The sequence below is a fragment of the Methylobacterium sp. J-067 genome, assembly GCF_022829465.1.
Classification (GTDB): domain Bacteria; phylum Pseudomonadota; class Alphaproteobacteria; order Rhizobiales; family Beijerinckiaceae; genus Methylobacterium; species Methylobacterium litchii.
In genome coordinates this window covers 1-56,475 of record NZ_JAKSXZ010000054.1, presented here as the reverse complement: position 1 = coordinate 56,475, position 56,475 = coordinate 1, and the positions used below count along the sequence as shown (strand labels likewise).

The following is a 56,475-nucleotide window of genomic DNA, read 5'->3' as shown; positions in this document are numbered from 1 at the left end:
CGCATTCGAAATCTCATATCGCATGGGAATGGCAACTCAACAGCTCGGGGCTTACGCCGTTCCAAGGCCATGTGCGGCACGGCACGGTGAGGTGCCCGTCCGAGGGGAGACGGCCGCGGCATCGCCGTCGAGGGTCTCCAGCCCGCAACCATGATTCCTGGACGGGAAAACCGCCGCTCCTGGGATGCGACTTCGCCGTCCCGGGAACGAGGTCACCATCTGGCCGGTCAAGCCGCAAACGGAGGGTCCCGCCTATCGAGGACATGGCTGTTCCGGAGGACAGCCAAGGCCTCACCGGCGGCGCGTTGCCCGCTGTCGTGGGCACCGTGGGCGGTCGTGAAGTCGAAGGGATGCGTCGCCTCGCCAGCGAAGAACAGCCGGTTCTCGCAAGGCTGCGCCAAGCGCGAACGCGCCTGCGAGCGACCCGGAAGCGCGCAGCTATACGCGCCGCCTATGGACGCCATCCGGCTCCAAGAGGTCGCCGCGAGCGGACGGACCGCCCCCGCCACCTCACTGCCGAATAAGGCGACCAACTGTCCCGTCACGAAGGCGAAGCCGGCGGCCGGGCCCTCTTCGTCCAGGATGCGCGCCCCCTCGCCACCGAGGAAGGCCTCGATCACCGGCCACCCGTTCGGCCGGATGGAATAGGCCGCCGACCTCGGGTCCCTCAGGTCGCCGTAGGCGTGCGAGTCCGGCCCGAACACGCTGTCGCTTCCGATCTCCAGAAAGATCTTCTCGTTGCGCCCGAGGGGAAGGGCGGCCGCCGCTTCCCGCCAGGGGTCGATGCCGGGGGGAAGGCGGATCGCGTCGCCAGCCAGGACCGCGGTCGAGACCGTGAGGACAGCGGCCTTGGCGCGGATGGCACCCGCGCGGGTGGTTACCTCGACGCCGTCCATGGTTAGATCGATCCGTTCGGCGGGCGTGGCCAACCGGACGGTGGCAGAGGCTGGCAGGCTGGCGGCGACCAGGGTGCCGTAGCCGAACGGCAGGTTCCAGTTCCTGCCTGTCGAGGCGTCATCGTACGTCAGGTAGTCGGTCGCCGAGATGCATTCCGGCGCGACCCCGCTCCTGAACCCTGCGATGGCACGGACATAGCCGTTCCAGGGGCCTTCTGGCTCCAGGGCATCGCTCGCCCGGTCGGTGCCGGGGGGCGACGGCGCGAAGCCGTTCCTCCCAGTCGCCATAGGCCTTCCACGCCGCCTCCTGGTCGTCCTTGTCGTCAGCTAGGGAGGGATGCGCCTTCGCCCATGGCGGGTCACCCCTGTCGACCGGGAAGCCGGAAGCCTCGGCGATGCCGACCCAGGCGTTGCGGTCGCCCGAATGGAGCCACTCGCAGCCGAGGTCGAGCGGATAGCCACCAAGGTCCTGTGTGTAGGCCCGGCCCCCAAGGCGCGAGGACGTCTCAAGGAGCAACGTCGCCCTCCCGTGCGCCGCGAGCCGCCGCGCAGCTCCGACGCCGGCGGCGCCTCCACCTACGATGATGACTTCGAACTCGCTGTTCATGCCCTGTAGGTGAGGCCGGCCTCGGGGCGCGACAAGCATCGAGGGTTCGCGAGACCGAGCTCGGTCGAACGGCCACCAACGCCACGGAACAAAGGTTGAACGCGATCGTTGGAGGTTGCTCGGGGCAACCTGGGCACAACGGAAGCTGGTGAGACGAACCCGGACACCTTCCTCCCCACGCCCGAGACCGCGGCCAAGGGCACCCCGTCGGCGGGAAGAAGGCGAGAACCTTTTGTGCGAAGCGGTCCCTCAGACCTGAGCTTGGCGGCAATTCATCCCGCATGGCACATGACGGCCCTCTGATCCCAAGCGGCAATCCGGCCATGCCCCCGGTCGACTACCATCGCAACGCCCTGCGTATCCTCTTCATCCTTGTGAAGGGCAGCCGACCGTACACGGGGGAGCCCGTCAAAGGGTTCGACCGCGTGTTTCGGGGCGAGACCAAGGTGCAGGCACTCGATTTTTGGGTGCGCTACCCCGACTACCTAGCCGACGAGCTTCTCTCGCTCTACGAGCTCACCGGCGACCGGCAGCACCTCGACACGGCGCATCGGATCTTCGCCGACGAGGAGCCGGACCTGCGGCGGGTGCCGATGCTGCGGCGCTACTTCGGTGCCTACGAGCCGCTCGACACGGTGTTGGGCATCCTCAAGAGCCGAGGGCTGGTCCTGCCGCGGTCGCGCCAGATGGAGCGCGGCACCGACGAGCATGACTTCCTGGTCGGCGCCAAGGCCAGTGAACTGATACCCCAGGTGGTCGCCGACCTGCCCGAATTGGGCTGGTACGACCGTCGGGTGGACTTGGTGCTGCGCGTTGCCGCCGGCCGAGGCGGCTACGCCCTGAAGGAACGCCAGCATCGGCAGAAGGAGTACCACGATGCCGCGACCGGCGACCTGATCCCGACCACCGCCGAACGCGTCCGCAAAAGGCTCGAAACCCTGCAGAAGGCCGCCTGATGGCCGACGATCCGAAGCCGTTCGACGCGGCGTCCCTACTCGCCGAGATCGCGGATAAGTCAGGCCGGACCGTGGACGAGGTCCGCGGCGTCCTGACCCGTCACGGCGTCGCCTACAAGCCGTCCATCGCAGTCCCCAAGCACCTCTGCATCCGGTCACTCGCCTTCACCGGGGAGAAGAAGGGCGAGAAGGCGTCGGGCACGATCTCGTTCGCCTGGGAAGACCTCGGGCCTGGCCTGATGGCAATGCTCAGCGACAGGAACTTCCGGGGCAAGTCGACGCTCCTGGGCATGATGAGATGGTGCCTCACGGGCCGCCGCGCCGAGAACATCCCGGGCGAGATGGCCGAGTGGTTCGACGCCGTGAAGATGGCGTTCACCCTCGACGACCAAGCATACGAGGTCGACATCTCGGACGCGGTGACGCCCGCAGGCACGCTGTGGAGGGTCGAGGGCGAGAAGCGGTTCGAGCAGGCGCCGTTCGGGTCCCATGAAGGGTTCGAGGCCGTGATGTCGGACTTCTTCATGGGGCAGCTCGGACTGCAGACGCTGGTCGTCCACGTCGACCAGAAGGGCCAGGGCATCGACCAGACACACCACTGGCCATGGCTGTCCGGCGCCATGGTGATCGAGCCCAGCCCGAAGCACCTGTTCGGTTCGGCCCAGCACCTGCGCATCCGCATGATGCAGATGTACCTCGGAGTGCCCTGGGCGGACGCCACAAACGACGTGCTGTCCGCTAAGAACCGGATCGCGACCGAGACGCGGCAGGTCACGGCGGAGATCGAGCGGACGCGCGGGCGCCGCAAGGCACGGCTCGCCGAATTGGATGCCGACCTCGCCTCGCTGCATGCCAGGTTGGCCAAGCTGCCGCGCGAGGACGATCAGCGACAGGCACTCAGGCGGGCGAACAGGGAGGTCGCGGCCGCCGAGGCGCGGCTGCGCGCCGGGGAGCGGACGCTCGCGGCCGTGGACGAGGATCTGGATGCGGCGAAGGAGGCGTATGCGGAGGCCCGGCGCGACCTGCAGGACTTCAAGGACGGCCGGGCCGCGCGCCGGGTCTTCCGATCCCTCGATCCTCTCGGCTACCCGCGATGCGACGAGGTCTTCGACGAGGAACGCAGGCAGGAGACCCGCGAGCGACACGTCTGCGTCGTGTGCGGGACCGACGAGGTGCCCGAGGGCAACCCGGCAGCCCAGGAGGTAGGGTTGAAGGACGCCGTCGCGGCCTCGGAGGCGGAAGTGAAGTCCCAGAAGCTTCGCCGCGAGGCGGCCCAGGGAGCCGTCTCTCAGGCCAAGGGCGACAGGGAACGTTTCGAGGCTGAGTGCCGCCGTCTCGAAGCCGCGCTCGCCCAGCCTTCGGGAGCGCATGCCCTTGAGATGGAGATCATGCTCAAGGAGGCCCGGAAGGAGGAACTGGAGGACGAGGAGGAGCCAGCCCCGGAGCCGCTGGACGGCACGGCCATCCTGGAGATCGCCGAGAAGGTGACGAAGCAGGCCTTCAAGCCGCTGCAGGAGGATCTCCTCGCGGAGGTGTCCGAACTGACCAGGGACTATGCAGTCCGGTTCGGCGTCGAGAGCCTCGAAGGGGTCGAGTTGCGCGGCAACTGCGCCATGGCCCTGAAGAAGGGCGGTGGCACCGCGTTCTTCGGGACGCAGACGGACGGCGAACGGGCGCGGCTCAAGATTGCCACGACCATCGCCATCATCACGGTCGCCGAGCGCCGCGGGCTGGGGCGCCACCCCGGACTCCTCCTGATCGATTCGCCTGGCGCGAACGAGATGGTGGGCCAGGATTACGCCAGCCTCGTCGCCGGCCTCGCGGAACTCGTCGAGGAGATCGGCCACATCCAGGTGTTCGTGGCTGCCGTCAACAACGATACCATCCGCGGGCATGTGTCAGACGACAAGGTGCGCTACGCTTCCGGGGACGATTACCTCTGGTGAGGCAGTGGACACCCTCGACGCCAAGATGGAAGCGGTGCTGACGGCCGGGCGAAAGCCGTCGGTCGCGGATTTCGGCGGCCTCAACCCGATCCTGGGCGAGGCGACGGCCGTCGCGCGCTCGCACTACGCCCCGGAGTTCGTTTCCCTCGTCCTTGACGGGAGCGGCGATGCGGACGATGCCGCCATGGCCTTCGCCGGCAAGGTAATCGAGCACCTCGACGACGATTTCGCCATCAATGCCATCGTCGATTGGGCCGCCGGCCGGAGCCCGTTGCCCGAGCCGACCGAGCTGCGTTTCTTCCGGCGCTGGCTGGCCCTGGCCGGCGACCGCGGCGCCGCCTCCAGCGTACGGACGGCGGCCTTGCGCGGCGCCTTGCTCATGAAGCGTCAGGACAGCCGTCGCGCCCTCCAGCTGGCAGGCTTCGTGGCCGCGAGCGACCTCGATGACGAACCCGACTTCCTAGCGCATGCCGCGCGGGTCGGGGGCTTCCTCCACGCCGAGAGCCCGAACCCCGGAATCGTCGGCTTCCTTGAAGACCTGCTCGACGTGGCCGACGCCGCGGACGAGGCCTCGTTCGAGCTCGGCATGGATCAGGTAGGCTCGGCGCTGCGGGCCGTGGAAGGCGCCCAGGTGCTGGCCCGGTTGCGCCAGGCACGTTCCAGGTTCGAGGCCGCCTCGGCACGACGAGAGGCACGCGCCGACGCGCGGGTGCTCTCGCTGGCCATCGGGCTCCTCGACGACTTCTACGAGAAGCGGTCCGACGGTTGGGCCGAGCGTTTGCAGGACCTCAGCAGGGAAGCTTTCGCCTACTCGGCCTATTCCGGGCAGGAAGACGACTTCCTGAACGGCGCCAAGACCGCTGAGGTCGCCGCATGGGGGGCGCTCGCGGTCCGACTGGGCAGCCTCGCCCCCAATCTCGGCAAGCCTGCGTGGTGGGACGCCGCGCGCATCATCGAGGGCGAGCTCCTCGCGGTCTACTCGGCCAGTCGGACCATCTTCCGACGGGGGGAGGACGGCGGGCTGGAATGGGTGGTCCGGCCCCGCATCGAGGAATACGTCAGCCTGCAAAGGCAGCAACTCTACGTGCTGCGCGAGTGGCTGGGCGCCAACCCCCTGTCCGAGCATGGGGCCGCCACGACCGAGCTCATCGGCCGCGCCGAGGTCGCCCTGGGCATGGAGGGCTCCCCGGACCCTCAGCCGGCGGCGGCCGAAGGCTCAACGGTCGCCGCCATTCTTGAGCAGGGGGAGCTCCCCATCGAGCTCCAGGGAAGGATCGTCCGCGAGACCCTCGCCGACGTCAACGCCTTCGAGTTCCGTCAGGTGTCGCCGCCCCTGATGGAGGCGGTGACGGCCGTCCATCTCACCTTTGAGGGGCTGCGTTACTACGAGCAGCCGAAGGTCCGGGCGATCGTGCGGTCGCTGGTCTACAAGACCCTGCTGTTTCTCGAAGACCGCCTCGACCTCACGGCGGGCGTGGACCCGGCAGTGGCCTACCTCTTCGTCGAGGAGGGGCAACCCAACCCGCACGAGAAGGCCCTGCAGCAGGACTACATGGCGTCCCTGCGCCGCTCCAGGTTCGGGACGGTGGACGAGGTGCGCGGGGTCGGCGGCGGACGGGCCGACGTCGCCCATCAAGTCGACGGCATCAGGTTCGTCACCGAGGTGAAGCGCGAGGAGACGGACGCGTCGTTCGCGAACCTGCTGGCGTCCTACGGCGACCAGACCGCCCTCTACCAGAACACGAACATCCCGGTCGGCATCCTCCTTGTCCTCGACCTCACCACTGGCGAGGGCCTTCCCGGTCATTTCCGGACCCTCTACCATCCCGAGGTGGGCGAACTTTTCGGGGACGGGATGCTGCGTGGCGTGCTGGTCGTCTGTGTCCCAGCGCGCAAGATCCCGCCGAGCGCGGCGACCGAGAGGGCCAAGCGGGCAATCTCGGCGGCCAGGGCGGAGAAGCGACGCCAGGCACGAGCGGCAAAGAAGGCGGCAGCCGGCGCGGCAGGAGCCAAGGGCCAAGGTCGGAAGAGGCAGGCGGCCGAGCCCATCCTCAAGCGGCCCGACGGCGGGTCCGATGAGGGCGGCTGTGGCTATCGTCCGCATTCACCTGTGAACGGCTGCGTTGCAGGCGGAGAGACCCCGCTTGCATCGCAGCCCTACGCCCAGGGCGATCGAGCGCACCGATCAGGAGATCCCACACCATGGAATACGTCGGCCTTCACTCGTCCGCCTAATCCCGAAGTGCCGCCGCGTGCCGAGCCTCCGCACCTGGAGGCCTCGATGTCATCCTTACCCTCTTCGTTTCGGCCACCAACTGGAGCCACTAGGCGACCTTCTGTATCGCCTCGGCTGCAACAGACCCTTCGCGACTATCGAGGGTCACGACGAGGCGTTGATCGCCCGCTGGAACGGGGCCGTCGGCCCCGAAGATGTCGTCTGGCACCTTAGCGACTTCTGCCACCGCTGCACGGAGGACCGTGCCCGCTCCATTTTCGCGCGCTTAAACGCCGCCTGCGCTGCCTCACCCGCGGCAACCACGACCGCATCGGCGCGCGCCTGGAGCCCCAGGAAGTCGGGTATCAGCTCGTAGGGATCGGCGGCGCTTCTCAGGTTCGTGATTATCCAGCCGCAGACGCTCGCGCATAAATAATAACTGGCGAAAGCTTTTTACGTTAACGAACAGACGTTTATCTACCGTAGTCGCATCCGATTCTGCCGATTCACCATGGCTGCTCGCAAGCAACGGCGGCGAACTTGCGGCTGGCCGAATCGGGCGTAATCTATCTGGTGGAAGGGTCACTAGAGCCGACAACGGCTCAGTGAACAGTGTTCAATTTCGGCAGCCGCCGTCGTCTTGAACACTGTCCAGAACAGACCCAACGCGCGGACCAAAAGACCGCAACCTGACGAGCTCTCCCGAACGCGACGACCCAGACGGCACCGGATACGCAGAAAGGCCTGCAGGTTGACGACCCCTAAGACGCCCGACGAGCTCCAGCGGCTCGTCCTCGACGCCTTCCCCGGCGCGACGCTCGCCGACGCCAAGTCGGCCCGGCACAGGATCTACGCGAACGAGCATTGGTTCGGCGACGTCGCCCCGGCGATGTGGGACCGGGGCTGGGCCGTCTACCCGCAGACGCGCCGCGCCGCCGACGGCCTGACCACCAAGCGGGTCCCGGCCAGCATCGGCGGGACCATGATTAAGACGTCGCTCCTGGCGACGCGCATGCCTTCGGCGGTCGAGCGCTACGAGTGGTGCAGGCTCGCCCCCTCGCACAACGTGGCCCTGTTCCTCGGCCCGGCCGAGGGCGGCCCCTTCGCCATCGACCTCGACATCCGCATGCCGGAGATCTCGAACGCGGTCGAGGACATCGTCCGGGAGATGCTGCCGGCGACCCCGTTCTGGCGCGGCTCGGACGGCGCCAAGCGGGTCGCGATCTTCCGCTCCGACCCGGCCGACCCGATCCGGCGCAAGAGGGAGCACAAGCTCCTCGACAAGGCGGGCCGGCCCGTCGTCGACGGCTACGGCAAGCACTGCGCCATCGAGGTCCTCAGCGCCGGCAACTCAGTCACGCTGCACGGCCTGCACCACGCCACCGGCGCCCTGTTCCGGTGGGAGGCCCCCCCTATCCTGCAGGGCCCCGAGCACGCCCCGCTCGTCACCGCGGCCGCCCTGCGCGCCTGCCTGGAGGCCATCTCCGAGCGCGTCGTCGAGCTCACCGGCCTCTGGCGCGGCTACGACGTCGCCGGCGCCCGGCTCGCCACCGGCGAGGTCACGGCTGCCGTGACCGATTCGTCGGGCGTCGTCGTCCCCGGCAACCGCGAGGGCGTCGCCGACGCCACCTACGGGCGCAAGGGCAAGGTGACCGACGGCCGCGAGCCGTACGTCCGCTCGCGCGCGTTCCGCTACGCCATCGCCAACCGCCCTCTCCTGGCCACCGAGGCCGGGCGCCACGCCGTCGCCGGCCGCCTGTTCGAGGAATGCAAGGAGGTTTTCTACGGCCTCGGGTCGGGCCGCTACAGTGCCTGGGGCGACGAGGGCGGCCGCGGCGCCAACGCCGGCAACTCCGTCCTCCACGACTGCCGCGCCAAGCTGGAAAGCGCCCGCCTGACGCTCGCGGAGACGCCTGACCGCTTCGTCAGGACCGTTGGCCGGGACGAGAGCGGCCGCAAGCAACTCGCCGTCCGGACAGGCGTCGGCATCGACCGGGGCGCCGACGACGAGCTCGGGTGGATCGAGCCCGACACCGTCTCACTCTCCGCCATCACTGCGCACGACCAGGCCCGCAAGGCCGCCGAGCGCGCCCTGCTGGGCAAGGAGGGGCGCGAGGAGGGGCAGCGCCGCGTCGCCCGCGAGGTCCGCGCCACCATCGACCGGTTCCTCGACCAGGCCGATGCCCACGCCCGCAACGCCAAGGCGCCCCTCACCAAGGTCATCCTGATGCGGGCGCCCGTCGGCGCCGGCAAGACCAGCATCTTCATTGAGCGCATCGCGGCCCGTCCCCGGCGGGGCAAGCCGGTCGTGATGTTCCTCCCGTCCTATGCCAACATCGAGGAGGCCGCGGCGCGGGCCGAGAACCGTCGGACCGCGGCCGCCGCGGCCGCGACGCCGGCGTTCCGTCAGGCGGCCGCCGAGGTGCGGGCGCAGGCCGAGGCCGCCGGTCTCAAGGTCGGGATCCTGCGGGGCGTCGAGCGCGCCGGCTGCACGCGCGTCGAGCAGCGCCAAGTCCTGCGCGCCCAGGGCGCCCCGGCGCACGGGCTGTGCAGCGCCAAGGTGGCAGCCATCAGGGGTATGGAGAAGGAGACGCTGTACTGCAGCGACCATCCCGAGGCCGGGGGCGCGTGCCCCGTCATCGCCGACCGCAAGGCCCTGGCGACCTGCGACCTCGTCCTGGCCCCGACGGTTTTCCTGACGATCGGCCTGCCGCCCGAGCTCAAGGAGGAGTGCGCCGGCCTTGCGGTGGACGAGCGCTGCGCGTTCGAGTTCCTGCGCTACGACAGCATGCCCCTGTCGAGCCTGCTGCTGCCCCGGCCCGAGCCCCACGTCCTGGAATCGGACGGCGAGGGCGTCACTTCGCAGGACCTGCTGCTGGAGCGCGAGCGCGTCGCCCGCCTCGTCCACGACGCCCTGGCCCGGGGCGAGGATCCCGCCGCCGCCATCCACGCCGCCGCGGCGCAGAAGCCCACGCTCCTCGACGACGTGAGGTCGGCCAAGACCGTCGCCAGCCGGGCCCAGCGCGCCGCGGCCCAGGTCGTCCCTAACTGCAGCGCCGCCTACCTGACGGAGCTCTTCGCCAAGGCCAAGGCAACTGACATCCGCCCCGAGAACAGGCTGTGGGACGTCGTCCTCGACCGGCTCGCCGGGCTGAAGGCCGACGCCCTGACGCGGTCCCTGGCCCGCTCCGCCGGCGTCGACGTGGATCCCTGTATGCTGCAGGCCCGGGGCGAGCGCGACGCCCGCGTCCAGGTCCTCACGATGGGCGAGACCGGCCAGCACGTCCGTGTCTCGTGGCGCGAGGCCCCCTGCCTCACCGAGCTCCCGACGCTGCTCCTCGACGCCTCCGGCGACGCCGACATCACTGAGAAAGTGTGGTGCGGCCGCGACGTGGAGACCGTCGACATCGCCGCGTACCTGCATGTCCGCACAGTCGTGTGCCTCGACAGCAACCACAGCACCACCTCGTTCGTGCCGGAGCTCAACACCGACGACGAGGGGCGCAAGCGGTCCTCCCGCCAGCTCGTGAACGTGCGCCGGGCGGTGAACAACGTCGCCCACGTCAAGGCCGGCGGCCGCGTCGGCGTCGCCCTGCCGCAGCGTGGTCGCAAGGCGCTGCAGCGGGCCCACGCCGAGGCGCCGAACGTGGACGTCATGCACTACGGCGCCATCCGCGGCCTCGACTTCGCCAAGCGGCACAAGGCGCTCATGACGGTCGGCAGGCACGAGTTCCCGGTCTGGGTCATCGACGCCTTGGCCGCGGCGCTGACGTACGACGACATCGTGCCCGAGGCTCCGTTCGACCTCACCGGCAATGGCCTCAACGACGAGGGGAAGCCGATTGCGCAGCCCATGGTCGACCGCACGTACCCGCTCCGGGACGGCCGCGACCTGGTCATTCAGGTGCCCGAGTACCCGGGGCGCTGGGCGGCCTCCGTGCAGCGCCAGTTCCGCGAGGAGGAGCTCGTGCAGGCGATGGGCCGACTGCGACCTGTCTATCGCGACGACGTCGGGCTCTGGATCGCCGTCTCGCGCGTGCTGCCCGCCGGCATCGTCGTGGACGCGGTGACCACGCTGCGGTCCCTGTCCACCATGCGCGGCGCCGGCGGGCACTTCGAGGCGGTCCGCCGAGCCGGCGGCGTCGCGGATCCCGAGGTGATCGCGAGGGTCGCCCCCGACGTGGGGCTGGGGCCGACGACGCTGGCCTCGCACGGGCTGGCCGGCGCCGACACCACCGCCGAGATCGCCGCCGGCATGGACGTGTGGTCGGTCACCGCCGACGGCCGCGCCCGGGTCGTGCAGGTCCCCGGCTACCACGATGACGCGGCGAGCGAGATCGTCGACGCCTACGACTGCGCCGGCATGCGCGTGGACAGCCTGAAGCTCGTCAGGGAGGCCACGGGGAAGGTCCCGTCGGAGCGCAAGAAGGCCGACAAGGTCGACGACGAGCTCGGCACCAGGGACGAGCGGCGCGAGGCCGAGGCTGCCGCCCGGGCCGCGGCGCAGGCCCACGTGCCCCAGCCGGAGCGCCCGTTCGGCGACGCCCCGCACCTGCTCACGGTCGGCCGCGAGCCCAAGGCCACCGACGTGGAGGTCGCCATGATCCTCGCCGTTCAGTGCGAGGTGAACCCGGCCGAGGCCGCGCGCCTCGGCCGGGAGGCGAACGTCGACGAGGCGGCCGAGGGAGCTACAGATCAGGCGGCGGACGGTGCAGCGCCGCGCGCAGTCTCGACGGGTCCCGGATCGCCGGCGGCGCGGCAGGCTCTCGCCGCGCGGCAGGCCGGGGCGGCCGCTTCGTCTTCCGGGGCGTCTTCGCCCGCTGGATCCGGCGCTTCGCCAGATGGGCGTGCCGTGCCTCCGCCGCTGCGGCTCGCGCCTGTGCTGCGGCGTCACGGGTCCTGATCCCGAGCGATTCGTTTCGGGCGACCGACAGGCGGATGCCGGTCCTCTCGTTTCGGTAGTTCGTCACCCATGACCAGGCCACCCTAAACCCGGCCGCGGCGAGCTCCGCGCAAGCGGGGGTCAGGGCCGTGCGCTCCATCTGGCTGGGCTTCGCGATGCCGCGGAACCCGAGGATCTCTTGCGCCTCACCGAGGGGCAGCGTCAGGCGCAGCGTGCCGTTCTGCCGGCGCGCCTCGCAGCCCCGGGGGATGGCGGCCGGGCTGGCTTCCCAGGCGAGGCAGCGCAGGTACAGGACGGGGCTGTACCGGCATCGAAACGCATTTAGCGCCGCGGCGTCGATCTCGACGGTGCCGCCGTATCCCGGCGTGGCGGCCGCCAGAAGCGTCGCCTCGATACCGAGGGATGCGAGCTCGTCGCCGTCCCTCACGAACGTCCCCTTGGGCCCGAGGAAAACCTTGTTGGTCGGCGTGCTCAGGCCATAGCCATCGAGGCCCCTGAGCGTGACGAGGCTGTCGCAGCATCGGGACAGGGCGGCCCGAACGGTCGTGAGCACGGCACCCGCCATGGCCCGGCGCAGGGCAGGCAGGTCGATCTCGTGCCGGGCGTACTCGACCCCGTGCAGGAACGCCTCGGTCAGGCGATACTCCCTCTCCATTTCATCGGTCTGTCGCTCCGATGACGCCGCCTGCGACAGGGCGAGGATCAAAAAACGAATCGATCCGGCGTCGGCGCCGTGCATCCCGGGCAGGCTGGCCGCCGGCGACGCGTCGACGACGAGGTCCCTCGCGAAGTCGAGGGACAGGGGGAGCATTCGGGTGGCCTGCTGGCGGGGCATCGGGTGTCCTGCAGGCCCGTCCGGGGGCCTCGGAAGCCATTATCGCCCCGGCCAAGCCAGTTTCAAGGAAAGCGATGAGGTTTGCTCAACGACTTAGGGGGGTGTCAGGGCACGAAAGGAAGGGGGGATGATAGGGGGGATTCTGGCCAGGAAGGGTTTATCCCTTCCCTTCAAGGATTCCTGTAACGCGTGCGCGAGGGTCGACCGCACCCCGCAAGTCTATCTCTCCCGTGGGCCGTGCATCGCGCGCTTCGCGCCCTCCCACGTCCCAGCAGCAGCCCTGCAGACTCTCGAACATGGTCCAGGTCGACCTGCTCGCCCCGTTGGGGCGTTTTTCCATGGTTCAGGCCCGTCGCTCCGCATTTCAGGGGGACTTGTCTGGGAGCCGCGCCCGCCCGGCTGAGGGATGGCCCCCCGAGGCCCTAGGAAGCCCGCCACGCCGGTTTCTCAGGCTCGGCCGTGGATTGGCGCGTCAGACCCACGCGAAGCGCCCTGGCGGGCTTCCTAGGGCCTCGGATCGAGACAGTGTCGCCGGCCCGTGACGGCGTTGTGCCTTGCCAGGCCGACGCGCACGCTTGCGGGCGAAGGAGACATGCCATGCCCGCCACACGTCTGACGCTCCGCCAAGTCCGCGCCAACGCGGCGATCCGTACCGCCCGCGCCCGGGCCCGCCGCGCGGCGCTGCAGCGCCCCGAGGGCCGCGACGTCGCCCTCGCGCTCGGCGACGCGTTCGTCGAGATCCTCGCCCAGCGCGGCATCGTGAAGGCCGATGGTCGCGTCGCCGGCATCGCCGCGCTGCAGGCCCATCCCGACCTCGCCGCCGTGATGTCCGCCGCGACGCAGTCATTGGCCGACCGCTTCGCCCCGGCGGAGGTCGCGGCCGTGCTCCAGGCCCGTCTCGCGGCCTGAGGCACGACTCTTGACGAATTCTCGCCGCCACCTACGATCGATCGCTGGCAACCTGCGCATCCCCGACCGGGGTCGCGTCGGGTGCTCGTCACCCCGGCCGCATGCCCATGCGCCGGGGTTTTTTTCTCACGAGGCGCCCTGATGGCCCGCTCGCGCAGCAAGTCGCCGTTCTACGTCGGGGTCGACATCGACCTCGCCGGGCTCGCGCTGGCCGTCGCGGACCAGTTCGCCGAGTTCGGGGAGAAGGCGCTCCCGCGCGCGATGCAGTTCTCGGTCAACGGCGTCGCCATCGATGCCGTCCGGCGCTTCCGCGAGCGCATGCCGGCCATCCTCGAACGGCTCAATCCGTGGACGCTCGACCGGATTGCCTAGACCGCCAACAAGATGGCGCTGGGCAAGATCACCAGCCTCGGGCAGGTGAAGGCGACCATCTTCCAGGTTAGTAGTAGGAGGGCGGTGGCGGGCCGGCCAAGCCGACGATGTTGGGATCGGTGAACTTTTGATTTCCCGACTTGTAACGTATCCAGATTGCCTGGTCGGAACGTGCGGCATTGAACACGGGCTGGTCGACCATGTTGACGAGATCGCAGTGATCTGACGTTTGCAGCGCGTCCAATTTTTTTATGAGGTCCTCCATGGTTGCCCGACCGTCCATGTGACCGATGAGCTTGTTTCGCACATGCCTGACCCGGCGGTAGGTGGCATTGAATGTCGCATCCGCCTTGAGTGCTTGCAGGGAGGAAGGGTCACCAATGCCCTCAGAGACCATCACCTCAAGAAGACCGTTGATCGAGTGCGGGTTGCGGGTGTCCATGATCACGCTGTCGACCATGTTCTGAGCATGCATAAGCATGTCGAGCTTCGCGTGCATGGCCACGCCGGGCAGGACCGAGTTGACTAGGCAGTTGTTGAAGAGGTACTCCGATAAATCATAGAGAGCCTTTGAGCTATGATATCGATAGAAGGCCCCAGGTAGCTCACCCTTCGTGATCTCGTGGACGGCATTTCCAGCAACGCACAGGTAATTGTTTATCAGGCGGTACCCAGAAAGAAAGTCTTCGACGTACCTGTCGAATACCAGCGGCACGAGGACGCCGAGATTGTGGCTCGACACCCCTCCCGACAGCTCTGGCAGGAGCAGGCGCGGATCAGGTGAGGTGGTCTCGGCGGCCATCCTGGCCACCAGTGGGGCAATCTTCGCGTCTGTGATTTCGCCGGCGGCCGAATGCCCGACGAAGAAATCAGCCTCTTGCTTGTGTGCCAGTAGAGCGTCCCGAATCCTTCGCATCCGTGGCTCCTGGCGAACCTGGACGATGTCCTCGAAGGCCATTGCGTTGACGACGATCCTGAACGCCAGGTAGCGTCGGATAACATCGTTCGGCGCGAGCTTGATCATCTCCGCGTAGAGCGCAGAGCCCTGCCAGAGAAACGTCTTCTTCGCTTCGAAATCCGTAATCACCGCCGTCATCGTCATGCCGTTCCCCGTGTTGGCGTGCCTCCCTTCGGGGATCACCGCTCGCCCCTGATTTAAGCATCGAGCCGGCCGATTGCTGCCCGTGCCAATCGAACGAGCACCGGTTTCATTCCGATAGGCCGCCCGGGATCCTCGACCCTGAACAGGAGGGTCCGCTTGGTCCACGACAGGCGCAGGCTCCGCGACGGCGTGACCGCGCTCCTCCTCGGCAGCGAGGCGGGGGCGCTCGTCGATGGCCGCGTGTTTGCCGGCTGCAGCGCCGCCCTGCGCGCAGTCGGACATGCCCTGCATCTTCGTCGAGGTCCGCCGCTTCTAGGGCGCCGAGTTCGGGATTAACCAAGTCGCGACCCAGCGGACCTACGAACTCAGCATCGGCATCGTCGGCCAGGGGCCGGCCGTCGACCTTATCGCCCCCCCGGATCCCGACGCCGAGATCTTGCGCGCCGACGCCCTCGACGAGGTCGCGCTGCCGGTCGAGCTCGCCCCGGCCGCTCGGAACGTCGAGGGCTGCAGCGCCCCCTGGGTCTGCCGGTCCGCACCCTTGGCAAGGTCATCGCGCGCCCGGGCTGGGGCATCGAGAAGTGATCTCGGCCAAGCCCCTGGTCGGGCAGGTCCTCAGGTCACATCGCGAATGCCTCGATCACTGAGGGCATCTACATCCCGAAAGCCGACACGGGGTCGTTCGCTGTGTTCGGCGCGGCGCCGGCGGCGCCATGCACGGTGACCATCAACAGGCGCGCCGGCGGCCAGGGCGGGACCAGCACCAGCATTGGCACCAACACCTGGGTAGCCAACGCGACGCATGGCACGTTCAACATCCCGGCGTACGTGACCGTGCCCGCCGGCGACGTCGTGGAGTTCGTGTTCCCCTCGACGCAGGACGCGAATGCCGCCGTGCTGTGCCTCAACCTAGCGGTCTACAAAGCGGGCTCGGATCTGCGTTACCTGCCCCGGGCGGCCTCCGGGGCAGGCGTGTCGGCGTTCGTTTGGCAGGCGTTACTGTTTATAGAAGTAACGGGGGCACTGATTGACAGCCTCAGGACCTCATGCGTGTCGGCGTCACGGGGTTATCCACTGCCCGGCCAGGGATCCGGTAACCGTAGATCGCATGCCAGCTGGACGAGGAGTCCCGGCTCTGAATCTATGTGAGGGCAGACGACGACGGAGCCCGCCATGAACCTCGAACGCGACATCCACCTCGCCGAGAGCGGGCTCACCCAGGTCCTGTTACAGGCCCACCTCGCAGGCCAGGCCAAGGCGGCCGCGCTCCGGCAGCAGAGCTCCGACAACGCCGTCGCCAGCGTCGACCGCCTCGGCCAGGAACTCCTCGCCAGCCGCCGTCGCGAGGCCGCCCTGCAGCGCCGGGTCGCGGAGCTTGAGGCCGCCCTGCGTAGCGAGCGCGCCCGTCCCCGGGCCGCGGACTGGGGCACCGGGTACACCCAGCGCGCCTGAAATCGTACGGGGCGCGCATTTTCTCCCTTGCGGGTTTCCCTGTGCGTCCAGAATCGGCCTCTCTGCGTCCACTGCGGGCCGCACGTAGGCCCCGCGCGGGCGCAGAGAGGCCAAACGAAAAGGGCCCAGGTGTGATCCGGGGCCCTTCTTCATTCTGCGTCCTTTTCCTCCCGTGGCGGCCGTCGCCGCCGGCGTTCAGCGAAAGGGGCGCGGGGCCGGGCCAGCCTCCGAGATAGCGTGCTCGTGGAGATCGTGGAGGAACTCGTCGACGGTTTCTGCCGCGCGCTCTGCGCAGGAGGCGCGGGCGAGGCTGGCGATGACGGCGTCCCTGCGGGCTTCGGCGGCGGCGCGGGCCTCGCGGTCGGTCAGCACGGGCGGCATGTTCGTCATGAGCTCGTTGACGCTCTTGGCGCGCAGGTGGCGGTCCAGGGTCGAGAGGGGCGCGACCGCGACGCGGTGGAGGTTGCCGACGTCCAGGCTGTGGAGCCACAGGAGGATGCGGTCCGGGAGCACGCTCTCGTCGACGGGGCCGACGCCGGGCGACCCGATGGCGTGCCGGCACCAGTTCCGGAGATAGTCCGCCTCGGGGAACCGCTCGGCCATGCTCAGCGGGGCGGGCTCCGAGGCGAAGGCATCGGGCTCGCCGGCGGCAGCGTCGAGGTAGGCGTCCGCCTGGGCTTCCGCCGCGCTGACCGGGGGCGTGGGGGCGACGAGCTCGCGGACGAATCGGATGGCACCGGTGGCGGTGTCGACGACCGCGCGGGTCACGAACACCGCTGGCAGGGCGGCGTACCGGACGGAGGTGCCAACGGCACGGATGGCCTTGGTAGCGGCCGAGAGGGCGACGCGGAGGACGGAACGAAGCGACATTGGGATCCCCTTCCATGTGTCGAGGTTGCGACCGGGATAGCGTCTCCCTCGGCCCAGCAAGGCACAAAGGGGATTTCGGTGCCGGCGTGACGTGACGCCGACACGGGTTGCCCTCACGGGGTCGGGGCGCCGTGCTCCGCGTCCCAGGCGGCGACTTCCTCGGGGCGGGCCTGTCGCCAGAAATGCCTGTTGCGGTGGGACCGGACGACGATGCGGCCGCCTGTGGCCGTGCGCGTAAACCCGAGGGGGGCCGGCCCCCGCCACTCCCATTCCTTGTACGTGCGCGCGTCCAGCGCGGCCCGGCGCGCCTCGATGCCGGCGGGATCCACCAGGTCCATGGCCTCCGTCTCCGTCAGGCCGTGGAGGCGGCCGCCGCGCATGACGACGAACCTGGGCAGCTTCTCGAAACCGATCTGCAGGACGCCGTAGACGCCGCCCTCGACGGCCTCGGGGTAGCCGGCGTCATCGTCCCCGTAGTTCGCGATCATCGCCCCGCCCGGCGCCCGGCAGACGCCCGTCACGCGGTGCGTGAACTCCAACTCGTCGATCCCGTAGTCCCTCATCCCGTCCTCCTCCGCGCCGTTCGCACTTTGGGAAAGTAGCACTCCCGGCCGTTCCCGCAAGCATTCGAATGACGGTATGGTGAATTAATGGCTGAATCGATTTGCACCCAGACCCCGCCTAGTGGGTACAAATTGCTGCCTCGGCCCGTTCGTCCTGGTGTCAACTTTGGCTATCCTGACGTCAACTTTCGACTTTGCTTGCATCCTGGAACGCGAGTGCTGGGATGTCGTTCGCAATTCGGGAACGCCGGATTCGGAGGGATCATGGAAAGGGTCATCGGTTTCGGTATCCGGGAGAGCCAGGCGCGGCAGGTGTTCGAGAGCGTCCGGGGGCTCAAGAACTGCGCCGCCAAGCTGAGCGTCGGCAGGGAGATGGCATCGCGCTGGGCCCGGGAGCTCGGCGTCGAGATCCTCCCGCACGTGAACGGGCCCATCCGCCCCGAGCTGCGGAAGGTTTCAGACGCGGAGGTGCTGGCCGCGATCCTCGGGCCGCGGTCCTTGACGCAGGAAGCCCACCTGATCGGGCTCACGGCGGCCGGCCTCCTCAAAAGGCCCCGCGCCAGCGGCCTGCCCACGGCCCCTCCGTCCCGGGCCGCGTTCCGCGCCTCCCGCATGAGGAGGGCCGCGGCGTGAGCTGGCACCGCGACGACGTCGAGGCGCTCCAGCGCGAGGAGGCGGCCGAGGTCGTCTCCCCCGCGGCGGTCATCACCCGGCTCAAGCTCGCGGTCGCCGACGCCGGCAGCCTGAGCGCATTCGCCCGAACCGTGGGCTGCGCGAAGTCCAACGTCAGCGAGGCCTTGAGCGGCCGCCGCCAGCCCACTCCCGCCATCCTCACCGCGCTCGGGGTGCGCTGGGCCATCGTCACGGAGAACCGTCAGTGAGCACCCTCAGCCTGCACCCCGTCGACCAGCTCGCGCGCATGGAGGCGGCCGCCGTCGAGCTCCGCGCCATGATCGCCGCCGACCGCAAGGCCCGCGTCGGCAGCACCCATCACGCCATCGTCTCGCGCATGGACGACCGCGACATCGTCGTGATCGAGCCCTTGCCGGACCTGACCGAAGTCCTCGGTTGGCTGAGCGCCCCGCTTGTCGTCCTCGACACGGAGACGACGGGCCTGCACCCCCTGAACGGTGACCGCCTCATCAGCCTCGCGGTCCTGCCAGTCGGGCGCGACTACGGGCCCAAGGTCGAGCGGGCGATGCACGCCGCCTACCGGCTGATCGTCAAGCCTGACATGGCGATGAAGGACATCCCGGACTTGGTGGTCCTGCAGGCCTACATGCAGGCATACGGCGAGCGCGAGATCCTCGGATCCGTGGCGTGGCGGTTCCCGTACGGATCCTGCAGGAGTGGACCGGGCAGCCGCTGAAGGTGTGCTACCGCTGCATGGAGCGGGCCTGCGACCGCGGCCTGATCGAGTACGGCGTCTCGCTCCGTTGCGGTTGGATCGACGCGAAGGGCTACGAGCTCCTCGGCATGCCGGGTAAGACGTACCTCGACCTGAACGACGCCCGGCGCCTCGAACTGTACAAGCGCCTCCTCACCGAGGCGGGCCGGCCCGTGACGCTCGTAGCCCCTCCGCGGCAGCCGGCACCGCCGGCGCCGGAGCCATGCGCGTTCGTGAGCTTCTCGGTCGACATGATGGCCAGGGAGATCGTCGGTGGGACGCCAGCCCCGCAGCCGTGGACATTCACCGTCGAGGGGCTGCCCAACGGCTGGATCTACCGGAACGGCGAGCTCGTCCAGGAAAAGACGACCATCCCCGCCGAGGTCGAGGTCGAGGGCACCATCACGAACCTTATCTGGGGCGGGCGGTGATACCTGAGGACCGGATCCTGCGCGACGGCATCGTCACGTCCCGGAGCTTCCACTCCTGCGCCGGCTGTCCCCGGGGTTTCCTCCTGGCGCCCGGCGACCGCGTCCACATCCTCGTCGCGATCAGGGACGGCCGGTTCGAGACCGAGCACACCTGCGCCGACGAGGGCAGGGACTGCTGGCGGGCTTTCGGACTGCCGCTGCCGCCCGAACTCGGGCCGGACGAGCTCGCGTTCTGATGGACCTGGGCGCGGTCTGAACCCCGCGCCCAGGGTTACCGCCATCTGAGTCCAGCCGGTCGCATTTGCGGTCGGAGGAGTCGATGTCGATTCAGGCGGGCCTGCTATACGTCTCCTTGGCCCCCAAGGCGACGGACCTACAACTCGAACGCACACAGTAGTTCCGATCAACTCCAACCCTGAAAAACAATGCCGAATCCTCGGCGTCGCTTTTCATGGGGGCTGTGGTGCCAGACGAAGGGTGTGAACTACCGAACGAGAACAACGGGGCGTTGCCGGACTTCTTCGACCCCGACGGCGGGATCCGTCGGCGGACGCAGCAGGCCATGAACGACAGGCACGCCCAGGAGAAGCTCGAACGCGGGCGGGCGCTGAGGCGGGCACGGGATGCCCGCTACAGGGCCAAGCTGCGGGCGAGGCGGGACTGGGACCGGGCGAACCCCGGCATCCCGATGCCGCCGCCGCCCGCGCCTCCGGACCCCCAGCTCACGCTGGGGCTCTGAGCTCCTCAGGCTTCGTGTCGCTGAGTGCCATCGCGTCTATGACGGCGCTCAGCGACACGGGTCTGTAGCCCCAGACGTCCACCCCGACGTCGCAGGACTGCGTGGTCCCCGGCAGGCGCCAGTGGGTGTGCCCGTAGAGGTGCAGCGAGCCCCGAAACGCCCGCGGCCAGGACCGCATGGGGTAGTGGCACAGGACGAAGTGCCGGCCCTCGATCGCCGTCTCGTAGATCCCCTCGTGCTGCTCGGCCCACCCGAGCCTGCGGCTGCGCTTGTCGTGGTTGCCCACGATCAGGACCTTGCGCCCGTGCAGCCGGCGGAACACTCGCTCCGCGGCCTCGGCCGGGCCGAGCGCGAAGTCGCCGAGGTGGTAGACCGTGTCGCCGGGCGCGACGGTCGCGTTCCAGGCCTCGACCAGGCAGTCGTCGTGCTCTTGGATGCTGGCGAAAGGCCGCTTGCAAGCGTGCAAAATTCCGGCGTGGAGATGGTGGCTGTCCGCGGTGAAGAACGTGGCCATCGAGGCCTCCATGAAGGGAGGCCGGCGCGCGCAGCGTCACGTCCTCCTAGACGACGGGAAGGGCGGCGGGCGCGCGTTTGGGCATGGGGATCTCCGGGACGAATCGAGAGGCTAGCACGGGCGGGTTAAGGAATCCCTGGGCTCAGGCCGCTTTCGGTTGGCGGGGCGCGCGCTGGGTCCGGGGCGGTAGCACGGGCGCTGGCAAGCCGGACAGGGCCGCGCGCTCGGCCTCGTAGGCTTCCATCAGCGCGGCGACCCACCTGCCCATCCCCTCGGCCTTGAGGGCGACGTGCTGGGCGGTATCGTAGTGCAGCCGGGTCACCGTGGCCCGACGCTCGCGCAGGTCCTCGGCGCCGGCGATCTCGTGATCGAGGATGGCCGAGGCCGCGCCGCCGAGGCGACGGTCGGTGAGGTACGACGTCAGCGACCGCCGCACGTCGTGCAGCGTCCAGTGCCGGATCCCGTGCGCCCCTAGCAGGTCGACCAGCGGCCCCTTCCCCGTCGTCCCGGTGATGCGACGCCCGGACAGACGGTAGAGGAGTTGGTTCAAGGCGCCCGGGGATACGTGCCCTCCCCCGCGCTTGCTCGGGAACAGCCAGGCCGCGTCCTTCGCCCCCGACACCCGCCGCAGGGCCGCCCATGCCTCCGGCGGCAGCGGGAGCAGGTGCGCCCGCCGACTCTTCATGGCCGGGCCGTCCCACGCGACCGCGCGCCAGCCGGGCCCGGGCGCGCCCGCCTCGGCATCGAGGTCCGAGACCTGCGCCGGCGTCGTGCTGGCGACCTGCCCGGTCCGCTGCCCCGTGAGGACCACGAACCACAGCATGGCCAGGGCCCCGGCCCCGGTGGCGTGCTCGGTCTGGCCGAGGCTGCGATGCCGCTCCGCCAGGGCCAGCGTCCGTCCAAGCTCGGCCAGCGTCGGCGTGTGCGCACGCTTGCCCGGCGCGTACGTCACGTTCCACTGGTCCCGCCACATCGGCCAACGGTCGCGCGCCCTCGACAGGCCGCTGCGCCCCGAATGGTTGGCCCAGGCCCACTCCATCATCTCCTTGCCCTGGCGGACGCACCGCGCCGCGGCCGAGAGGGAGTTCGCCTCGACGATGTCGTCCCGGATCTCCTGCAGGATCTCGGGTCCGAGGTCGCGAACCAGCACGTGGCGCAGGCGGTCGTACTGGGGGTGGCGCAGGTAGGACGCGTACTGCCGGACGTAGCCGGGGGTGAGGGTCCGCGCCTTGTGCTCCAGGAAGATGTCGACGAGGTCGTGCCACTGCCAGGGGCCGCGGCGCCGGCGCTCCTCGTCCGACGGCACGGCGACCTCGTCCGGCCACGCCGCGTCCGCCGCCGCCTCCTCGTCCCCGGTCGCCGCCATGGCGTGCTCGAACACCTTGAGATCCAGCTTCGGGTCCCGGCCGTCCTTCAGGTCGAGGCGGGCCCGTGTCGCCGCCTCCCGCGCGGCCGCCACCGTGAGCGCGTTCACCGAGCCCAGCCGGACCGTCGACGCCCTGCCCCGCAGGTACCAGGTGGCGGCGAGGGGCGTGACGCGGAGCGTGAGGCCGACGCAGGCGGTGTCGCCCCACTCCACGCCGCGGCCCTCGACCTTGCTGCCGGCGACCAGGGCCCGGGCCCGCCTCACGTGGTCCGCCGTCAGCCTCGCCCGCTCCCGCGTGTAGCCGCCGCCCGCCATGCCCGCTCCCGTGACCGATACAACGGCGATACAACGGGCGGCGCGGCGCGCTGGCAAGCGGCCGCCGCGGCCAGGCGGTGGACAAGTCCTTGCGCAGGCTGGGTTTCAGGGGCGTGGTTAACCGGCTCATGACCCGCCCGGGAGCGTGTCAATCAGCCTTCCAAGCTGAATACCCGGGTTCGATTCCCGGTACCCGCTCCACCCCCCTTCTGCCCATCGCCTCGCCCGTCCTGGATGGCGCTTGCCTTCGCGTGTAGGCTGGGTCGGCGCGCGAGGAAGCCGAGGATCCGCCCATGAAGGTGTCAGCCGACCTGTGCATCGTGCCGATGGGCGTCGGCCCGTCGGTGTCGCCCTATGTCCGCGAGATCAAGGCGATCATCGAGGCGAGCGGGCTCGATGCCACGATGCATCCGAACGGCACCAACATCGACGGCGAACTCGCCGACATCTGCGCGCTGGCCGAGAAATGCGAGGCGCGGCTCGCCGAACTCGGCGTGCAGCGGACCTTCTTCACGCTGATCTTTTCGACCCGGCGGGACAAGGTCCAGACCATGGCCGACAAACTCGCTGCCGTTTCTTAATCCCTGCGGCCCTCTGACTTTGATCGTTACGGCGTCTGCCGCGTTCACGCAGCAACGATGGTGCGGCGGGAGACGGTCATGGACCAAGCAGGCAGCCAGGACGACCGGGCCCGGAAGGTCACAATCGAACCCTACGAGGGGCCGGCCGGTGGGTGGGGCTCGGCACGCTCTCTCCTCGAGATCCTGACGCGGGAAGGCGTGCCGATCACCGGCACGGCGCTGCTGACCAAGCAAAACAAGCCCGGCGGCTTCATGTGCACGTCCTGCGCCTGGGCGAAGCCCGCCAAGCCGCTGGCCTTCGAGTATTGCGAGAACGGCGCCAAGGCGACGGCCTGGGAACAGACCCGCCGCCGCGCGACACCCGACCTCTTCGCCGCGCACACGGTGAGCGACCTTCTGACGTGGAGCGATTACGCCCTCGAGGAAGCCGGGCGCCTCACGCACCCGATGCGCTACGATCCGGCCACGGACCGCTACCGCCCCTGCACCTGGGAGGACGCCTATGCCGAGATCGGCCGCGAGCTGAAGGCGCTGAAACCGAAATCGGTGGTGTTCTACGCCTCCGGCCGGGCCTCGCTCGAATCGAGCTACATGTGGGCGCTGCTCGCCCGGCTCTACGGCAACAACAACCTCCCCGATTCCTCGAACATGTGCCACGAGCCGACCTCGGTGGCGCTGCCGCAATCCATCGGCTCGCCGGTTGGCACGGTGCGGCTGGAGGATTTCGAGGAAACCGACCTGCTCTTCTTCTTCGGCCAGAATGTCGGCTCGAACGCGCCGCGGATGCTTCATCCGCTGCAAGAGGCCCGCAAGCGCGGCGCCTCGATCATCACCTTCAATCCGCTTAAGGAGCGGGGCCTGGAGCGCTTCACCGATCCGCAATCACCGACGGAGATGCTGACTCGGTCCTCCACGCGGATCTCGACCCAGTACCATCAAGTGAAGGCGGGCGGGGACCTCGCCGCCATCACCGGTCTGTGCAAGGCGCTGTTCGCGGCCGACCGCCACGCGCGGGCCGCCGGGAAGCCGGGGGTTCTCGATCATGCCTTCATCGCCGAGCACACGCACGGCCTGGAGGCGTTCGAGCAGTTCTGCGACGAGCAGGAATGGCCCGCGCTGGAGAAGCGCTCCGGCCTCAGCCGCACTGCCCTGGAAAGCGCCGCCGCCGTCTACGCCCGCGCGAAGGCGACGATCGGCGTTTACGGGATGGGGCTGACGCAGCATCGGCGGGGCACCGAGACGGTGCGCATGCTCGCGAACCTGCTCCTGCTGCGCGGGAACATCGGCAAGCCCGGCGCCGGCATCTGCCCGGTGCGCGGCCATTCGAACGTGCAGGGCCAACGGACTGTCGGCATCACCGAGAAGCCGGAACTGGCGCCCAACGACAAGCTGCGCGAGCTCTACAATTTCGAGCCGCCGCAGGAGAAGGGCCTCAACACGGTGGAGGCCTGCGAGGGCGTCCTCGACGGCAGCGTCCGCGCCTTCATCGGGCTCGGCGGCAACTTCCTGCGGGCGGTGCCGGATACGGGCGTCATGGAGCCGGCGTGGCGCAAGCAGCGCCTGACCGTACAGATCGCGACCAAGCTCAACCGCTCACACCTCGTGAACGGCGAAGTCGCCTACCTCCTGCCCTGCCTCGGCCGGATCGAGATCGACCGGCAGGCCACAGGGCCGCAGGCGGTGTCGATGGAGGATTCCACCGCGCGCTTCCACGGCTCGAAGGGCGCCGCCGACCCGGTGAGCCCGCAACTGCGCTCCGAGCCCGCCATCATCGCCGGCATCGCCAAGGCGACCCTGCCGCCGAACCCGCGCATCGATTGGAACGCCTGGGTCGGCGACTATTCCCTGGTGCGCAAGGCCATCGAGGCGACCTACCCCACCGTCTTCCACGATTTGAACGGGCGGATGTTCGATCCGGGCGGCCTCGCCAAGCCCCTCCCCGCCCGTCAACGGCGCTGGGAGACCGAGAACGGCAAGGCGAATTTCGTGGTGCCCGGCGGTTTGGAGGCCGACCCGGATCTGCCCGAGCGCGGCGGCGACGTGCTCGACCTCATCACCCTGCGGTCGAACGACCAGTTCAACACCACGATCTACGGCTACCACGACCGTTTCCGGGGCATCGACGGCACCCGCGACGTGCTGTTCATGAACCGGGCAGACATCGCCCGCCTCGGCCTGCGCGACGGGGCGAAAGCCGCCGTCGTGACCGTGAGCGACGATGGGGTGAACCGGCGGCTCGGCGGCCTGCGGGTCGTGGCCTACGACATCCCGGAGGGGAATTGCGGAGGCTACTACCCCGAGATGAACGTGCTGCTGCCCCTCTGGCATTACGATGCTCAGAGCAAGACGCCCGCCGCCAAGTCGATTGCCGTGAAGGTGATCGCCGAAGCGTGAGCACCGCAGGCCGGGAGGCTGGCGCGCGGCGCCGGCCTCCGGCATGGATCGGCCATGAACGAAACGACACAGGTCGCGGGCGCCCCCGTGCCGGATCAACGGCTGCGCGACTTCCTCGACCGGCTGGGGCGCACGGAACCCCTCGCTGCGCCGGGACTCGATCTCGCCCGCCTCGATTGCGGCCGCGATGCCCTGTCCTCGCAGGGTGACGACGCCCCCTGGCGCGACGCCGAGAGCGGCGGCCTCGCCCTCACGGGCGCGGACCTCTCACGGGCGCGGCTGGACGATGCCGACCTCGGCGGCGCGAACCTGCGCCGGGCGAAGCTCGCGGGGGCCGTGGGACGCTCGGCGCGCTTCGCCGGGGCGATCCTCGAAGAGGCGGACCTCACCGAGAGCGACCTCTCCGGCGCGGATTTCACCCATGTCGTCGCCGGCCAGATCAGCCTGTCGCAGGCGATGCTGGAGGATGCGCGGTTCGGCGGCGCGGCGATGCGCTTCGCCGACTTCTCCGAAGCGTTGCTCGACGGGGCCGACTTCACCCGCGCCGACCTGTGGGGCACCGACTTCACCGGGGCGGACGCCGATGACACCGTGTTCCGCGACGCGCGGCTCGACGAGGCCAAGCTCAAGGACGCGAACCTGACCCACGCGGATTTCGAGGGCGCCAGCCTGACGAAGGCAGTGCTGACGGGATCGCGGCTGCGCGGGGCCTCCTTCACCGGGGCGAAGCTCGACGGGGCCGACTTTTCCGGCACCGACCTGTCGGACACGAACCTCGTCCGCCTCAACCTCGCGACCTGCCGCCTGCGGCACGCCCGGTTCTCCGGAGCATGGCTCAACGGCACCCGGATGCATGTCGAGCAACTGGGCGGCGCCGTGGGCGAGGAGGTGGCGGGCGACTTCGCCGCCGCGCAGGCGAGCTACCTCGCCCTCGAACAGAACTGGAAGAGCATCGGCGATCAGGACGGGGCGAGCTGGGCCTACAAGCGCGGCCGGCGGATGGGCCGCCACCATGCCGGCGCGCAGGCGAAGGCGTCCTGGGCCGCGCGGAACTGGCGGGGCGTGACCCGCCACGGCTACCGCTGGATCGCCGACCGCTTCGTGGAATGGCTGTGCGACTATGGAGAGAGCCTGTCGCGCATCACCCGCGCCTTCGTCCTGCTGATCGGCGTCTTCGCCGTGCTCTATGGGATGACCGGCGGGCTCATCATCCTCGAAGGGCCGGAGGCCGGGCCGACCTACAACCCCCTCGACCTGATGAGCTACAGCGCCCTTAACATGATGACGGCGAACCCGCCGGAGATCGGCCTGAAACCCACGGGGCGCGTCACCAACCTCCTCGTCGGCATCGAGGGCGCGGTCGGCATCATCCTAATGGGTCTGTTTGGCTTCGTCCTCGGCAACCGCCTGCGGCGGTAAGGCTCACTCGGGCGAGCCGAGGCGGTCGATCACCAGATTGAGGTCCCGGCGCAGGTTGCGGATCTCGGGCTCGCTCATTTCGAGCTGGCACATCACCGTTTCGCGCACGGTGGCGGCCTCAACCCGCAGCTCCCGGCCCTGGTCCGTCAGGCCGATCTCGACCTCGCGCTCGTCGCTCTGCCGCCGGGTGCGCAGCAGGAAGCCCGCGCTTTCCAGGCGCTTGAGCACGGGGGTGAGCGTCCCGGAATCGAGGCGCAGCCGCCGGCCGATCTCGGAGACGGTCACGCCGTCCTGCTCCCACAGGACGAGGAGCACGAGATATTGCGGGTAGGTGACGCCCAGCCGTTCGAGCAGCGGCCGGTACGACTTCGTCATGCGATGCGCAGCCGCGTAGAGCGCGTAGCAAAGCTGGTTGTCGAGGCGCAGCGATTCCGTAACGGACGGATGGTCGATCGTCTCTGCCGTGTCCGCCATCGTGAACGCTCGTCCAATACTCTACGTCGGCCGTTCCGCCCGGCTTCGTGCCGGCTGCATCGACAGCCTTAGCACATTGTCGGGAAATCGCATGCGTGGGCTGGACGCATGAGAGACTTCACACCGCATCGTTCCGGGGACGATGCAGATATCAGGCCTACAACGCCGCGAGGCTATCGAGGAAGCCCCGTTCGTCCTCCAGGGTGCGTAGATCGAGCAGGACTGTATCATCCTTGATGCGTCCGATGATTGGCACGGGCGCGCCGCGTAGTCTCTCGGCGAGGCGGCGGCAGCGGCCGCCCGTGCTGCGCGAGCGGCCCTCCGCCTCGGGTGTCAGGACCAGGGCGGCGCTGGGCAGGGTCTCGACCGGCAGGGCGCCGGAGCCGATCTGGCTCATCGTCTCCGTGACCGCCACGCCAGCGTGGCCCCGCAGCCGCTCCGCGACCTCGGGGGCGAGGCGTTCGGCCTGCGCAGCGATGTCCGCCCGCTCCCGCGTGAGCAGCCGCAGCGTCGGCAGTTCCTCGCGCAGCCGTTCCGGGTGGAGGTAGAGGCGCAGCACCGCCTCCAGGGCCGCGTAGGTCATCTTGTCGACCCGCAGGGCGCGCTTAAGTGGGCTCTTGCGGATGCGGGCCAGGAGATCCTTCCGCCCGGCCACGATCCCGCATTGCACCGCGCCGAGGAGCTTGTCGCCGCTGAAGGTCACGACATCGGCCCGCGACAGGGCCGCGCTCACGGTCGGCTCCGGGGGCAGGCCGTAGGCGGCGAGGTCGATCAGGCTCCCGCTGCCCAGATCCTCCGCCAGCGGCACGCCGCGCTCGCGGCACAGGGCGTGGAGCGCATCCGGATCGGGCTGTGCGGTGAAACCGCTGATGGCGTAGTTGCTTGGGTGCACCTTCATCGCGAGACCGGTGGCGGGGCCCATCGCCTCCGCGAAGTCGCGCAGGTGCGTGCGGTTGGTGGTGCCGACTTCCCGCAGCTTGCAGCCGGCGCGGACCATCACATCCGGCACGCGGAAGGAGCCGCCGATCTCTACGAGTTCGCCGCGCGAGACCACGACCTCCTTGCGCATGGCGAGCGCGTTCAGCACCAGCAGCACGGCGGCGGCGTTGTTGTTGACGACGATGGCCGCCTCGGCCCCTGTGATCCGGCAGATCAGCCGCTCGATATGGTCGTCGCGCTCCCCCCGCTGTCCGGTGGCAAGGTCGAATTCGAGGTTCGTCGCCTGGGTCATCACCGCCGTGACGGCCTCCGCCGCCGAGCGCGGCAGCAGGGCGCGGCCGAGATTGGTGTGCAGCACCGTGCCGGTCAGGTTGAAGACCGGCCGCAGCGACGGCTCCCGCTCCGCCGCCAGCGCCTCGCCGCAGCGCGCGAGGATCGCCGCCTCGTCCCCCGCGGACGTCTCGCCGGAGCGGATCCGCGCGAGATCGCCCCGGATCGCATCCGTCAGGGCGCTGCGCCCGAAGGATTCGGCGAGCGACTGGCCGTCCGGGTGGGCGAGCAGCCGCTCGACGGAGGGGATCCGGCGCTTCTCCGGCGCGGCGACTGGGAGAACGTGCGTCATCGGGCAAGGACATAATGGGTCCGCCGGGGGACGCCAGGGTGCCGCGCCCATCGGCCACCTTTCTCCCGTTCCGATTTCCGACCAGATCGCCCTGCACACGCCAGGTTGAAACAACCGGAGGAGATCGTTCCGTGAAGAAGACCGCCCTCGCCCGAGCGTCCGCTCTCGCCCTCGTCCTCTTCGGCGCGGGCTACGGCGCCGCCCAGGCCGAGACGATCACCAAGAACCGCTTCGGCTGCCACGCGCAGGAGGTGACGGAGCGTCTGTTCCAGCTCGTCCAGGCGGGCGACGAGAGCGGCTTCGGTCAGCTCCTGCGGGCGAGCCTCGGCTCGGGCGAGTGCCGGAACTGGAAGACCGGGGAGGAGGTGACGATGCAGAACCGCACGATTGGCTATGCCTGCCTCCTCCCCAAGGAGAGCGGGAGCAAGTGCTACTGGACGCCGCTCAGCGCCATCGAAGGCGACAAGTGATCCCTCGCTGCCCCGCCTGACGCCTCGTTGAGGTGGCAGGCAGCGAAGTGGCCGCGCCCCACGGGGTCGAGCGCGGGCACCTCCGTGCGACAGCGGTCGAAGGCGTAGGGGCACCGGGTGTGGAAGCGGCACCCGGGCGGCGGCGCGATGGGGCTCGGGACATCGCCCTTCAGGACGATGCGGGTCCGCGCCGCCCCCGGCTCCGGCACGGGCACCGCCGAGAGGAGCGCCTGCGTGTAGGGATGCTTCGGCGCCGTGAACAGCTCCCGGCGCGGCCCGATCTCGACGATCTTGCCGAGATACATCACCGCCACCCGGTGGGTCATATGCTCCACGATGGCAAGGTCGTGCGAGATGAACAGCAGGGCGAGGTTGAGCTCGCGCTGCAGGTCGCCGAGCAGGTTGACGATCTGCGCCTTCACCGAGACGTCGAGCGCCGAGACCGCCTCGTCGCAGATGATGAGGTCCGGCTCGGCCGCCAGCGCGCGGGCGATGCCGATGCGCTGGCGCTGGCCGCCGGAAAACTCGTGCGGATAGCGCCCCAGCGCCTCGCGCGGCAGGCCGACCCGCTCCATCAGGGCCGCGAGGCGGCTTTCCATGTCCGCCCTGTTCCGGGCGAGGCCGAAATTGCGGATCGGTTCGGCAAGGATCGCCCGCACCCGCATGCGCGGGTTGAGGGACGAGAACGGGTCCTGGAACACCATCTGGATGCGGCGGCGCAGGGGCCGCAGCGCCCCGTCCGACATCTCGTCAATCCGCGTACCGCCGAGGACGACCTGCCCCGCCGTCGGCCGGTAGAGCCGCATCAGTGCCTTGGCGACGGTGGACTTGCCGCAGCCGGATTCCCCCACGAGCGACAGGGTTTCGCCCCGCGCCACGGTGAAGGACAGGCCGTCCACCGCCTTGAGCACCTTCTTGTCGCGGCCGAACAGGCCGCCCCCGAGGGCGAAATGCTTCTTGAGGTCGTTGACCTCCAAAAGGGTCTCAGGGGTGCCGCTCATGCCGCGAGCGCGTCCTTCGGCGCGAAATGACAGGCGGCGAGATGCGCCGGCCCCTTGCGTTCGAGGGCCGGGGCCGCCTTCCGGCAGATCTCCGCGACCTGCGGGCAGCGCCCGGCGAAGACGCAGCCTTCGATGCGGGTCTTCAGGCTCGGCACCATACCGGGGATCTCGGCGAGGCGCCCGGTCTCGCCGTGCTCGGCGGAGCCGAGGCCGGGCACCGCCCCCATCAGGCCGCGCGTGTAGGGATGCCGCGGATTGCGGAACAGGTCCGTCACCGCCGCCTCCTCGACCTTGCGGCCCGCGTACATGACGACCACCCGGTCCGCGACCTCGGCCACCACGCCGAGATCGTGGGTGATGAGCATGATCGCCGCGCCGACTCGGTGCTTCAGGTCGCGCATCAGGTCGAGGATCTGCGCCTGGATCGTCACGTCGAGGGCCGTGGTCGGCTCGTCGGCGATCAGGAGCTTCGGCGAGCAGGCGAGCGCGATGGCGATCATCACCCGCTGGCGCATGCCGCCGGAGAGCTGGTGCGGGTATTCCCGCACCCGGCGCTTCGGCTCGGGAATGCCGACCAGAGTCAGCATTTCCACCGCTCGCTCCTCCGCCTGCGCCCGGCTGAGGCCCTGGTGCAGGCGCAAGGTCTCGCCGATCTGCCGCCCGACCGTGAGGACGGGGTTCAGGCTCGTCATCGGCTCCTGGAAGATCACGCTGATGTCGTTGCCGCGGATTTTGCGCATCTCCTTGTCGGAGAGGTCGAGCAGGTTCGTGCCCTGGAAGCGGATCGCCCCCGCGATGGCCGCCGGAGGCTCCGGCAGGAGCCGCAGGATGGACATGGACGTCACGGACTTGCCGCAGCCGGATTCGCCCACGATGGCCAACGTCTCGCCCGCGCCGATGGCGAAGGACACACCGTCCACCGCCCGGTTCACCCCCTCAGGGGTACGGAAATGGACTTGAAGGTTCTCGATGGAGAGGAGCGGTGCCTCGTTCATGCGCTGCACCTCACACTTCCTTGGCCATGCGGGGGTCGAGGGCATCGCGAAGCCCGTCGCCGACGAGGTTCACCGCTAGGACGGTGAGGGACAGGGCGATGGCCGGGAACAGGATGATGTAAAACTTCACCTGCCAGAGGGCCCGGCCCTCGGCCATGATGTTCCCCCAGGTCGGCACCGAGGGCGGCACGCCCGCGCCGATGAAGGAGAGGATCGCCTCCGTGATCATCGCCGAGGCGCAGATATAGGTCGCCTGCACGGTCATCGGCGCCAGGGTGTTGGGCAGGATGTGCCGCCAGATGATCGCCGGCATCCGCGTGCCCGTCGTCACCGCCGCCTCGACATAGGGCTGCTCGCGCAGGGACAGCACCACGCCGCGCACGAGGCGGGCGACGCGGGGAATCTCCGCGATGGTGATGGCGATGATGACGTTCTGCACCGAGCCCCGCGTCAGCGCCATGAGGGCGATGGCGAGCAGGATCGGCGGGATCGACATCATGCCGTCCACGATGCGCATGACGATGCCGTCGAGCCTGCGCACCATCCCCGAGACGAGGCCGATGGCGAGCCCGCCGATGGAAGCCAGCACCGCCACCGAGAAGCCGACGAGCAGCGAGACCCGCGCCCCGTAGATGACGCGGGAGTAGATGTCCCGGCCGAGCATGTCGGTACCGAACCAGTATTGCGCGGAGGGCAGCCGGGTGCGCTTGGCCGGGGCGAGCGCGGTCGGATCGACCGTGCCGAGCCACGGCGCCAGCAGCGAGGCGACGAGGATGACGGTGAGGATGACCCCACCCACCACCACGGTCGGGTAGCGGCGGATGAACCGCCAGACCGGCCCCCGCGCCTTACGCGGGGGGATGACGTCGGGGAGCGGAGCGGCCACGGCCGGGGCGGCGGCGTCCATGTGGGGAACGATCGTCGCGCTCAATAGCGGATCCTCGGATCGAGTATCGTGTAGAACAGGTCGATGGCGAGATTGACCAGCACGTAGATGAAGCTGAACAGCAGTACGACGCCCTGGATGACCGGGTAGTCACGCCGCAGGATCGCATCCACCGTCAGCCGCCCGAGGCCGGGGATGGCGAAGACGGTCTCCGTCACCACCGCGCCGCCGATGAGCAGGGCGATGCCGATGCCGATCACGGTGACGATGGGCACCGCCGCGTTCTTCAGCGCGTGGACGAACAGCACGTTGTGCTGGGCGAGACCCTTGGCGCGGGCGGTGCGCACGTAATCCTGGCTCAGCACGTCGAGCATGGTCGCCCGCGTCACCCGCGCGATGAGGGCGATGTAGACGAGGCCGAGCGTCACCGAGGGCAGGATCAGGTTCGAGAGCCAGGGCCACAGGCCCTGAGACAGGGGCGTGTAGCCCTGCACCGGCAGCCAATTGAGCTGGAGGGCGAAGACATAGGCGAGGATATAGCCCACCACGAAGACCGGCACCGAGAAGCCGGCCACTGCGAGGCCCATCACCATACGGTCGATGAGGCTTCCCGCCTTCCAGGCCGCGAGCACACCCAGCGGCACCGCCACGACGATGGCGAAGACCAGCGTGACGCACATCAGTGAGACCGTGGGCTCGACCCTCTGCCCGATCATGGTGGTGACGGGCAGGTTGGTGAAGATCGAGAGGCCGAGGTCCCCGTGGAGGATCCGCCACCCCCACTCGCCGAAGCGGACGAGGAAGGGCCGGTCGAGGCCGAGCGACGCGCGAATGCGCTCGATATCCGCAGGCGTCGCCTGATCGCCCGCGATGATGGCGGCCGGGTCGCCGGGGGAGAGGTAGAGGAGGCTGAAGACGAACAGCCCCACCACCGCCATCACCGGAATCGTGGCGAGGATCCGCCTGCTGATATAGCCGAGCATCGGAACCTCAGGCCTTCGAGACGCCCCAGACGAAGGGGAGCGGCCCCTTCACGATGCCCTCGACGTTCTTGCGCCACGCTTGGTAGCCGAGGAAGAAGCCGGTCGGCGCGTAGACCACGCCGTCGAGGGCGGCGGCGTTCGTCTTGTCGATGGCCACCTTCTCGGACGCCTCGTCCGGCGCATCGAACCATTCGGCGATGCCCGATTCCACCGCCGGGATCGTCGGCCAGCCGAACCACGCCTTGTCGCCGTTGGCCCGCACCGCCGGGTAGCCGGCCGGGTTGATGGCGTCCGCGCCCGCGTGCCACGTGTGGAACATGTTCCAGCCGCCCTGCGCGATGGGCGCCTTGGAGGCGCGGCGGGTGCCCACCGTGCCCCAGTCGGTGGCGACGAAATCGACGTTGAAGCCGATCTGCTTCAGGAGGTCGGCGGTGATGTCGCCCTGCGCCTTGGTGATCGGCTGGTCCTGCGCCACGACGCAGACCACTTTCTCGCCCTTGTAGCCCGCCTCCTTGAGCATCTTCTTGGCGGTCTCGATGTCGCCCTTGCCGACCTTCGCGCCGCCCGCCTCGCTGTAGAGCGGCGTGCCCGGGGTGAAGAAGCCGGGCAGCGGCTTCCACAGGGCCTCGTCGTCGCCGACGATGGCGCGCATGTAATCCTCCTGGTTCATGCCCACGAGGACGGCCTGCCGGATCTTCGGATTGTCGAAGGGCGGGAGCAGATGGTTCATCCGGAACGAGCCGACATTGCCCAGCGGGTCGGCGATGTCGACGCGGATGTCCTTGTTCTTGCGCAGGAGCGGAACGAGGTCGGGGATCGGGTTCTCCCACCAATCGACCTCGCCGTTCTGGAGCGCCGCCGAGGCGGTGGCGGCGTCGGGCATGATCACCCATTCCACCCGGTCGATCAGCATCCGCTTGCCGCCCGCGAGCCAGGAGGCCGGCTCGTCGCGGGGCTTGTAGTCCTTGAAGGTCTCGAAGGCGGCGCGTGCGCCGGGCACCCACTCGTTCTTCAGGAACTTCATCGGCCCGGAGCCGACATATTCGGTGATCTGCGTGAACGGGTCGGTCTTTGCGATCCGCTCCGGCATGATGAACGCGCCGGGGACGTTGGTCTTGCCGAGCGCGAACAGAAGCTTCGGGAAGGGCTTCCGCAGGCGCCAGCGGAAAGCGGTGTCGTCCACGGCGGCGAGTTCGTCCTGGATAGCCTTGATCATCACGCCGATCGGATCGCGCGCCATCCAGCGGTTGAGGCTCGCCACCACATCCTTGGCCAGGACCGGCTCGCCGTCGTGGAATTTCAGGCCGGGGCGGAGCTTGAAGGTCCAGGTGAGGCCATCGGGGCTCATCTCCTCCGAGCCGACCATCTGCCGCTGCGGCTTCAGGTTGGCATCGACGCCGTAGAGCATGTCCCAGACCATCGCGCCGGCATTCCGCACCACGTACTGGGTGCCCCAGACGGGATCGAAGTTGGCGAGGTTGGATTGCGGCACGAAGCGCAGGACCTTGGCGTTCTGCGCGAGCGCCGGGGTGGCGAGACGGGGAGCCGCGAGGCCGGCGGCGCCGAGGGCGGCGGAAGTCTTCAGGAAGGTCCTGCGGTCCATCATCGTCTCCAAGCCGGGGCTGGCCGCCCCATCGAGCAGCCCCCGGAGGGCATCAATCGTTCGTTGGACTCGCGCGGCACACGGTGCCGGGATGGCCGGCGCTCGATGGCGAGCCCGTATCCGCGCGACGGTCGGTGAGGCTCCGGGATCACCGGGCTCGGACGGGATCGTTGCAAGCGCTGGGCCACCCTCGCCGTGCTCTCCATCCGCATGACCAACGGATGAGCAGCTTATTATCTGGGCAGCCGGCGTCTAGTTATGTTCGCGAAATGGCGTTGGAGAGAATAACTTTCTCCCACAGGCTCGTTCGGCACGGGCGTTGCCTCAGGGAAAGGCACGATATCCAAAATTCGAGAGAAACTCGATGAAGCGACGCACGGTGATCACGGGTGCCGGCGCCCTGCTGGCGGGAGCCATCGCACGCCCCGCCCTGGTGCGGGCGGCGAGCGCCTCCACCCTCCGCTTCGTGCCCTACGCCGACTTGGCGCTGCTCGATCCGATCATCACCACGAACTACGTCACGCGCACGCACGCGCTGATGGTGTTCGACACCCTGTACGGCCTCGATTCGTCCTATCGCGCGCAGCCGCAGATGGTGGCGGGCCACAGGGTCGAGGATGGCGGCCTCACCTGGCGGCTTACCCTGCGCGACGGGCTGCTCTTCCACGACGGCACCCCCGTCCTGGCCCGCGACGCGGTGGCGAGCCTGAAGCGCTGGGGCCAGCGCGATTCGTTCGGCAGCGCGCTGTTCGCGGCGGTGAACGAACTCACCGCCCCCACCGACAAGGAATTGCTGTTCCGGCTGAAACGCCCCTTCCCGCTCCTGCCGGAGGCGCTGGCGAAGCCGGTCTCCTACGTGCCGGTCATCATGCCCGAGCGGCTGGCCGCCGTGCCGCCGACCCAGGCCGTCACCGAGATGATCGGCAGCGGCCCCTTCCGCTACGTGGCGCAGGAGCGGGTGCCGGGCTCCCTCAACGTCTATCGCCGATTCGAGGGCTACAAGCCCCGCGAGGGCGGCACGGCGAGCTTCACCGCCGGCCCGAAGATCGCGCGGTTCGACCGGATCGAATGGCGCACCATCCCCGATGGCTCGACCGCCGCCGGCGCCCTGCGCTCGGGCGAGATCGACTGGTGGGAGCAGCCCCTCGTGGACCTCGTGCCGGCCCTCTCGCGGCAATCGGACATCAAGGTCGCGCTCATCGAGACCACGGGGCTGATCGGCCAGATCCGCCTGAACCACACGCAGCCGCCCTTCGACAACCCGGCCATCAGCCACGCGGTGCTGACGGCGGTGGACCAGGGCGAGATGATGGACGCGGTAGCCGGGACCGACCCCGCCATCCGCCGCGGCCCCTGCGGGATCTTCACACCCGGCGGCCCGATGGCCTCGGATGCCGGCATGAAGGCCCTGACCGGTCCCCGCGACCTCGCCGCCTCGAAGCGCGCCCTGGAAGCGGCGGGCTACAAGGGCGAGAAGGTGGTGCTGCTCGCCGGCACCGACGTGCCACGCATCTCCGCGATCTGCGAAGTGATGGGCGATGTCTGCCGAAAGCTTGGGCTGAATCTCGATTACGTCGCCACCGATTGGGGCACGGTGAACCAGCGCATCCTGAATGCGAAGCCCATCGACCAGGGCGGCTGGTCGATGTTCGGGGTCTTCTCGGGCGGGCTCGACCAGCTCTCGCCGGCCTACCACCTCGCCGCGCGGGGCAACGGCCGGTCGGGCATCCCGAGCTGGCTGACGGACGCGCCCATCGAGGACCTACGCAACGCGTGGTTCCAGGCCCCGGACCTGCCCGCGCAGCAGGCGCTCGCCGCCAAGATTCAGGCGCGGGCGCTGGAGGTCGGCGCCTACCTGCCCTGCGGCCAGTACTTCCAGCCTTCGGCCTATCGCAGCGACCTCGACAACATGCTCACTGGGCTGCCGCTCTTCTGGAACGTGAGCCGCGCCGGCTAGAACCAAATCCCCTCCGGCGGATTGCCCCAGCCGGAGGATGACATGGCCGATCTGTCCCAAGAGCCGAAGCACGTGAACGTCTCGGATCCGAGCGCCGCCGCCTATTGGGCGCGGCGCTTTCAGGTGCCCGTCGAGGCGGTCATCGCCGCCGTCCGCGAGGTCGGCAACGATCCGTCCGCTGTCGCCGCCCATCTCGGCCTGCCATGGCCTTACGAGGCCAGCGGCATCGTGTAGACGGGAGACCTGATCGTGCGGATCACCACGCGCTTGGCGGCGACGGCCCTCCTCGCCGTCCTGGCCGCGCCCTCCCCGGCCTGGGCCTGGGGTGTGCCGGGCTGCATCAACCTCCCGGAATACGAGCGGGCGCTGGGCGCCCTCGAGGGGATGCCGGGCCCCTGCAACATGAGCGTCGAGGAGGCACGCCGCATCGTGGCTGCCCAGGGCAACCGGCCGGGGGGCCTACTCGGCCGGATCATCGGTGGATCGCCCCCGCCCGTCGCCGACCCATACCCTTCTGAACGCGAGTTTGGCCATCGCAACAAAGCCGTGAATCGGTGATACGTCCCCCCGCTCGACGAGTACGAGGAGCATGAGGGAAACGCGATGCTGATGACCGTGGTGTACGTCATTGCCGTGCTGACGGCGTTGGACATGTCGGGCGTGGCGTTCCGCTGGGCCACCAACAAGCTGTCCCGGTAACGGCGCGATCATTCCAAAGCGAGTGAGGGCGGTGACGATGCCTTCACGACTGACGTGTTACCGTTGCGCATGAACAGCATCGCCGCCCAAATCGTCCAGATGCAGGCCGGAAGCTTCTCGCAGTCCGTCGGGACGGCGGTGGCGCGGCAGCAGATTGACGCGCAGAAATCCGTTGCCGACATGGTGGCTCAGACGGCCAATGCGGCCTCGCCCCCGGCCCCCCCCGGCCAGGGCCAGCTTCTGGACATCCGCGCCTAGGCGCGCGGCCGATCCTCAGGTCTTCTTCCGGCCGCACCCACCATCCGCCGCATGGGCGTTGATGTTCTCGGGCAGCAGGCCGGGAAAACGCGCCTCGATCTCCTCTCAGCGGGACTAGTTGCGCACCTCGAAGCCGTGGCGCTCGCTACGGATCAAGACAGCCAATCCCAGGACGGCGTGTCCAGCGTGAGCCTTCGGGGCGGAGGTGTGGTAGCTCGGCGTTGGCGCAAACGGCCGCGATGCTCAGCCCCTTCCCTCGCCTCACGGATTCCTCTGCGCAGGAGACGCCATGACCAGCCGAACCGGGCAATGCCATTGCGGCGCGGTGCAGTTCGAGGTGACGCTCGCCGAGGGCTTCAGCACCATCCGCCGCTGCACCTGCTCCTATTGCCGGATGCGCGGAGCGGTCGTGGCCTCGGCGGCGATGGGAAGCATCCGCATCACGCAGGGCGAGGACGCGCTGACCAGCTACCGGTTCAACACCGGAACGGCGCAGCACTTCTTCTGCTCACGCTGCGGGATCTACACGCACCACCAGCGCCGATCCAACCCACACCTGTACGGCGTGAACGTCGCCTGCCTCGATGGCGTCAGCCCGTTCGATTTCGCCGAGGTTCCGGTGGTGGATGGCGTCAATCACCCGAGCGACACCGGGCAGACGACCCGACGTGTCGGCACGCTGCGCTTCGATCCGGGCGTCGAAGTGGAATAAGCGAGAAAGGTGGGCCCCAGGGCCGAAGCCCTGGGTTCTGTTTCTACGGCTGCCCTGCCGCAAGATGCTTACGCCGCGAGGCGGGCATCCATGACAACGTTATCGTTGGCATTTAGAGTTTTGGTCAGGTGCCCGGAACAGGGGTTGCCTGCGCCAGACCGGTCGAGTCCTTACCGAAAGTCGCATCTTATCCTGCCGAAACAGGGTAGAACTCGCGATCCCTTTACCGTCCAGTCGATCCTGTTTCGCCCCCAGCAGAAGCACCCTGTCAGCGCGCGGCCCACATCGTCGGGCGCTCGCTCTGCCCCGCACATGGTCCGGGACAGGATGCTTATGGTGGAGGCGCCGGGTACCGCCCCCGGGTCCTGAAACGTTATTACGAATCGGTCGTCAACCTCACGGTCAATATAAGCCCTTCGAGGCGGCCGGTCCATTCCCCCTGCAAGGATTTGAGTGCAATCCGCACCGCTACGAGGCGGCGTCGATGGCGAACTCCATCCCGCGTCCGGGGCCCTGATCGCTGTAATCCGCGAGCATGAGGCCACGCTCGGACAGGGTCTCCTCGACGATCGCGCGCTCCTTGCGGATCATCAGCCCGACGGCTTGCGGCGTAAGGCGCGGATTGACGGCCTTCAGGCGATCGACGCCGATGGCGGACGGCGTACCATCACCCTCCGCAAGCCGCGCGAGGGCCAAGCCCAGATCCCGTGCTTTCGTTTCCGACGCCGACCGTCGTGCGAATGCCATGGCTCAAACCTCGGCGGAATGTTGCAGCGTGTGCGAATACGAGGACAGCGGGAAGCGAGGCTGGCTGACAAGGATGGTGGGCGGTGACGGGCTCGAACCGCCGACCCTCTCCGTGTAAAGGAGACGCTCTACCAACTGAGCTAACCGCCCGCAGCGGTGGTCGATACGGCATTGCCGGGCGTCTAGGCAAGGGCAGCCGCTCCCACGCCAGGCATATGAAAAAGCCCGGAGCGGGGGGCTCCGGGCTCTTTCGGTCTTAGTGGGCGATGAAGGCTGCGCCTTCCTCGTCAGGACGGGCGGCCGGCTTCACGGGCGGGAGCGGCTCGTCCCACTCGATCGGCTCGGGCTTGCTCAGCAACGCCCGCTCCAGCACCTGATCCATCCGCGAGACCGGAACGATCTCAAGACCGTTCTTCACGCTGTCGGGCACCTCGGCGATGTCCTTGGCGTTCTCCTCGGGGATCAGCACCGTCTTGATGCCGCCGCGCAGTGCGGCGAGCAGCTTCTCCTTCAAACCACCGATCGGCAGCACCCGGCCACGCAGGGTCACCTCGCCGGTCATCGCGATGTCGCGGCGGACCGGGATGCCCGTCAGGGTCGAGACGATGGCGGTGGCCATCGCGATGCCGGCGGACGGGCCGTCCTTCGGCGTCGCGCCTTCCGGAACGTGGACGTGGATGTCGCGACGCTCGAAGAGCGGCGGCTCGATGCCGAAGTCGAGGGCTCGCGAGCGGACGTAAGACGCCGCCGCCGAGATCGACTCCTTCATCACATCCTTAAGGTTGCCCGTAACCGTCATCTTGCCCTTACCGGGCATCATGACACCCTCGATCGTCAGCAACTCGCCGCCGACCTCGGTCCAGGCCAGACCCGTCACCACACCGACCTGATCGTCCGCGTCGATCTCGCCGTAGCGGAACTTCGGCGGGCCGAGGAAGGTCGGCAGGTTGTCCTCGGTGGCGTTCACCGACTTCGCCTTGGTGATCAGGATCTCCTTCACCGCCTTGCGGGCGAGGTTGGAGATTTCCCGCTCCAGGTTGCGGACGCCGGCTTCCCGCGTGTAGCGGCGCACCAGCATCATCAGCCCGTCATCGGTGATCGACCACTCCTTCTTGTCGAGGCCATGCTTCTTCATGGCGCTCGGGATCAGGTGCTTGCGGGCGATCTCGACCTTCTCTTCCTCGGTGTAGCCGGCGATACGGATGATCTCCATCCGGTCCATCAGCGGCGCCGGGATGTTGAGCGTGTTCGCCGTCGTCACGAACATCACGTTCGACAGGTCGTAATCGACCTCGAGGTAATGGTCGTTGAACGTCGAGTTCTGCTCGGGATCCAGCACCTCCAAGAGGGCCGCCGACGGGTCGCCGCGGAAGTCCATGCCCATCTTGTCGATCTCGTCGAGCAGGATGAGCGGGTTGGACGTCTTCGCCTTCCGCATCGACTGGACGATCTTGCCGGGCATCGAACCGATATAGGTCCGGCGGTGACCGCGGATCTCGGCTTCGTCCCGCACGCCGCCCAGCGACATGCGCACGAACTCACGCCCCGTCGCCTTGGCGATGGACTTGCCGAGCGAGGTCTTGCCGACGCCGGGAGGGCCGACGAGGCACAGGATCGGGCCGGTGAGCTTGTTCGCCCGCTGCTGCACGGCGAGGTACTCGACGATCCGCTCCTTGACCTTGTCGAGGCCGAAGTGATCCTCGTCCAGCAGCGCCTGCGCGCCGAGGAGATCCTTCTTGATCTTCGAGCGCTTGCCCCACGGGATGCCGAGCATCCAGTCGAGGTAGTTGCGCACCACGGTCGCCTCGGCGGACATCGGCGACATCTGGCGCAGCTTCTTCAGCTCCGCCGTCGCTTTCTCGCGGGCTTCCTTCGAGAGCTTGGTCTTCTCGATCTTCTCCTCAAGTTCGGCCAGCTCGTCGCGGCCATCCTCGGAGTCGCCCAACTCCTTCTGGATCGCCTTCATCTGCTCGTTGAGGTAGTACTCGCGCTGCGTCTTCTCCATCTGCCGCTTGACGCGGGTGCGGATGCGCTTCTCCACCTGCAACACAGAGATCTCACTCTCCATCAGCGACAGCACCTTCTCCAGGCGCTGGGCGACGGTCGGCGTCTCCAGGATGCCCTGCTTGTCGGCGATCTTGACGAGCAGGTGCGAGCCGATCGTGTCGGCGAGCTTGGACGGTTCGTCGATCTGCGTGACGGCGGAGACGACCTCGGGGGAGATCTTCTTGTTCAGCTTGACGTAGTTCTCGAACTCCGAGAGCACCGAGCGCGCGAGGGCTTCGGCCTCGACCTGATCGCCGAGTTCGTCATGAAGCGCGAGCGCGGTCGCCTCGTAATACTCGTCCGAGCGGGTGAAGTTCGCGATCTTGGCGCGGCCGACGCCCTCCACCAGCACCTTCACGGTGCCGTCGGGCAGCTTCAGAAGCTGAAGGACGCTCGCCAGCGTGCCGATCTTGTAGATCGCGTCGGTGGCCGGATCGTCGTCACCCGCGTTGATCTGCGTGGCGAGGAGGATGTGGCGGTCGGAGCGGACGGCCTCTTCGAGCGCACGGATCGACTTCTCGCGCCCCACGAAGAGCGGCACGATCATATGCGGAAAGACGACGATGTCGCGCAGGGGAAGGACGGCATAAGAGCCCGTCGAGCCCGGAATGACCGGCTGGCGCGATTTCGACTGGGTCATATCGGAAACCTCATCAGGAATGCCGGACAGAACGCCCCTCCGCAGACGGAGCAAGCACGCTGCCACGGCCGACCGGGCCGCGAGGGTCTATTGGGGAGATTGAGCGGCTGGTGGCGCGGTACCGTACCTCTAAGGAGCGTACGGCCACTACGCTGAGCCTGAGATGATGACGCCCCGGACGCCTTTCAAGGAGAACGGGACAGCGCAGCCCGGCACGACAACGCCGGGCTGTCATCGTCCTTACGCACTGACGCTGGCAGGCGCTTCCTTGCCGCGCTCGGCATGGATGTAGAGCGGGCGCGACTTGCCCTCGACCACCTCCGGGCCGATCACGACCTGCTCGACGGACTCGAGGCCCGGCAGGTCGTACATCGTGTCGAGGAGGATCGTCTCCAGGATCGAACGCAGGCCGCGGGCGCCGGTCTTCCGCTCGATCGCCTTGCGGGCGACGAGGGACAGGGCCTCGTCCTGGAACGTCAGGTCGACGTTCTCCATCTCGAACAGGCGCTGGTACTGCTTCACCAGGGCGTTCTTCGGCTCCTGAAGGATCTTCTTCAGGGCGGCCTCGTCGAGGTCCTCCAGGGTCGCCAGGACCGGGAGACGGCCGACGAACTCGGGGATGAGGCCGAACTTCAGCAGGTCCTCCGGCTCCACCGAGCGGAAGATCTCGCCGGTGCGGCGGTCGTCAGGGGCCTGCACGGCGGCGCCGAAGCCGATCGAGGTGCCCTTGCCACGCTGCGAGATGATCCGCTCCAGCCCGGCGAAGGCGCCGCCGCAGATGAAGAGGATGTTGGTGGTGTCGACCTGCAGGAACTCCTGCTGCGGGTGCTTGCGGCCGCCCTGCGGAGGCACGGAGGCGACAGTGCCTTCCATGATCTTCAGGAGTGCCTGCTGCACGCCCTCGCCCGACACGTCGCGGGTGATCGAGGGGTTGTCCGACTTGCGGGAGATCTTGTCGATCTCGTCGATGTAGACGATGCCGCGCTGGGCCCGCTCGACATTGTAGTCGGACGCCTGGAGCAGCTTGAGGATGATGTTCTCGACGTCCTCACCAACGTAACCGGCCTCGGTCAGCGTCGTGGCGTCGGCCATGGTGAACGGCACGTCGAGGATGCGGGCCAGGGTCTGCGCGAGCAGCGTCTTGCCCGAGCCCGTCGGCCCGATCAGCATGATGTTGGACTTCGCCAGCTCGACGTCGTTGTGCTTCGTCGCGTGGGCGAGCCGCTTGTAGTGGTTGTGCACCGCGACGGAGAGAACCTTCTTCGCGAAGTCCTGACCGATGACGTAGTCATCGAGGACGCGGCGGATCTCCTTCGGCGTGGGCACGCCGTCCCGGCTCTTCACCAGGGAGGACTTCGACTCCTCGCGGATGATGTCCATGCACAGCTCGACGCATTCGTCGCAGATGAACACCGTCGGGCCGGCGATGAGCTTGCGGACCTCGTGCTGGCTCTTGCCGCAGAACGAGCAATACAGCGTGCTCTTGGAGTCGTTGCCGCCAGACTTGCTCATATCGGTCTCCGATTCCCCACATGCGCTGCCGGCAAAGGGGCGCATGGCCATTTCGTGAAACGTAAGGGGGTTCGCTTAAAGAAACAGTGTGCTGCGCGCCTTTGACCGTAAGGTCATATCCCCCGATGCAAACACGCTGCCGCGGCAGGATCAAGGCCGCGGCAGCGCGTCGTGTCCGCTCAGGCGGCGGCCGGCTCGGGCCGCTTCTGAATGACCTCATCGATGAGGCCGAACTCCTTGGCCGCGTCGGCGGTCATGAAGTTGTCGCGCTCCAGCGCCGTATGGATCGCCTCGTACTCACGACCGGTGTGCTTCACGTAGATCTCGTTGAGGCGCCGCTTCAGGGCCTCGATCTCGCGGGCGTGGATCAGGATGTCGGTCGCCTGACCCTGGAAGCCGCCGGAGGGCTGGTGGACCATGATCCGGGCGTTCGGCAGGGCGAACCGGTGGCCGGGCTCACCAGCCGTCAGCAGGAGCGAGCCCATCGAGGCGGCCTGACCGACGCAGAGCGTCGTCACCGGGCAGCGGATGAACTGCATCGTGTCGTAGATCGAGAGGCCCGAGGTCACCACGCCGCCGGGCGAGTTGATGTAGAAGGAAATTTCCTTCTTCGGGTTCTCGGCCTCGAGGAACAGGAGCTGCGCGACGATGAGCGACGCGCCGTAATCCTCGACCGGGCCAGTCAGGAAGATGATCCGCTCACGCAGCAGGCGGGAGTAGATGTCGAAGGCGCGCTCGCCGCGGCTCGATTGCTCGACCACCATCGGCACGAGGGCATTGTTGTAGACGTCGATCGGATCTCTCATCTCATCCTGCCCCGGGGGTGAGGCCCGGGGCCCGTCGAATCACGGGCCACCGGGCATGCCAGCGAACAACGGCGATGCTTAACCATCGCCTAAAATGGTTGCCCGCTGCCCAAGGTAGGCGCGGGCTCAGTCGGCCGAATCGGCCTTTTCAGCCGGCTTATCACCGGTCGTGTCGTCTTCCTCGTCGTCGGCGAACAGGGCGTCCTTCGCGACGGGCTCTTCCGTGACTTTGACCTGACCGAGGACGTGGTCAACCACCTTTTCCTCGAACAGGGGGGCCCGCAGCTCCGCGAGCGCCTGCGCATTCTTACGGTAGAAGTCCCAGACCTGCTGCTCTTGGCCCGGGAACTGCCGCACCCGGGCGATGAGGGCCTGATTGACCTCCTCGTCGGAGACCTTGATATCGGCGCTCTCGCCGACCTGCGCAAGCACGAGGCCGAGACGCACGCGACGCTCGGCGATCTTGCGATACTCGGCCTTGGCCTTTTCCTCGTCGGTGCCCTCGTCCTCGAAGGTCTTGCCGCGGGTCTTCAGGTCTTGCTCGACCTGCGCCCACACCGCCGCGAATTCCTGCGCCACGAGGGACGGGGGAAGCTCGAAGGCATACTTGCCGTCCAGCGCGTCGAGCAGTTCCTTCTTCAGGCGGCGGCGCGAGGCGGCCTCGTAATCGCTGCCGATGGCCTTGGAGATGGCGTCCTTCAGGTCGGCCAGGGTGTCCATGCCCATGGTCTTGGCGAACTCGTCATCGATCTTCGCCTCGCCGGGCTGCTGGATCTTGGTGACGGTCACGTCGAACTCGGCATCCTTGCCGGCCAGCTGCTCGGCGCCGTAGCCCTCCGGGAAGGTGACCTTCACGAGGCGCTGCTCGCCGACCTTGGCGCCGACCAGCTGGTCTTCGAAGCCGGGGATGAAGGTGTTCGAGCCGAGTTCAAGGTCGATGCCCTCGCCCTTGCCACCCTGGAACTCCTCGCCGTCCATGCGGCCGACGAAGTCGATGGTGACGCGGTCGCCCTTCTCGGCGGCGGCGCCCTCTTCACGGTCGGCGAACGGGCGGCTCTGACCGGCCATGCGGTCGAGGGCTTCGGTCACTTCCTCGTCCGAGGGGGTGGCGACGAGCTTGGTGAGGCTGACGTCCGAAAGGTCGGCGAGCTCGAAGCTCGGCATCACTTCGAGCGCCACCTTAAAGGCGAGGTCGGCCTTGGCGTCGAGGGCCTTCTCGACCTCCTGCTGGTCGGAGGGGAACTCGATCTGCGGCTCGAGGGCGAGCTTCAGGTTGTTGTCGCTGACGATCTTGCGATTCGCCTCATTCACGGCGTTCTGCACGACGTCGGCCATCACCGAGCGGCCGTAGACCTTACGCAGGTGGGCGACCGGCACCTTGCCGGGGCGGAAGCCCTTCAGCTGCACCTTGTCCTTCATGCCGGCGAGTTCGCTGGTCAGGCGCTCCTCGAGTTCCTGGGCGGCCAGCAGGACCTGATATTCCCGCTTGAGGCCCTGGGTGTTGATCTCGGTGACCTGCATCGTCGTCGCTCTTCCAGAATCGTGTGCCGCCCCGCCCCATCGAATCCGGGCCGGGGTTCAACGGCAGGGAAGGAGGCGGGCGTCGGCAGACGCAGGAGATTCCTGCCGTCGCGGGGTGGCCTGGTGCGGGCGGAGGGGCTCGAACCCCCACGTCTTGCGACACTGGAACCTAAATCCAGCGCGTCTACCAGTTCCGCCACGCCCGCGCGCGCCGACAACCCGGCCCGTCGCCGGCCGCCGGAAGCGCGCCCTATAGCACGCGCGACGGCGGCCGCAGCAAAAAAGTTCGGCCTGTTGCCTCCGGTGGCGCCATCGCTCTCGCGCGGTTATGGAGCGGCGCTGTCCCGCCGCCCTTGAGGATCCATGGCCGACGAGTCCACGCCGCATCCCGTCCTGATTCCGGGGCCCGATTCCCGGTCGTCTCGCCTCGCCGTCGCGCCCTCGCGGCGGGTGATGGTCGGCGGCCTCGCGGTGCTCGGCCTCGCCGGCCCGGCGCGGGCGCAGACCCCGACGGCCGCGCCGGAGCCGAAGGGATTGCTGGCGGGGCCGGGCAAGGTCCGGTTCAAGCCGGAGCCGGCGCAGGAGACGGCGATCTGGTGCTTCGACGGGAAGGTCACGCCGCCGATCGTCCGGGTGAAGCTCGGCCAGCCGGTGCGGCTCCGGCTGAAGAACACCACCGACAAGCCGCTGTCGTTGCACTGGCACGGAGTGCGCAACGTCAACGCCATGGATGGCGTCGGCGGGGTGACGCAGGCGCCCGTGCCGCCGGGCGGCGACTTCCTCTACGAGTTCACGCCCCCCGATGCGGGCACCTTCCTGATCCGGCCGCTCGTGGTCGGCGGATCGAGCGAACCCGCCGGCCGGGGGCTCGCCGGGATGCTCGTGGTGGAGGAGACGACCCCGCCCCTCGTCGATGCCGATCTCGGGCTGGTGCTGCAGGATTGGCGGCTCGAAGGCGATGGCACCCTGATGCCGTTCGGGCAGACCAGCTTCGCGGCCGCGAGCGGGCGGCTCGGCAATCTGGTGACGGTGAATGGCGGCCCGGTGCCGCAGGCCATCGAGGCGCGCCCCGGCAGCCGGATCCGCCTGCGAATCGCCAACGGCTGCAACGCACGGGGCACGCGGCTGCGATTCGAGGGCGTGAAGGTCTACGTGGCCGCCGTCGACGGCCAGCCCACGGACACGTTCGAACCCCTGCGCGCCACCCTGCCCTTCCCGCCGGGCACCCGCTACGACCTGATGGTCGACCTTCCCGACGAGGAAGGCGCGAAGGCGAGCGTCATCGCCCTGATCGGCTCCGGCCTGACGCTGGCGAGCGTGACGACCAAGGGCGACAAGCTCTCCCAGAAGCGCCCGCCCATCGGCCCTATCGGCGAGAACAAGAAGCTTCCCGCGGAGGTGAAACTGCAGAACGCGATGCGGCGGGACGTGGTCATCACAGGCGGCGCCTTCGTCCCGAAGGAGACCGGCGACGCGAAGGACAAGCCCGCGCTGGAGCCGGTCTATACCGGCGATCCGAAGAAGGTCTGGGCGATCAACGGCATCAGCGGCGCCATCGGGCAGGCACCGATCTTCACGGTGAAGCGCGGGCAGGTCGTGGTGCTGGCGCTGCGCAACGACACCGCCTTCCCGCAAGCCCTGCACCTGCACGGCCACTGCTTCCGGCTGCTCCACCCGCTGGACGACGGCTGGGAGCCCTACTGGCTCGACACGTTCCAGCTGCTCGAAGGCCGCACGGCGCGGATCGCGTTCCTCGCGGACAATCCCGGCCGGTGGCTCATCAGCGCCACCGTGCTGGAGCGATTCGACACCGGCCTCTGGACCTCGTTCGAGGTCACGTAAGTCCGGCGAGCACGGCGGGCATCAGTTCGGGCAGGTCCTCCGCGATGAGGCCCGGCCCATGGCGCAGGCCGGCATCGCCATGGAGCCACACGGCGGCGCAGGCGGCTTCGAAGGTCGGCATTCCCTGCGCCAGTAGCCCGGCGATCAGACCGCCGAGGACATCGCCGGAGCCGGCTGTGCCGAGATAGGGCGTGCCATGGTCGTTGATCGCGGCCCGGCCGTCCGGATGCGCCACCACCGTGTCCGCACCCTTGAACACGATCACCGTCCCCGTCAGCACGGCGGCGGCGCGGGCGCGCTCCACCTTGCTGCCCGCCTGCATCACCTTCGTCTCGTCGAACAGCCGGGCGAATTCCCCCGCATGGGGGGTCAGCACCGCCTCGCCACCGCCCTCCGCGATCAGCCCAGCGAGGTGACGCGCCCCGCCCGCGAAGCTCGTCAGCGCATCGGCATCGAGGACGAGGCGCCGCCCCGCCGAGGCCGCCACCGCCACGCGATCCTGCGTCGGCTCGCCCACGCCGAGCCCCGGCCCGAGCAGCACGACGTTCAGGCGCTCGTCCGTCAGCAGATCGTCGAGGTCGTCGGGCTCTTCGCAGCGGCGCAGCATGATCGCGGTGAGATGGGCCGCATTCTCCGCGAGAGCGGCAGCCGGCGAGGCCATCGTCACGAGCCCTGCCCCGACCCGCAGGGCCGCGCGGGCGGCAAGGCGCGCCGCGCCCGTCTTGGTCGCGGGTCCGGACACGACGACCGCGTGGCCGCGCGTGTACTTGTGGCTGGCCCGCGTGAGGCGCGGAAACTCGCCCCGCCAGAGGTCGGGCCCATTGTGATGGAGCGGCGGCAGGGAGGCTTCGAGCCCGGCGGCGAGGGCCGCCTCCCCCGCGCCGATCTGCGCCACATGGATGTCGCCGCAGAGCGAGCGGCCCGGTTCGAGCAGATGCGCGGGCTTGCGCGCAACGAAGGTCACGGTCTCCACCGCCTCGAAGGCGACGCCGCGCACCGCGCCGCTGTCACCATCGACGCCGCTCGGCACATCGACCGCCAGCACCGGCAGGCGCGCCGCATTCACCGCCTCGACCATGGCCCGCGCCGCACCGTCGAGATCGCGGGAGAGGCCGGCGCCGAACAGCGCGTCGATCACGAGGTCGGTGCCGGCGAGGTCGCCCGGCAGGTCCGCCTGCACCGGCCCCGACCATGCCTCGGCCGCGAGGGCGGCATCGCCCCTCAGCGCTGCCCGGTCGCCCAACAGAACCAGCATCACACCGTAGCCGTCCGCCGCGAGAAGGCGCGCCGCGACGAAGCCGTCGCCGCCGTTGTTGCCCGGCCCGCACAGGACGAGCACCCGCCCGCCCTGCGGTGCCAGCGCCCGCGCCCGCGCGGCGACCGCCGCGCCGGCCGCCACCATCAGGGCGATGCCCGGCACCCCGCCGGCAATGGCCGCCGCATCGAGTTTGCCCACCGCCGCAACGCTGAGCACCCGAGTTCCCCGATCGCTCATTGCCCTAGCCTCGACCATCGGATGCTCACCTAATGGACAAAATCACGCCGATCGCCTGAATGATGCGCAGGAATTGAGCACGAAATAGGCAGTTTCGAGCCAAGCGCCGGCAAAACGCCGTGGCGGCTGGATCGCGGCGATGTTACTGTCTCGTGACGTGTACAGACAGGCCCGAGCGGCATGAAGAAGATCGAAGCGATCATCAAGCCCTTCAAGTTGGACGAAGTGAAGGAGGCCCTCCAGGAGGTGGGCCTTCAGGGAATCACCGTGATCGAAGCCAAGGGCTTCGGGCGCCAGAAGGGCCATACCGAGCTCTATCGCGGTGCCGAGTACGTGGTGGACTTCCTGCCCAAGGTGAAGCTTGAGATCGTGCTGTCGGACGCGCTCGTGGAAGGCGCGGTCGACGCGATCCGCAAGTCGGCCCAGACCGGCCGCATCGGCGACGGCAAGATCTTCGTCTCCACCATCGAAGAGGCGATCCGCATCCGCACCGGCGAGACCGGCCCGGACGCCATCTGAGCGCATCGGCAGTCGAGGGACACTATTCCCGGACTGCCTGATTTTCGCTCTTGCACGAATATCCGGCAAAACCCGTTTTGGCATGGTTGCCGGCAACGCGTGACCTTACATTCCTCCTGACGGGGCGGCCGAATGGGCCGCTCCACAGAGCCAGGAGGGCTGAGCGATGGCCGAACACGCGCTGCGCGGGTCCGCGAAAGTCTACGATCTCTCAGCTTTCCGTCGCGCCCAGGCGGCCCGCCGGCCCGTCGAGGCCGCCAAACCCGTTCCCGTGGTGAGCGGCGGCGCGTGGTACCACGAAGCCGCCATCCGCGACGAAGACCGCCCCCGGGGGCGCTGACATCCCATAAACGAGAAAGCCGGACCCGAAGGCCCGGCTCTCTCATATCAGTAGACCGCGTCGGTCTCAGGCCGCAGCGGAGCTGGCGCCCTGCACCGAGGCGATGGTCTTCAGGACCTGCGAAGCGATCTGGTAGGGGTCGCCTTGGGAGTTCGGGCGGCGGTCTTCCAGATAGCCCTTGTAGCCGTTGTTCACGAAGGAATGCGGCACGCGGATCGAGGCGCCACGGTCAGCCACGCCGTAGCTGAACTTGTTCCACGGCGCGGTCTCATGCTTGCCGGTGAGGCGCATGTGGTTGTCCGGGCCGTAGACGGCGATGTGGTCCTCGATGTTGACCTCGAAGGCCTTCATCAGGCTCTCGAAATACTCCTTGCCGCCGACTTCGCGCATGTGCGCGGTCGAGAAGTTGCAGTGCATGCCCGACCCGTTCCAGTCGGTGTCGCCGAGCGGCTTGCAGTGGTACTCGACGTCGATGCAGTACTTCTCGCAGAGGCGCTGCAGGAGGTAGCGGGCCATCCACATCTCGTCGGCGGCCTTCTTGGAGCCCTTGCCGAAGATCTGGAATTCCCACTGGCCCTTCGCCACCTCGGCGTTGATGCCCTCGTGGTTGATGCCGGCCTCAAGGCAGAGGTCGAGATGCTCCTCGACGATCTGGCGGGCGACGTTGCCCACGTTCGAGTAGCCGACGCCCGTGTAGTACGGGCCCTGCGGGGCCGGGTAGCCCTGCTCGGGGAAGCCGAGCGGACGGCCGTTCTGGTAGAAAAAGTACTCCTGCTCGAAGCCGAACCACGCGCCCGCGTCATCAAGGATGGTCGCGCGCTTGTTCGACTCGTGCGGGGTCTTGCCGTCCGGCATCATCACTTCGCAGAGCACCAGCACGCCGTTCTTGCGGGCCGGATCGGGGAAGTGGCGCACGGGCTTGAGCATGCAGTCGGAGCTGCCGCCCTCGGCCTGCTTCGTGGAAGACCCGTCGAAGCCCCACATCGGAAGCTGCTCAAGGGTCGGGAAGCTGTCAAATTCCTTGATCTGCGTCTTGCCACGCAGGTTTGGCACCGGCGTGTAGCCGTCGAGCCATATATACTCGAGCTTGTATTTCGTCATTCCGGTCTCTCGCCGATCTCTCGATCCCTTGTCGACGCGGCGCCCCGCAGATCATGGGGCTCCGGCGAACGGCACGCCGCCTTTGCAACGGTCGCCGAACCCTAAGCACGCATCGTGCCATCGGCGCGGCGTAACCCGTGATGTTCCATCACTTCCGGTCACAGAACCGTGAGCTCCTTGGGCGATACGGTGAGGGGAGACAAGCATCATTCTGTTGCAAACCTGCCTATTGTCCTATTATAGGCCAGCCAGAAGATAGGATTAGCGGGACGAACCGATAGCTCTCGAAGTCGAGCAGCAAGGCTGGCGGCTGTCGGCGTTGACGGTGCAGGTGACCCTTCTTCGGTCTGATTGACCCTCAAGCCGTGCAATGCAAATCAATCGCTTAGTCCGATTGGCGATCCAAATAGCGGCCAGTGAACAGAAGAAACGGAGGCGCTCGAGAGGCTGCGTAAATAAATTACAAGCACTATTGACACTGCTTGTCTCACGTATCCGCAAACGATTTAGTTCTTTTTTAAATTTGATGTTGTGAACGAAATCATCATAGAGAATTTTGAGCTAAAGTCGACAGAGGTATATTCGGCATCTGAGGGAAGACCGGACGAAGTTTTGTAACTCGGCGTTTTGGCTACCCACGGGACGCGAGAATGATGCTAAAGATGGTTTGGACGCTGGCAGGTAAAACACATGTAGTATTGGCTTATTTATTGTGCACGACCCAACAAGAGCCTGCGGTTATTGAACCATTACAACCACCCCGCGTAACGGCGGTGAGTGACATGCTGCCTTCTAAAGAATTCGAACAATATGGCCGCATGTTCATTCAGGATCTGCACCTGTTCGGCAATTCGATGGAGGAAATCATTGACTGCATTATAGAAAACTATGACGAATCAAAAAAAGATGAATTGCGTAATTTTGTTGAAATTATACTCGGGTCGAACCTTACACATGAAGATTTGCAGCGACTTTGGTCCGCGACAGACAGCGATATCTATTTCTATTCGGCCGAAAGATTTAAGGAATTCCTGAGGATGACGCGAGATCGGCTCCGACGCGGAGGTCGGACCGCAGCGAGCGGATGCCCGATGCGAATTCGCTGAGCCCACGGCTTGAGCGTGATTCCCACGGCCTGGGTGGTGCCGAGCCGAGCCGGGCTGTATGGGTCGGCCCGGCTGAACGAAAGCCAGGAGAGACGCCACGATGACCACTGCAGCCGAAGTGCTCAAGACGATCCGGGACAACGACGTCCGCTACGTCGACCTCCGCTTCACCGACCCGCGCGGCAAGTGGCAGCACGTGACCTTCGACGTCTCGATGGTGGACGACGCCTTCTTCTCCGAGGGCCAGATGTTCGACGGCTCCTCGATCGCCGGCTGGAAAGCGATCAACGAGTCGGACATGCTGCTGATGCCCGATCCGTCCACCGCCTGCATGGACCCGTTCTTCTCCGCCGCGACGCTCTCCGTCGTGTGCGACGTGCTGGAGCCGGAAAGCGGCGAGCCCTACGGTCGCGATCCCCGCTGCACCGCCAAGCGCGCCGAGGCCTACCTGCAGGAGATCGGCATCGCGGATACCGTCTATGTCGGCCCCGAGGCCGAGTTCTTCGTGTTCGACGACGTGAAGTTCTCCGCCGACCCGTACAAGACCGGCTTCGAGCTCGATTCGACCGAGTTGCCGACCAACGGCTTCACCGATTACGAGGGTGGCAACCTCGGCCACCGGATCCAGACCAAGGGCGGCTACTTCCCGGTACCGCCGCAGGATTCGGCGCAGGACATGCGCGGCGAGATGCTGGCGGCCATGGCCGCGATGGGCGCCACCGTCGAGAAGCACCACCACGAGGTGGCCAGCGCCCAGCACGAGCTCGGCCTGAAGTACGACACGCTCACCACGATCGCCGACCACCTGCAGATCTATAAGTACTGCATCCACAACGTGGCGCAGAGCTACGGCAAGACCGCGACCTTCATGCCGAAGCCGGTCTACGGCGACAACGGCTCGGGCATGCACGTCCACCTGTCCCTTTGGAAGGATGGCAAGCCGCTCTTCGCGGGCGACAAGTATGCCGGCCTGAGCCAGGAGTGCCTGTACTTCATCGGCGGCATCATCCGGCACGCCAAGGCGCTGAACGCCTTCACCAACCCCTCCACCAACTCGTACAAGCGGCTGGTGCCGGGCTACGAGGCCCCCGTGCTGCTGGCCTACTCGGCCCGCAACCGCTCGGCCTCCTGCCGCATCCCGTGGACGAAGAGCCCGAACGCCAAGCGGCTCGAGGTGCGCTTCCCCGATCCGACCGCCAACCCGTACCTCGCCTTCTCGGCGCTGCTGATGGCCGGCCTCGACGGCATCCGCAACAAGATCGACCCCGGCGCGGCGATGGATAAGGATCTCTACGACCTGCCGCCGAAGGAGCTGCGCCGCATCCCGACCGTCTGCGGCTCGCTGCGCGAAGCCCTTACCAGCCTCGACAAGGACCACGCCTTCCTCACGGCCGGCAACGTGTTCACCCAGGATCAGATCGAGTCGTTCATCGAGCTGAAGATGGCCGAAGTGCTGCGCTACGAGATGACCCCGCACCCGATCGAGTTCGTGCAGTACTACTCGCTCTGATGGGCAAGGGCCGCGGGTCTTGTATCCGCGGCCTCACTGAACCCCGGGGCCGGCGCGGTCGACGGACCCTCCTCGCCGGCCTGATCGGGAAGTGACCGGCGAGGAGGATCTGGCCCAGTGGCTAAGCTCGGGCGGGCCCAAGCTAGCAGTATCCTGCGGGGATACCGTCACCCCAAAACCTCACTGCCATCCCGACACGGCGGAAATCCGCAGTCTTCCGCCGCGCAAACGTCGCAGTGTAGAGCTTTCGCGCTCACGTATGGGCGAAGATGTCGGCCTCGTCCCATCCGAGCAGGTCGAGCCGGGCGCGGGCCGGCAGGAATCGGAAGCACGCCTCGGCCAGATCGGTGCGTCCCTCGCGCGCGAGCATCGAATCGAGCTTCGCCTTGGCCGCATGGAGATGCAGCACGTCGGAGGCGGCGTAATCGAGTTGCGCCTGGGTGAGCGTGTCGGCGCCCCAATCCGAACTCTGCTGCTGCTTCGAGAGATCGACGTCCACCGTCTCGCGCACCACGTCCTTCAGGCCGTGCCGGTCGGTGTAGGTGCGGGCGAGCTTCGAGGCGATCTTGGTACAATAGACCGGCGAGGACATCACGCCGAGCCGGTGAAACAGCACCGCGAGGTCGAACCGGGCGAAGTGGAAGAGCTTCAGAACCGATTCGTCGCCGAGCACCCGGATCAGGGTCGCGGGGGCCGGGCCGCCGGGGACGATCTGCACGACGTCCGCCGTCCCGTCGCCCGTCGAGAGCTGGACGACGCAGAGCCGATCGCGGTGTGGGTTGAGGCCCAGCGTCTCGGTATCGATCGCGACGGAGGTGCCGGGATCGTAGGAGGCGGGCAGGTCGCCCCGGTGGAGGCGGACGTTCGGGTTCTGGGACACGGGATCGGCTCGGCGAAAGAGGATTGCGGCCGGTATCACCCGAACCGAAGGGGAACAAGGCTGGGAGGACGCCTGCGGACGCCCTAAGCTCGCAGGGCGCGGATGGCGCGCGGGAAGGACCTGAGCCCATGCAAGACATCGCCTCCATGAGTGCGGCCGAGATGATCAAGGCGCTCGGGCTGCAGCCGCACCCGGAAGGCGGGCATTATAAAGAGACGTTCCGCGATCCCCGCAGCGCGGACGGCCGGTCGGTCGGCACGGCGATCTACTTCCTGCTCGATGTCGGCGAGGCCTCGGCATGGCACCGGGTCGATGCCGCCGAGATCTGGCATTGGTATGCGGGCGCGCCCCTCGTCATCACCGTGAGCCCGAACGGGCACGATGCCTCCGCCCACCATCTCGGCCCGGAGATCGGGCGTGGGCAGAGGCCGCAATTCGTGGTGCCCGCCGGCCATTGGCAGACCGCCACCAGCCTCGGCGCCTGGACCCTCGTCGGTTGCACCGTGGCGCCGGGCTTCGACTTCGCCGGGTTCGAACTCGCCCCGCCGGATTGGCGCCCCCTCCCCCGCGCCTGACGTCAGGCCGTCCGCGACGCCCGCACCGCGAACAGCGCCCCGGCCACGATGAGCAGACACGAGAGAGCGAGCGCCGGCCGGGCCGGCGCGTAGCCGGTCGCCACGAGGATGAGCGTCGAGAGAACCGGCGCGGCATAGGCCGCGACGCCGAGGAGGCGCACGTCGCCCCGCTTGCAGCCGATGTCCCAGAGATAGAACGCGGCGCCGACCGGGCCGAGGCCGAGCAGGACGATGGACGCCCAGGCGCTCGCCTCCTGCGGCCAGACGCTCGTCTCGAAGACGAGATGGCAGACGAGGCTGAGGAGCCCGGTCGCGAGGCAGAAGCCGGCAACCGCCTCGGTCGGGACGGTGCCGACCCGCGCGGATAAGACGGAATAGCCAGCCCAGACGAAGGCCGCCGCCAGGGAGGCGGCGTAACCGGGCAGCGCGTCCGTGCCGAAGCCGATATCCCGCCCGGCGAACAGGATCCCGACGCCCGCGAGTCCCATCAGCGCCCCCGCGACATGGCCGAGCCGCAGCCCCTTCGCGCCGGGGAGCCATGCGGAAAACAGCACGATCAGTAGCGGCCAGAGATAATTGATGAGCCCCGCCTCGGCCGGCGGCGCGAGGCGCAGAGCCGTGAAGTAAAGCGCGTGGTAGCCGAACAGGCCGCCAACCCCGAGGAGCCAGACGGGAATCGGTTGGCGCAATGCCCGCGCAAGGTCGGGCCGGACGAGGAAGCGCGCGCAGCCGAGCGCACCGCCGATCAGAAAGGTGATCGACGCCAGCTGAAACGGTGGCACCCCGCCGGATGCCGCCGTGAACAGGGCAAGCAGAGTCCACAATAGAATTGCCCCAAACCCAATAGTTGTAGCCCGGGAATCTCGCGAATCTGCCGTCATCTTCCATCCACGGATCGGCCGAACCGGCTCGGCCTGGGGAGAAACCGACCCTTCGGTGGGCGGCAGTCCCAGCAACACTGCACGTCCAACGGGCAGCTACCGCACTTTGCCCGCGCTTCATGCACAGGACGCAAACCTTTGCCGGCAATAGCCTTCCCAAAATGTTGCGGGCCAGCAACATCACGTCGGAACGACGCGGGGAAAGACAAATCCAAGTTGAACCGGCTTGGCCGTTCGCACATGGTGACTGGGCACGGGGGCATCGCCAAGCGACGGCCCGCTGGAGCCCGCCAATTAAGACGCGGGCCAGATCAAAAAAAGAACGCGGCGTGATCCGGAAAACCGGGCAGTCCGCATCTTGGGTCTCGAAGCTTTGGAGATGATGATGAAGCTCTTGAAGAGCTCTCTGCTTGGGTCGGCTGCGGCTCTCGCCGCCGTCGGTGCCGTGCAGGCCGCCGACCTTCCGGTCAAGAAGGCGGTCCCGATCGAATTCGTGCGTGTCTGCTCCGCCTACGGCGCCGGCTTCTTCTACATTCCCGGCACCGACACCTGCCTCCGTCTCTCGGGCCGCGCCCGCTTCGAG

52 protein-coding genes, 2 tRNA genes, 1 other RNA gene and 1 pseudogene (1 of these 56 only partly in view) are annotated in these 56,475 nt (G+C 68.1%); 30 read left to right on the top strand and 26 right to left on the bottom strand.

The features are described from left to right. On the bottom strand, positions 1-5 hold the 5' portion of the coding sequence (locus tag MKK52_RS05070; protein ID WP_243952734.1) for a hypothetical protein. The gene continues 382 nt to the left of window position 1, outside the view; only the first 5 of its 387 coding nucleotides appear in the window; the start codon lies at positions 3-5; the stop codon falls past the left edge of the window. 222 nt (positions 6-227) lie between these two features. Continuing rightward, positions 228-1,503: pseudogene (locus MKK52_RS05065) on the bottom strand (flavin monoamine oxidase family protein). A 323-nt stretch (positions 1,504-1,826) separates the two neighbouring features. Between MKK52_RS05065 and MKK52_RS05060 the strand changes: the two are divergent. The 6 genes from MKK52_RS05060 (at position 1,827) to MKK52_RS05030 (ending at position 13,639) form a co-directional block, all read left to right on the top strand. Beyond that, positions 1,827-2,459, top strand: coding sequence for a hypothetical protein (locus MKK52_RS05060; RefSeq protein WP_243952733.1), 633 nt, complete (start codon positions 1,827-1,829; stop codon positions 2,457-2,459). Beyond that, complete coding sequence (locus MKK52_RS05055; protein WP_243952732.1) at positions 2,459-4,405, top strand: hypothetical protein; 1,947 nt, start codon at positions 2,459-2,461, stop codon at positions 4,403-4,405. Before MKK52_RS05060 ends, MKK52_RS05055 begins: the two co-directional genes overlap by 1 nt. A 4-nt stretch (positions 4,406-4,409) precedes the next feature. Beyond that, complete coding sequence (locus MKK52_RS27100) at positions 4,410-6,854, top strand: hypothetical protein (protein ID WP_243952731.1); 2,445 nt, start codon at positions 4,410-4,412, stop codon at positions 6,852-6,854. A 517-nt stretch (positions 6,855-7,371) separates the two neighbouring features. Next, positions 7,372-11,523: a hypothetical protein gene (locus MKK52_RS05040; RefSeq protein WP_243952730.1), complete on the top strand. Its 4,152-nt coding sequence runs from the start codon at positions 7,372-7,374 to the stop codon at positions 11,521-11,523. 1,432 nt (positions 11,524-12,955) lie between these two features. After that, a complete protein-coding gene (locus MKK52_RS05035; RefSeq protein WP_243952729.1) occupies positions 12,956-13,267 on the top strand; it encodes a hypothetical protein in 312 nt (103 codons plus the stop codon). Positions 13,268-13,408: 141 nt separating this feature from the next. Continuing rightward, positions 13,409-13,639, top strand: a complete 231-nt coding sequence (locus tag MKK52_RS05030; RefSeq protein ID WP_243952728.1) for a hypothetical protein — start codon at positions 13,409-13,411, stop codon at positions 13,637-13,639. Between the two features lie 67 nt (positions 13,640-13,706). Here the strand turns inward: MKK52_RS05030 and MKK52_RS05025 are convergent, their stop codons facing one another. Further along, positions 13,707-15,032 (bottom strand): hypothetical protein, encoded by a 1,326-nt coding sequence (locus MKK52_RS05025; RefSeq protein WP_243952727.1) that lies wholly within the window; start codon positions 15,030-15,032, stop codon positions 13,707-13,709. 429 nt (positions 15,033-15,461) lie between these two features. Here MKK52_RS05025 and MKK52_RS05020 point away from each other — a divergent pair, with 429 nt between their 5' ends. Both MKK52_RS05020 and MKK52_RS05015 read left to right on the top strand, forming a co-directional pair. After that, entirely contained in the window at positions 15,462-15,890 is a 429-nt protein-coding gene (locus tag MKK52_RS05020) for a hypothetical protein (RefSeq protein ID WP_243952726.1), read from the top strand. 24 nt (positions 15,891-15,914) lie between these two features. Then, positions 15,915-16,193, top strand: a complete 279-nt coding sequence (locus MKK52_RS05015) for a hypothetical protein (protein WP_243952725.1) — start codon at positions 15,915-15,917, stop codon at positions 16,191-16,193. Positions 16,194-16,388: 195 nt separating this feature from the next. Here the strand turns inward: MKK52_RS05015 and MKK52_RS05010 are convergent, their stop codons facing one another. Both MKK52_RS05010 and MKK52_RS05005 read right to left on the bottom strand, forming a co-directional pair. Beyond that, positions 16,389-17,063 carry a hypothetical protein gene (locus tag MKK52_RS05010; RefSeq protein ID WP_243952724.1) on the bottom strand — a complete coding sequence of 225 codons (675 nt, stop codon included), beginning with the start codon at positions 17,061-17,063 and terminating at the stop codon, positions 16,389-16,391. Positions 17,064-17,176: 113 nt separating this feature from the next. Beyond that, complete coding sequence (locus MKK52_RS05005) at positions 17,177-17,626, bottom strand: hypothetical protein (protein ID WP_243952723.1); 450 nt, start codon at positions 17,624-17,626, stop codon at positions 17,177-17,179. Positions 17,627-17,890: 264 nt separating this feature from the next. On the opposite strand from MKK52_RS05005, the gene MKK52_RS05000 reads away from it, so the two are divergent. From MKK52_RS05000 to MKK52_RS04975, 6 genes are all read left to right on the top strand, one after another. After that, on the top strand, positions 17,891-18,259 hold the full coding sequence (locus MKK52_RS05000; RefSeq protein ID WP_243952722.1) for a hypothetical protein: 369 nt from the start codon (positions 17,891-17,893) through the stop codon (positions 18,257-18,259). Then, positions 18,256-18,507, top strand: a complete 252-nt coding sequence (locus MKK52_RS04995; RefSeq protein WP_243952721.1) for a hypothetical protein — start codon at positions 18,256-18,258, stop codon at positions 18,505-18,507. The genes MKK52_RS05000 and MKK52_RS04995 overlap by 4 nt, the downstream gene beginning before the upstream one ends. Continuing rightward, complete coding sequence (locus tag MKK52_RS04990) at positions 18,504-18,995, top strand: hypothetical protein (RefSeq protein WP_243952720.1); 492 nt, start codon at positions 18,504-18,506, stop codon at positions 18,993-18,995. Before MKK52_RS04995 ends, MKK52_RS04990 begins: the two co-directional genes overlap by 4 nt. Then, positions 18,947-19,444 (top strand): hypothetical protein, encoded by a 498-nt coding sequence (locus tag MKK52_RS04985; RefSeq protein ID WP_243952719.1) that lies wholly within the window; start codon positions 18,947-18,949, stop codon positions 19,442-19,444. Before MKK52_RS04990 ends, MKK52_RS04985 begins: the two co-directional genes overlap by 49 nt. Further along, positions 19,441-19,680: a hypothetical protein gene (locus MKK52_RS04980; protein ID WP_243952718.1), complete on the top strand. Its 240-nt coding sequence runs from the start codon at positions 19,441-19,443 to the stop codon at positions 19,678-19,680. Before MKK52_RS04985 ends, MKK52_RS04980 begins: the two co-directional genes overlap by 4 nt. A 326-nt stretch (positions 19,681-20,006) precedes the next feature. Then, positions 20,007-20,183: a hypothetical protein gene (locus tag MKK52_RS04975; RefSeq protein WP_243952717.1), complete on the top strand. Its 177-nt coding sequence runs from the start codon at positions 20,007-20,009 to the stop codon at positions 20,181-20,183. Here MKK52_RS04975 and MKK52_RS04970 read toward each other — a convergent pair. Both MKK52_RS04970 and MKK52_RS04965 read right to left on the bottom strand, forming a co-directional pair. After that, on the bottom strand, positions 20,167-20,709 hold the full coding sequence (locus MKK52_RS04970; protein ID WP_243952716.1) for a metallophosphoesterase family protein: 543 nt from the start codon (positions 20,707-20,709) through the stop codon (positions 20,167-20,169). The two genes, MKK52_RS04975 and MKK52_RS04970, sit on opposite strands and share 17 nt — an antisense overlap. Before the next feature lie 130 nt (positions 20,710-20,839). Further along, the gene (locus MKK52_RS04965) at positions 20,840-22,378 is read right to left on the bottom strand and encodes an integrase arm-type DNA-binding domain-containing protein (RefSeq protein ID WP_243952715.1); all 1,539 of its coding nucleotides are present in this window, start codon (positions 22,376-22,378) and stop codon (positions 20,840-20,842) included. 293 nt (positions 22,379-22,671) lie between these two features. Here MKK52_RS04965 and MKK52_RS04960 point away from each other — a divergent pair, with 293 nt between their 5' ends. The 3 genes from MKK52_RS04960 (at position 22,672) to MKK52_RS04950 (ending at position 26,772) form a co-directional block, all read left to right on the top strand. Further along, entirely contained in the window at positions 22,672-22,959 is a 288-nt protein-coding gene (locus tag MKK52_RS04960) for an MTH1187 family thiamine-binding protein (protein ID WP_243952714.1), read from the top strand. A 78-nt stretch (positions 22,960-23,037) separates the two neighbouring features. Next, on the top strand, positions 23,038-25,353 hold the full coding sequence (locus tag MKK52_RS04955; RefSeq protein WP_243952713.1) for an FdhF/YdeP family oxidoreductase: 2,316 nt from the start codon (positions 23,038-23,040) through the stop codon (positions 25,351-25,353). Between the two features lie 54 nt (positions 25,354-25,407). After that, positions 25,408-26,772: a pentapeptide repeat-containing protein gene (locus MKK52_RS04950; protein WP_243952712.1), complete on the top strand. Its 1,365-nt coding sequence runs from the start codon at positions 25,408-25,410 to the stop codon at positions 26,770-26,772. A gap of 3 nt (positions 26,773-26,775) precedes the next feature. Here the strand turns inward: MKK52_RS04950 and MKK52_RS04945 are convergent, their stop codons facing one another. Beyond that, on the bottom strand, positions 26,776-27,246 hold the full coding sequence (locus MKK52_RS04945) for a MarR family winged helix-turn-helix transcriptional regulator (protein ID WP_243952711.1): 471 nt from the start codon (positions 27,244-27,246) through the stop codon (positions 26,776-26,778). Positions 27,247-27,403: 157 nt separating this feature from the next. After that, positions 27,404-28,807 (bottom strand): L-seryl-tRNA(Sec) selenium transferase, encoded by a 1,404-nt coding sequence (gene selA, locus MKK52_RS04940; RefSeq protein WP_243952710.1) that lies wholly within the window; start codon positions 28,805-28,807, stop codon positions 27,404-27,406. Positions 28,808-28,938: 131 nt separating this feature from the next. On the opposite strand from selA, the gene MKK52_RS04935 reads away from it, so the two are divergent. Beyond that, positions 28,939-29,277: a hypothetical protein gene (locus tag MKK52_RS04935; RefSeq protein ID WP_243952709.1), complete on the top strand. Its 339-nt coding sequence runs from the start codon at positions 28,939-28,941 to the stop codon at positions 29,275-29,277. On the opposite strand, the gene MKK52_RS04930 is transcribed toward MKK52_RS04935, so the two are convergent. Genes MKK52_RS04930 through MKK52_RS04910 form a run of 5 tightly spaced genes read right to left on the bottom strand, consistent with a single transcriptional unit; the run spans position 29,238 to position 34,745 of the window. Continuing rightward, complete coding sequence (locus MKK52_RS04930) at positions 29,238-30,278, bottom strand: ABC transporter ATP-binding protein (RefSeq protein ID WP_243952708.1); 1,041 nt, start codon at positions 30,276-30,278, stop codon at positions 29,238-29,240. The two genes, MKK52_RS04935 and MKK52_RS04930, sit on opposite strands and share 40 nt — an antisense overlap. Next, positions 30,275-31,273, bottom strand: coding sequence for an ABC transporter ATP-binding protein (locus MKK52_RS04925; RefSeq protein ID WP_243952707.1), 999 nt, complete (start codon positions 31,271-31,273; stop codon positions 30,275-30,277). Before MKK52_RS04925 ends, MKK52_RS04930 begins: the two co-directional genes overlap by 4 nt. 10 nt (positions 31,274-31,283) lie before the next feature. Beyond that, positions 31,284-32,180: an ABC transporter permease gene (locus MKK52_RS04920; RefSeq protein ID WP_243952778.1), complete on the bottom strand. Its 897-nt coding sequence runs from the start codon at positions 32,178-32,180 to the stop codon at positions 31,284-31,286. Positions 32,181-32,200: 20 nt separating this feature from the next. Then, positions 32,201-33,142: an ABC transporter permease gene (locus tag MKK52_RS04915; RefSeq protein WP_243952706.1), complete on the bottom strand. Its 942-nt coding sequence runs from the start codon at positions 33,140-33,142 to the stop codon at positions 32,201-32,203. A 7-nt stretch (positions 33,143-33,149) separates the two neighbouring features. Beyond that, on the bottom strand, positions 33,150-34,745 hold the full coding sequence (locus MKK52_RS04910) for an ABC transporter substrate-binding protein (RefSeq protein WP_243952705.1): 1,596 nt from the start codon (positions 34,743-34,745) through the stop codon (positions 33,150-33,152). Between the two features lie 364 nt (positions 34,746-35,109). Between MKK52_RS04910 and MKK52_RS04905 the strand changes: the two genes are divergently transcribed. The 5 genes from MKK52_RS04905 (at position 35,110) to MKK52_RS04885 (ending at position 38,371) form a co-directional block, all read left to right on the top strand. Next, positions 35,110-36,702, top strand: a complete 1,593-nt coding sequence (locus tag MKK52_RS04905) for an ABC transporter substrate-binding protein (protein ID WP_243952704.1) — start codon at positions 35,110-35,112, stop codon at positions 36,700-36,702. A gap of 42 nt (positions 36,703-36,744) precedes the next feature. Then, on the top strand, positions 36,745-36,936 hold the full coding sequence (locus MKK52_RS04900; RefSeq protein WP_243952703.1) for a DUF3606 domain-containing protein: 192 nt from the start codon (positions 36,745-36,747) through the stop codon (positions 36,934-36,936). A gap of 15 nt (positions 36,937-36,951) precedes the next feature. Beyond that, a complete protein-coding gene (locus tag MKK52_RS04895; RefSeq protein WP_243952702.1) occupies positions 36,952-37,260 on the top strand; it encodes a hypothetical protein in 309 nt (102 codons plus the stop codon). 210 nt (positions 37,261-37,470) lie between these two features. Beyond that, on the top strand, positions 37,471-37,659 hold the full coding sequence (locus MKK52_RS04890) for a putative motility protein (protein WP_243952701.1): 189 nt from the start codon (positions 37,471-37,473) through the stop codon (positions 37,657-37,659). A 289-nt stretch (positions 37,660-37,948) separates the two neighbouring features. Next, entirely contained in the window at positions 37,949-38,371 is a 423-nt protein-coding gene (locus tag MKK52_RS04885) for a GFA family protein (protein WP_243952700.1), read from the top strand. Positions 38,372-38,397: 26 nt separating this feature from the next. Here the strand turns inward: MKK52_RS04885 and ssrA are convergent. From ssrA to MKK52_RS04845, 8 genes are all read right to left on the bottom strand, one after another. Further along, positions 38,398-38,808: a transfer-messenger RNA gene (ssrA, locus tag MKK52_RS04880) on the bottom strand. 31 nt (positions 38,809-38,839) lie between these two features. Beyond that, complete coding sequence (locus MKK52_RS04875; protein WP_243952699.1) at positions 38,840-39,118, bottom strand: adenylosuccinate synthase; 279 nt, start codon at positions 39,116-39,118, stop codon at positions 38,840-38,842. A gap of 74 nt (positions 39,119-39,192) precedes the next feature. Next, positions 39,193-39,268: transfer RNA gene (locus MKK52_RS04870), tRNA-Val, on the bottom strand. Between the two features lie 106 nt (positions 39,269-39,374). Then, entirely contained in the window at positions 39,375-41,804 is a 2,430-nt protein-coding gene (lon, locus tag MKK52_RS04865) for an endopeptidase La (RefSeq protein ID WP_243952697.1), read from the bottom strand. Between the two features lie 240 nt (positions 41,805-42,044). Then, positions 42,045-43,316, bottom strand: coding sequence for an ATP-dependent Clp protease ATP-binding subunit ClpX (gene clpX, locus MKK52_RS04860; protein WP_243952695.1), 1,272 nt, complete (start codon positions 43,314-43,316; stop codon positions 42,045-42,047). Positions 43,317-43,495: 179 nt separating this feature from the next. Then, positions 43,496-44,122 (bottom strand): ATP-dependent Clp protease proteolytic subunit, encoded by a 627-nt coding sequence (locus MKK52_RS04855; protein WP_243952693.1) that lies wholly within the window; start codon positions 44,120-44,122, stop codon positions 43,496-43,498. Positions 44,123-44,248: 126 nt separating this feature from the next. Then, positions 44,249-45,643: a trigger factor gene (gene tig / locus MKK52_RS04850; protein ID WP_243952691.1), complete on the bottom strand. Its 1,395-nt coding sequence runs from the start codon at positions 45,641-45,643 to the stop codon at positions 44,249-44,251. Positions 45,644-45,764: 121 nt separating this feature from the next. Continuing rightward, positions 45,765-45,849, bottom strand: a tRNA-Leu gene (locus MKK52_RS04845). 157 nt (positions 45,850-46,006) lie between these two features. Here MKK52_RS04845 and MKK52_RS04840 point away from each other — a divergent pair. Continuing rightward, complete coding sequence (locus tag MKK52_RS04840) at positions 46,007-47,485, top strand: multicopper oxidase family protein (RefSeq protein WP_409564622.1); 1,479 nt, start codon at positions 46,007-46,009, stop codon at positions 47,483-47,485. Here the strand turns inward: MKK52_RS04840 and MKK52_RS04835 are convergent. Next, on the bottom strand, positions 47,478-48,998 hold the full coding sequence (locus MKK52_RS04835) for an NAD(P)H-hydrate dehydratase (protein WP_243952690.1): 1,521 nt from the start codon (positions 48,996-48,998) through the stop codon (positions 47,478-47,480). The genes MKK52_RS04840 and MKK52_RS04835 overlap by 8 nt on opposite strands. Before the next feature lie 162 nt (positions 48,999-49,160). On the opposite strand from MKK52_RS04835, the gene MKK52_RS04830 reads away from it, so the two are divergent. Together MKK52_RS04830 and MKK52_RS04825 are read left to right on the top strand one after the other, a co-directional pair. Beyond that, entirely contained in the window at positions 49,161-49,499 is a 339-nt protein-coding gene (locus MKK52_RS04830) for a P-II family nitrogen regulator (protein ID WP_238248076.1), read from the top strand. A gap of 166 nt (positions 49,500-49,665) precedes the next feature. Continuing rightward, positions 49,666-49,839, top strand: coding sequence for a DUF2735 domain-containing protein (locus MKK52_RS04825; RefSeq protein ID WP_243952689.1), 174 nt, complete (start codon positions 49,666-49,668; stop codon positions 49,837-49,839). A 66-nt stretch (positions 49,840-49,905) separates the two neighbouring features. Here MKK52_RS04825 and MKK52_RS04820 read toward each other — a convergent pair whose 3' ends face one another. Next, positions 49,906-50,940 carry a glutamine synthetase beta-grasp domain-containing protein gene (locus tag MKK52_RS04820; RefSeq protein WP_243952688.1) on the bottom strand — a complete coding sequence of 345 codons (1,035 nt, stop codon included), beginning with the start codon at positions 50,938-50,940 and terminating at the stop codon, positions 49,906-49,908. A gap of 662 nt (positions 50,941-51,602) precedes the next feature. Here MKK52_RS04820 and MKK52_RS04815 point away from each other — a divergent pair. Further along, positions 51,603-52,046 carry a hypothetical protein gene (locus MKK52_RS04815; protein ID WP_243952687.1) on the top strand — a complete coding sequence of 148 codons (444 nt, stop codon included), beginning with the start codon at positions 51,603-51,605 and terminating at the stop codon, positions 52,044-52,046. Positions 52,047-52,146: 100 nt separating this feature from the next. Beyond that, positions 52,147-53,556, top strand: a complete 1,410-nt coding sequence (glnA, locus tag MKK52_RS04810; RefSeq protein WP_243952686.1) for a type I glutamate--ammonia ligase — start codon at positions 52,147-52,149, stop codon at positions 53,554-53,556. A gap of 253 nt (positions 53,557-53,809) precedes the next feature. On the opposite strand, the gene MKK52_RS04805 is transcribed toward glnA, so the two are convergent. Then, positions 53,810-54,436: a ribonuclease D gene (locus MKK52_RS04805; protein WP_243952685.1), complete on the bottom strand. Its 627-nt coding sequence runs from the start codon at positions 54,434-54,436 to the stop codon at positions 53,810-53,812. 146 nt (positions 54,437-54,582) lie between these two features. On the opposite strand from MKK52_RS04805, the gene MKK52_RS04800 reads away from it, so the two are divergent. After that, the gene (locus MKK52_RS04800; RefSeq protein WP_243952776.1) at positions 54,583-55,011 is read left to right on the top strand and encodes a cupin domain-containing protein; all 429 of its coding nucleotides are present in this window, start codon (positions 54,583-54,585) and stop codon (positions 55,009-55,011) included. 2 nt (positions 55,012-55,013) lie between these two features. Here MKK52_RS04800 and MKK52_RS04795 read toward each other — a convergent pair whose 3' ends face one another. After that, on the bottom strand, positions 55,014-55,892 hold the full coding sequence (locus MKK52_RS04795) for a DMT family transporter (RefSeq protein WP_243952683.1): 879 nt from the start codon (positions 55,890-55,892) through the stop codon (positions 55,014-55,016). A 385-nt stretch (positions 55,893-56,277) separates the two neighbouring features. Between MKK52_RS04795 and MKK52_RS04790 the strand changes: the two genes are divergently transcribed. Beyond that, the coding region (locus MKK52_RS04790; protein ID WP_243952682.1) for a porin at positions 56,278-56,475 on the top strand (198 nt) is incomplete at its 3' end.

Coding starts and splice junctions, on each gene's coding strand:
- MKK52_RS05060 (WP_243952733.1), top strand. CDS start 1,827: ATGCCCCCGGTCGACTACCATCGCAACGCCCTGCGTATCCTCTTCATC.
- MKK52_RS05055 (WP_243952732.1), top strand. CDS start 2,459: ATGGCCGACGATCCGAAGCCGTTCGACGCGGCGTCCCTACTCGCCGAG.
- MKK52_RS05035 (WP_243952729.1), top strand. CDS start 12,956: ATGCCCGCCACACGTCTGACGCTCCGCCAAGTCCGCGCCAACGCGGCG.
- MKK52_RS05030 (WP_243952728.1), top strand. CDS start 13,409: ATGGCCCGCTCGCGCAGCAAGTCGCCGTTCTACGTCGGGGTCGACATC.
- MKK52_RS05025 (WP_243952727.1), bottom strand. CDS start 15,032: ATGCAGGGCATGTCCGACTGCGCGCAGGGCGGCGCTGCAGCCGGCAAA.
- MKK52_RS05015 (WP_243952725.1), top strand. CDS start 15,915: ATGAACCTCGAACGCGACATCCACCTCGCCGAGAGCGGGCTCACCCAG.
- MKK52_RS05010 (WP_243952724.1), bottom strand. CDS start 17,063: ATGTCGCTTCGTTCCGTCCTCCGCGTCGCCCTCTCGGCCGCTACCAAG.
- MKK52_RS05005 (WP_243952723.1), bottom strand. CDS start 17,626: ATGAGGGACTACGGGATCGACGAGTTGGAGTTCACGCACCGCGTGACG.
- MKK52_RS05000 (WP_243952722.1), top strand. CDS start 17,891: ATGGAAAGGGTCATCGGTTTCGGTATCCGGGAGAGCCAGGCGCGGCAG.
- MKK52_RS04975 (WP_243952717.1), top strand. CDS start 20,007: ATGAACGACAGGCACGCCCAGGAGAAGCTCGAACGCGGGCGGGCGCTG.
- MKK52_RS04970 (WP_243952716.1), bottom strand. CDS start 20,709: ATGGAGGCCTCGATGGCCACGTTCTTCACCGCGGACAGCCACCATCTC.
- MKK52_RS04965 (WP_243952715.1), bottom strand. CDS start 22,378: ATGGCGGGCGGCGGCTACACGCGGGAGCGGGCGAGGCTGACGGCGGAC.
- MKK52_RS04960 (WP_243952714.1), top strand. CDS start 22,672: ATGAAGGTGTCAGCCGACCTGTGCATCGTGCCGATGGGCGTCGGCCCG.
- MKK52_RS04955 (WP_243952713.1), top strand. CDS start 23,038: ATGGACCAAGCAGGCAGCCAGGACGACCGGGCCCGGAAGGTCACAATC.
- MKK52_RS04950 (WP_243952712.1), top strand. CDS start 25,408: ATGAACGAAACGACACAGGTCGCGGGCGCCCCCGTGCCGGATCAACGG.
- MKK52_RS04945 (WP_243952711.1), bottom strand. CDS start 27,246: ATGGCGGACACGGCAGAGACGATCGACCATCCGTCCGTTACGGAATCG.
- selA (WP_243952710.1), bottom strand. CDS start 28,807: ATGACGCACGTTCTCCCAGTCGCCGCGCCGGAGAAGCGCCGGATCCCC.
- MKK52_RS04930 (WP_243952708.1), bottom strand. CDS start 30,278: ATGAGCGGCACCCCTGAGACCCTTTTGGAGGTCAACGACCTCAAGAAG.
- MKK52_RS04925 (WP_243952707.1), bottom strand. CDS start 31,273: ATGAACGAGGCACCGCTCCTCTCCATCGAGAACCTTCAAGTCCATTTC.
- MKK52_RS04920 (WP_243952778.1), bottom strand. CDS start 32,180: ATGGACGCCGCCGCCCCGGCCGTGGCCGCTCCGCTCCCCGACGTCATC.
- MKK52_RS04915 (WP_243952706.1), bottom strand. CDS start 33,142: ATGCTCGGCTATATCAGCAGGCGGATCCTCGCCACGATTCCGGTGATG.
- MKK52_RS04910 (WP_243952705.1), bottom strand. CDS start 34,745: ATGGACCGCAGGACCTTCCTGAAGACTTCCGCCGCCCTCGGCGCCGCC.
- MKK52_RS04905 (WP_243952704.1), top strand. CDS start 35,110: ATGAAGCGACGCACGGTGATCACGGGTGCCGGCGCCCTGCTGGCGGGA.
- MKK52_RS04900 (WP_243952703.1), top strand. CDS start 36,745: ATGGCCGATCTGTCCCAAGAGCCGAAGCACGTGAACGTCTCGGATCCG.
- MKK52_RS04890 (WP_243952701.1), top strand. CDS start 37,471: ATGAACAGCATCGCCGCCCAAATCGTCCAGATGCAGGCCGGAAGCTTC.
- MKK52_RS04885 (WP_243952700.1), top strand. CDS start 37,949: ATGACCAGCCGAACCGGGCAATGCCATTGCGGCGCGGTGCAGTTCGAG.
- MKK52_RS04875 (WP_243952699.1), bottom strand. CDS start 39,118: ATGGCATTCGCACGACGGTCGGCGTCGGAAACGAAAGCACGGGATCTG.
- lon (WP_243952697.1), bottom strand. CDS start 41,804: ATGACCCAGTCGAAATCGCGCCAGCCGGTCATTCCGGGCTCGACGGGC.
- clpX (WP_243952695.1), bottom strand. CDS start 43,316: ATGAGCAAGTCTGGCGGCAACGACTCCAAGAGCACGCTGTATTGCTCG.
- MKK52_RS04855 (WP_243952693.1), bottom strand. CDS start 44,122: ATGAGAGATCCGATCGACGTCTACAACAATGCCCTCGTGCCGATGGTG.
- tig (WP_243952691.1), bottom strand. CDS start 45,643: ATGCAGGTCACCGAGATCAACACCCAGGGCCTCAAGCGGGAATATCAG.
- MKK52_RS04840 (WP_409564622.1), top strand. CDS start 46,007: ATGGCCGACGAGTCCACGCCGCATCCCGTCCTGATTCCGGGGCCCGAT.
- MKK52_RS04835 (WP_243952690.1), bottom strand. CDS start 48,998: ATGGTCGAGGCTAGGGCAATGAGCGATCGGGGAACTCGGGTGCTCAGC.
- MKK52_RS04830 (WP_238248076.1), top strand. CDS start 49,161: ATGAAGAAGATCGAAGCGATCATCAAGCCCTTCAAGTTGGACGAAGTG.
- MKK52_RS04825 (WP_243952689.1), top strand. CDS start 49,666: ATGGCCGAACACGCGCTGCGCGGGTCCGCGAAAGTCTACGATCTCTCA.
- MKK52_RS04820 (WP_243952688.1), bottom strand. CDS start 50,940: ATGACGAAATACAAGCTCGAGTATATATGGCTCGACGGCTACACGCCG.
- MKK52_RS04815 (WP_243952687.1), top strand. CDS start 51,603: ATGGTTTGGACGCTGGCAGGTAAAACACATGTAGTATTGGCTTATTTA.
- glnA (WP_243952686.1), top strand. CDS start 52,147: ATGACCACTGCAGCCGAAGTGCTCAAGACGATCCGGGACAACGACGTC.
- MKK52_RS04800 (WP_243952776.1), top strand. CDS start 54,583: ATGAGTGCGGCCGAGATGATCAAGGCGCTCGGGCTGCAGCCGCACCCG.
- MKK52_RS04795 (WP_243952683.1), bottom strand. CDS start 55,892: ATGACGGCAGATTCGCGAGATTCCCGGGCTACAACTATTGGGTTTGGG.